We start from the raw sequence: 57,671 nt of genomic DNA, 5'->3' as shown, positions 1-57,671 counted from the left end.
GGAGTCCAGGCCGACGACGTCCTCGCGCGACTGCACCATCGAGCGCCACCACTGGCGCTTGATGTTCTCCTTCAGCTCCACCCCGAGCGGGCCGTAGTCCCACGCCGACCGGGTGCCGCCGTAGATCTCGCCGCACGGGTAGACGAATCCCCGACGCTTGGCGAGGGAGACGACGTGGTCGACGGTGGAGGGGGGCGGCTTGGCCACGGGAGGGGCTCCTGGGAGTGATCGCGGGCCCGCGCGCTGGCTGCGGCGGGCGAGCGGTCACCCTATCGAGACGGCTGTGCCGTCGAGGGCACCACCTCGGACCGACCTAGCCCAGGTCGCGCGGCTGCCAGCGGTTCAGCTCGCCGTCGAGCTCCTCGTAGGCCGAGGGCTCGTCGACGGCCCGGCTCAGCAGCGGCACGGCGTGCACCTTGACGTCGTACGCCGACAGGGCGCGGCGGTAGCTGCCCACGTCGCGCCAGCGCGTGACCATCGTCCACAGTCCCGGGTTGTCGACGTTGCGCCCCAGCCGGCCGTCCTCGAACCCGGCGCGCTCCCCCAGCACCTCCAGGGCGCGCTCCAGGTCGCGGCGGAACGCCTCGACGTCGGCCTGCTCCTGGGGGACCTCGAACCTGTTCACGACCAGCACCCGGCCGACCCTAGGTCACGCCGCGAGCGGTGCTCCCGACCCGGCCCCCGGCGTCCGAGTTGACAACAGTTCTCATTCCCACTGAGAATCATTCTCATGAAGCGGCGCCCTCTCCCCCTCCTCCTCCTCGTCGGTGCACTTCTGGCCGGCGGCGCCCTCAGCGGCTGCGCGGCCTTCTCCGACGACGCCCCGGGCACCACCCGTCGCGCCGACGGCCGGCTCTCGGTGGTCACCGCCTTCTACCCCCTGCAGTACGCCGTGCAGCAGGTCGCCGGTGACCGCGCGGACGTCACCAGCCTGACCCGCCCCGGGGCCGAGCCCCACGACCTGGAGATCACCCCGACGCAGACCGCCCAGGTCGCCGACGCCGACCTGGTCGTCTACGAGTCGGGGTTCCAGCCGGCCGTCGACGACGCCGTCGCCCAGGACGCTCGGGGCAAGCGCCTCGACGCCTCCGCCGTGGTCGGCCTCGAGGCGCCGGGCCACGCGGGGCACGACCACGGGGCGAGCGACAGCGGCTCGAGCGAGTCCCACGGCGCCGGCGCGAACGGCGACCAGGATCCCCACTTCTGGCAGGACCCCACCCGGATGGCGAAGCTGACCGCGGCCGTGGCCCGCGAGCTGGTCCGGATCGACCCCGCCCACGCCGCGGACTACCGCGCCGGAGCGGCGGCGTTCCGGGCCCGCCTGGCCACGCTGGACCGCGACTACCGGACCGGCCTCGCGTCGTGCCGGCGCGACACCGTGGTGGTCTCCCACGACGCGTTCGGCTACCTCGCCGAGCGGTACGGTCTGACCATGGAGCCGATCGCGGGCCTGTCCCCCGGCGCCGAGCCGACCCCGGCCGACCTGGCCCGGCTGGAGGACCTGATCAAGAGCGACGGCATCACCACGGTGTTCTCCGAGCGGCTGGTCAGCAGCCGGATGAGCGCCTCGCTGGCGCAGGACTCAGGCGTGCGCACGGCCGTGCTGGACCCGATCGAGGGCCTCAGCGACCAGACCGCCGACCAGACCTACCTGACCCTGATGCGGCAGAACCTGGCCGCGCTGCAGAAGGCGAACGGGTGCTCGTGAGCGACCCCGGCACCACGGCTCCGCCGGTCCTGCTGCGGGGCGGCGGGGTCGCCATCGGCGGTCGACCGATCCTGCGCGACGTCGACCTGCGCGTCGGCACCGGCGACTTCCTGGCCCTGATGGGCGCCAACGGGTCGGGCAAGTCCACCCTCGTGCGCGCCCTGACCGGCCTGCTGCCCCTGGGCGCCGGCACCCTGGAGGTCTTCGGCACCCCTCGGGAGCAGTTCAGCGACTGGCACCGCGTCGGCTTCGTGCCGCAGCGCTCGGGGGCCACCTCGGGCGTGCCGGCCTCGGTCTGGGAGCTGGTCGCCTCGGGCCGCCTGACCCGCCGCCGGCTCCTGCGGCCGCTCTCGCGGGCCGACCGGGCCGCCATCACCCGGGCCATCGAGGTCGTGGGCCTGACCGCGAAGACCCGCGACGGCGTCGCGCAGCTCTCCGGCGGGCAGCAGCAGCGGGCCCTGATCGCGCGGGCCCTGGCCGGGGAGCCGGACCTGTTCTTTCTCGACGAGCCCACCGCCGGGGTCGACCTGCCCAACCAGCAGGTCCTCGCCGACACCCTGGCCCACCTCAAGGCCGAGGGCGCCACCATCGTGCTGGTCGCCCACGAGCTCGGTCCGCTGGCCCCGCTGGTCGACCGGGCGGTGGTCATGCGCGACGGCCGGGTCGCCTACGACGGCGCTCCCCTGGGTGACCACGAGGTGCACGACGCGGCGTACGCCGAACCGCACGCGCACCACCACCACCCGCGCCAGGAGGTCGGCCGCGACCAGGGACCCGCGAGCCGGCACGACCACGCCCCCCACGTCTCCTCACCGCTGGAGCGCCCCTGATGAGGTCTGCCTGATGGATCTGTTCACCTACGGCTTCATGCAGCGCGCGCTGCTGGCCGCGCTGTTCACCGGCCTGGCCGCACCCGCCGTCGGCACCTACCTGGTGCAGCGCCGGATGGCCCTGATGGGCGACGGCCTCGGCCACGTCGCCGTCACCGGTGTCGCCCTGGGCCTGCTGACGGGCACCTCCCCGACCTGGACCGCCGTGGTCGTCGCGGTGCTCGGCGCGGTGCTGATGGAGGTGATCCGCGAGCGCGGACGCACCAACGGCGACGTCGCCCTGGCCCTGCTGTTCTACGGCGGCCTGGCCGGCGGCGTGCTGCTGACCGGGCTCGGCGGCCAGAGCGCCGCGCGCCTGCAGGAGTACCTCTTCGGCGCGATCACGACCACCTCGATCGCCGACGTGCTCGTGGTGATGGTGCTGGCGGCCATCGTCGTGCTCATCTGCGTGGGCCTCTCGCCCCAGCTGTTCGCGGTCAGCCACGACCAGGAGTTCGCCCGGGTCGCCGGACTGAAGGTGCGCGGCTACAACCTGCTGGTGGCGGTCCTGGCCGCGGTGAGCGTCACCGTGGCGATGCGCACCGTCGGGCTGCTGCTGGTCTCGGCCCTGATGGTCGTGCCGGTCGCCACCTCCCAGCAGCTGACCCGCTCGTTCCGCACCACCCTGGGCGCCGCGATGGTGCTGGGAGTCGCGGCCTCGGTGGGCGGCCTGGTCGTCTCGGCCTTCGCCTCCGCCCACGCCACCGTGGCTCCGGGACCCGCGATCGTGCTGCTGTCCCTGGTCGGCTTCGTCGCGACCTGGCCGCTGGGGGTCTGGCAGCGGCACCGCGCGCGCCTGCACGCCCCCTTCGCCGAGCTGGAGCCGACCGGGCACGAGGCGGCCGAGGAGCACCCCCACGACCACAACCCGCAGTGCGGGCACACCGCGGTGCCCCACGGGGACCACCTCGACTACGTCCACGACGGACGCCGGCACGCGGTCCACGGGAGCCACTATGACGAGCACTGAGAGCCCGCGGCCCACGCGCCAGCGCCGGGCCATCGCGGCCACGCTGGAGTCGTTCGGGGACTTCCGCAGCGCCCAGGAGATCCACGCGCTGCTGGCCGAGCGCGGCGACCAGGTCGGTCTGTCGACGGTCTACCGGACGCTCCAGTCGCTGGCCGACGCCGGCGAGATCGACGCGCTGCGCACCGAGTCCGGCGAGAGCATCTACCGCCGGTGCAGCGGCACGCACCACCACCACCTGGTCTGCCGCTCGTGCGGCGCCACCGTGGAGGTCGAGGGGCCGACGGTGGAGTCCTGGACGACCGCGGTCGCGGCGGCCCACGGCTACTCCGACGTCAGCCACACCCTGGAGATCTTCGGGACCTGCGGGAACTGCTGACCGCGACGGCCCCCGGCGTACGCTCGGGGGGACCGCAGGAGGTGGCAGGTGGCACGTCGTCGCAGGGTCCCCGCACAGCGCCGGGACGTCGAGGTCCCGGTCGCGCCCGAGGGCGTCGCCCCCACCGGTCCCGGCAAGTACAGCCGCCTCCCCGCACCGGTGCGCCGCGAGGACCTGCGGACCTCCCAGGACGTCCTGGCCCACGCCGACGAGGTCGGCGAGGCCGACCGCGAGCGGGCCTGGCTGCTGCGCACCACCGGCCTGTTCATCTAGGCCCGACCCGTCCCCCGACCCAAGCACCCAGCTCGGTCACGACCACCGGTCGGCGCGGAGGGCGCGTCCTGGTGCCTGCCCGGAGCTAGCCTCGACGCGTGGAGACCCTGATCGCGGAGGACCTGCTGCTGGTCCTGCTCGAGGACGAGTCGGGGAAGCTGCGGCACGCGACCTTCCTGGACGCGGGGATCGGCGGAGCACTCCTCGTCGAGCTGGCGCTGGCGGGCCAGGTGGAGGTGCGCGAGCGCAGCGGGTTCTGGTCGCGGGCCACCGTCGTGCCCGTGCCGGGTGCGCCCGCGGCCACCGACCCGGTGCTCGCCGACGCGCTCGCCGTCATCGGTGAGAGGCCTCGCCCGGCGCAGGACCTGGTCACGCGACTGGGCAGACGCCGGCGCGAGCCCCTGCTGGAGCGGCTGGCCGGACGAGGGATCCTGCGACGCAAGGACGACACCGTGATGGGCCTGTTCACCCGCACCCGGTGGCCGATGGTGGACCGCCACCACGAGGACGAGGTACGACGCGCCCTGGCCGACGCGCTGGTCCGTGGCGTCGATCCCGACCCGCGCACCAGCGCCCTGGTCTCGCTGCTCTCCGCCCTCGACCTGGCGGCGAAGGTGGTCGACCACGAGGGTCTCCCGTCGGGTCAGGTGCGCAAGCGCGCCCGGGCCATCGGCGAGGGCGACTGGGCCGCCAGGGGGGTCCGGGACGCCGTCGCGGCGGCGCAGGCAGCCGTCGCCGCCGCCGTCGTGGGGTCCACGACGGCGGCGGCGACGGGCAGCAGCTGACTCCCGGCGGGGCCGGGGCTGGGGCGACCTAGCTGAAGTCGAGGTCCGCGCTGCGGCTGCGCTTGAGCTCGAAGAACAACGGGTACGACGCGACGGACACGACGCCGTCCCAGAGCTTCCCGGCCTCCTCGCCCCGCGGGGCCTTGGTGATGACGGGGCCGAAGAACGCGGTGCCGTTGACGTGGATGGTCGGGGTGCCGACGTCGTCGCCGACGGCGTCCATGCCCTCGTGGTGGCTCGTGGCCACGGCCTCGTCGAGGGAGGTGTCGTCCCAGGCCTCGATCAGCTCGGCCGGCAGCCCGGCCTCGGCGAGGGCGTCGACCGCCATCTGCTGGTCGAACTCCTGCTCCTCGACGTGGATGCGGCGGCCCATCGCGGTGTAGAGCGGCAGCAGCACCTCGTTGCCGTGCTCCTGCTCGGCCTTGATGCAGACGCGCACGGGACCCCACGCGGTGTCGAGCATCTTGCGGTAGTCCTCGGGGATGTCCTTGTCCTTGTTGAGGTAGGCCAGGCTCATCACGTGCCAGCGCACCTCGATGTCGCGCACCTCCCCCACCTCGAGGATCCAGCGTGAGGTGATCCAGGCGAACGGGCAGCGGGGGTCGAACCAGAAGTCGGCGCGGTCTTTGCTCATGGTCTGCCCAGCACGTCGGGAGCCGGTTTCATTCCCGCCCCGTGGCCCTGCCCGTGGGCCGTGCGGAGCGGCTGGGGACGGGTGACATGATGCCCGGCATGCCTGGAACCAACCTGACCCGTGACGAGGCGCAGACCCGCGCCCGGTTGGTCGGAGTCGACTCCTACACCGTGGAGCTCGACCTGACCACCAGCGAGAAGACCTTCGCCTCGACGACCACGCTGCGGTTCACCTGCACCGAGCCCGGCGCCGAGACCTTCGCGGACCTGGTCGACGCCCAGATCCGCGAGATCCGCCTCAACGGCACGGTCCTCGACCCCGCCACGGCGTACGCCGACCACCGGATCCGCCTGACCGACCTGCAGGAGAGCAACGAGCTGGTCGTCGCGGCCGACCTGCCGTACTCCCGCACCGGCGAGGGCCTGCACCGCTTCGTAGACCCGGTGGACGACCGCGTCTACACCTACACGCAGTTCGAGGTGCCCGACGCCCGCCGCGTCTACACGACCTTCGAGCAGCCCGACCTCAAGGGCGTGTTCAGCTTCGTGGTGACCGCCCCCGAGGGCTGGGAGGTGGTCTCGAACTCCGCGACCCCCGAGCCCGAGCCGCTGGGTGACGGCAAGGCCGTGTGGCGCTTCGGGCGCACCGAGCCGATGTCGACGTACATCACCGCGCTGATCGCCGGGGAGTACCACGTCGAGCGCGACGTCTACCGCGGTGCGCACGGCGAGATCCCCCTGGGCCACTTCTGCCGCCAGTCGCTGGTGGAGCACATGGACACCGCCGAGCTGGTCACGATCACCAGCCAGGGCTTCGCCTTCTTCGAGGAGGCCTTCGGCTACCCCTACCCGTTCCACAAGTACGACCAGCTCTACGTGCCGGAGTACAACATGGGCGCGATGGAGAACGCCGGGGCCGTGACCCTGCGCGACGAGTACCTCCCCCGCAGCCGCCAGGACGCCTCGTTCTACGAGTTCCGCGCCTCCGTGATCCTGCACGAGATGGCCCACATGTGGTTCGGCGACCTGGTCACCATGAAGTGGTGGGACGACCTGTGGCTCAACGAGTCCTTCGCGGAGTGGGCCTGCTACCACGCCGCCGTGGAGGCCACCGAGTTCACCGAGTCCTGGACCGGGTTCACCAACGCCCGCAAGAACTGGGCGCTGCGCCAGGACCAGCTGCCCAGCACGCACCCGATCGCCGCGGACAACCACGACCTCCAGGCCGTGGAGGTCAACTTCGACGGGATCACCTACGCCAAGGGCGCCTCGGTGCTCAAGCAGCTGGTGGCCTGGGTGGGCCTGGACAACTTCCTGGTCGGCCTGCGCACCTACTTCCGCAAGCACGCCTTCGGCAACTCCGAGTTCGCCGACCTGCTGGCCGCCCTCGAGGAGTCCTCGGGCCGCGAGCTCGACTCGTGGGCCAAGGAGTGGCTCCAGACCAGCGGCGTGAACACCCTCTCCCCCGCCTTCGAGGTCGGCCCGGACGGGACCTACACCAGCTTCACCGTCGAGCAGGCCGCCGCGGTCGAGTACCCCACGCTCCGCCGTCACCGCCTCGGCATCGGGCTCTACGACGAGGTCGTCAACGAGGCCGGCGAGTCGCGCCTGGTGCGTCGCTCGCACGTCGAGGTCGACGTCGAGGGCGAGCGCACCGAGATCGCCGAGCTGGTCGGGGAGAAGCAGCCCGACCTGCTGCTCCTCAACGACGGTGACCTCACCTACGCCAAGATCCGGCTCGACGAGCGCTCCCTGGCCACCGTCGTCGGCGGCCTCGGCCGACTCGACGACTCCCTGGCCCGCGCCCTGTGCTGGGGCGCCACCTGGGACATGACCCGCGACGCGGAGATGACCGCCACCGACTTCGTCGACCTGGTGCTGCGCAACGTGGCCTCCGAGACCGACGCCTTCGGCTCCTCGCGGATCCCGGGCTACGCCGCCCAGGCCGTGAACAGCTTCTCCGACCCGGCCCACCGTGACGAGCTGGCGCTGACCTGGGAGACCGGCGTACGCCGTCTGCTGCACGAGGCCGAGCCGGCCAGCGACCACCAGCTGACCTTCCTGCGCTCCTTCGCCGCCGCCGCGCGCAGCGACGAGGCGCTCGACGAGGTCGAGGCGCTGCTCGAGGGCACCACGACCCTCGAGGGTCTGGCCGTCGACACCGACCTGCGGTGGACGCTCGTGGGCGCCCTCGCGCGTCGGGGTCGCGTCGAGGCCGACCGGATCGACGCCGAGCTCGCCCGCGACCGCACCATCTCCGGCCAGGAGCGCGCGGCCGCGGCCAAGGCGTCCCGGCCCACCGCCGAGGCCAAGGCCGAGGCCTGGGAGATCGCGGTCGTGCGCGACGACGTGGCCAACGAGACCCAGCGCAGCGTGGTGATGGCGTTCATGCAGCACGGTCAGGACGATGTGCTGGCGCCGTACGTCGAGCGCTACCTGGAGATCGCCGACACGCTGTGGGAGGACAAGGGCACCCAGCGTGCCTCCACCGGCCTGGAGCACCTGTTCCCCCGCCCGCTGGCCTCGCGCGAGCTCCTCGAGCGCGTGGGTCGCTGGCTCCAGGAGTCGCCGGCCAACCCCGCAGCCAAGCGCTACGTGCGCGAGGGTGCCGCCGACGTCGAGCGCTTCCTCGCCGGCCAGGAGCGCGACGCCCAGCGCTGAGCTCCGCCGCACCCGTCACGAGGGCCGTCCCACCGGGGGCGGCCCTCGTCGCGCGTCCACGTCGGTCAGCATGGCGGCGCCGGGAGGTTCGTCGGTCGGGCGGGGCGTTCTGCGCCCGTCGTCGGGGCCTGGTGACCCGGGGAGCAGCGCCCGGGCACGCCGATGGCCCGTCCAGGTGGTGCCGTCTGGACAGGTCTCGGGGCGGTGAGGCTAGGAGGGTGCAGGTCGCTGGCGTGGCAGGTGGATCGGCCCGGGTGGGACCCGCGGTCGGTCGGTGGTGACGTCTCTGGTGCCGCCGGGGTCGCGCAGGAACTGGTAGCCGTGGGGGCTCGACCACAGGTAGGTCCCGGGACTGAGTGTCGTGTAGGTCCACAGTGCGTGGGTTTTCAGCCGGTGGTGTCGTCGGCACAGGGGCGCGAGGTTGCACGAGCAGGTGGGTCCGCCGTCGGCGTGGGCGATGACGTGGTCGCAGTCGCACCTGCGCGCGGGGGCGCTGCACCAGGGGAAGACGCAGGTGTGGTCGCGCAGCTGGGCCTGGTGATGCAACCGGTCGGGGACCTCGTAGGCCTCGCCGTGGATGAGGTCCTCGGTGTCGACGACAGGCCGGACGGTGATCTGGGTGTCGGGGTTGGCGCACCAGCCGCGGACCTGGTCGGCGGTCACGATCCGTCGGCCCTCCTCGACCCGGGCCAGATGGAGGTCATCCTCGGCCCGTCGACCTTGTCGAGATCCGTTCCACTCGCAGCTGCAACCTGAACCACTGCCGGTGAGGGCGGCGTGGGAGAGGTGGACGTGCAGGACCACCTGCCGTGCCTTGGGCCGCGCAGCCGGTCGCGGCGCCTTCGTCTCCTGGTTCTCCTGGGTGGTGAGCAGGTCGAGGGTGAGCTGGTCGCGGGTGTGCTGCCGTCCGAGCTCCCCGGCGGCCATGGCACGGCGGACGTCGAGGGACTTGTCGCAACCTGCCGCCTTCAACACGGCGGCCTCGTGAGACAGCGCGTTGTCGAGGTCGCGGGCGTCGGCGGTGTCGAGCTGGGCGTGCAGGTAGGTCATCCCGCCGATCGCCGAGTCCGGGGTAGGGCGGTCGTGCTGGAAGGTGACGTGACGGCCGTCGGCGGCCTTCTCGGCGTCCTCCCGAGCCCTCTCGGGCATGAACCGGGCGATCGCTTCGGTGACCAGGCGTTCGACGGCGGTGTAGCCGACCTTGTGGGCGTACGCCGCTACCTGGTTGTCCACGTGGGCAGCGGCTTCGGGGGTGAGGGTCATGGTCTGGTCGGCGATGTTCTTGGCCCGCCACACCGGCACCTCGCCAGCGACCACGCGCCGCCACAGCCGCGGGAGGCGGTGCTTGACCTCCAGGGCCCTGCCGATCAGGTTGCGGCCGGAGTCAGTGGACAGGCCCAGGGCGGCGGCGAGCTCGGGGATCGCGAACTCCGCCACCAACGGTGCACCCGAGCCCGCGATCGCCAACGGGCGCTCCAGGTAGGTGGGGGTCATCCAGGCCGCGTCGTCAATGGACTCGGCTGGGTGCTGCTCGCCCCAGACCGCGGCCGCCAGGAACAGCTGCGCGTCGGCGCGGTCGCGGGCGTCGCGGCGGTCGCGGGCGTAGGCGAGGACGTCGGTGGCGTCGTCGAGGTCGGGCAGCTCGACCCGCACCGGCACGGCCGCGGGGCGACGCGACCGGTGGGTGCGGGAGGAGGTGGCCATGACCAAACTCAACCAGCGACCACCGACAAGACGCCGTCGGGAAGCGGGGTGAAACGGACACGGGGGAAGAACTTCTTGAAGAAGTTTCTGCGACGCGGCCCGGCGGGGGCTGGCGAGTGGTTCCGCCTGGCGTGCGGGTCGGGCTTTGACAACGGGCCTAGCGGCCCTGCTCAACCGACGAGCCGCCGGGTGGGCCGCGCACTTCCGGCGACGGGGCTGGACCCAGCGCCACCGATGGACGTCGGGCCAGCGAGGGCCCAGCGGATCGCTAGCGCTGCTGCTCGTGGAGGCTGGCGGGCTGGCGGGCCGACTGGGCGAGCTGGTTGACGCCGTGCTTGATGCCGCCGACGAGGTCGCCGGCGGCGAAGGCGGACTGCATGCCGGCGATGGCGAGGCGGACGGCGTCCTCGCTCAGGGACCGGCGTACGACGGAGCCGAGGACGACCTCGATCAGCCGGGCGGACGGGTCGACGAGGATCAGCACGCTGCGGTCGGACGCGGACAGCGCTGCGTGGAGCCGACGGGCGTAGGCCTTGGACTCCTCCTGCGCGGTCCCGACGAAGACAGAGAACTCGAAGCGGCACGTGGTCTCGGCCCCGCGGATGGCGCGGTCGATCTCGGCCTCCTGGGCCGAGTTGAACTCACCAGCTGCCACTGACGCTCCCGGTGCTCCCGCGGCCGGACTCCAGCTGCTCGGGGGTGACCGAGTCGGCCGCGGCGACGCCCTTGGTGGGCCCGCCGAACCACTCGGGCTGGCCGCGCCAGGACTGCCCGGCCTCGTAGCCCTTGTCCTTGGCCATCGAGGGCAGCACCGCCAGCAGCGTGATCACCGCGGCGGCCCCCACCGGGATGATCAGCGCGACCAGGAGGAAGCCCAGCACCGAGACACGGGGCGACTGCTCCCATCCCTGGGGGGTGTCGGCGAAGGCGGCGCCGGTCAGGCCGCCGGCGAGCACCAGGGAGACCGCACCGGTGCAGACGATCGCTGCACGGCGGAACCGGGTCGGGGAGTCGTGAGTCAACACACGCCCAGGATACCCAGTCTCGGCTTGGTCGGTGTCAGCCGTCCCTCGTAGCCTCCCTCACATGTTCCTCCCGTCCCCCCTCACGACCGGCCTCCCCGCCGGCCTCTACGACGGCCTGCCCGCCGTGTGCCAGCGGAACGAGAGCCTCACCTGCGCCGCGGTCTACAAGTGGACCGGCGACACCACCCTCGCCACGAGCGCCACCTGGCTGATCGGCAAGCCGCTCGCCATCGCCGCCATCCTGCTCGGCGCGGTGCTGGTGCGGTGGCTGGCCAGCAAGGCCGTCGACCGCGTCGTGAGCCGGGCCGAGGTCGCGCCCGTCCCCGGCGGCCGGCCCGTGCACGCGCGTCGCGCCCAGCGGGCCCGCAGCCTGGGCACGCTGCTCAAGAGCATCCTGACCACCGTCGTCTTCGGGATCGCCATCGTGATGGCGCTCTCGGAGGTCGGGGTCAACATCGCCCCGATCCTGGCCAGCGCCGGCGTCCTGGGTCTCGCGATCGGCTTCGGCGCGCAGAACCTGGTCAAGGACTTCCTCTCGGGCGTGATGATGATGGTCGAGGACCAGTACGGCGTCGGCGACGTCGTCGACCTGGGCGAGGCCACCGGCACCGTCGAGGCGGTGGGCCTGCGGGTGACGCGGCTGCGCGACGTCAACGGCACCGTCTGGTACGTCCGCAACGGCGAGATCCTGCGGGTCGGCAACCAGTCGCAGAACTGGGCTCGCACCGTGCTCGACGTCAACGTCGGCTATAACGAGGACCTGGTGAAGGTACGCCGTGTCCTCGAGGAGGTCGCCCACGGACTGTGGGAGGACGAGGACTTCGCCGGGCTGGTGATCGAGGAGCCGGAGGTCTGGGGCGTGGAGAACCTCAGCCCCGAGGGCGTGGTGGTCCGGGTGACGCTCAAGACCGCACCGCTCCAGCAGTGGGTCGTGGCCCGCGAGATGCGTCAGCGCATCAAGGCCCGCTTCGACCACGAGGGCATCGAGATCCCGCTGCCGCAGCGGGTGGTGTGGCACCGCGACGAGCCCGGCCGGGCGTCGGGCGCGGGCTCCGCCTCGGCCCCGGTTGAGTAGGACTACTCAGGCGGGTTGAGCCGAAAGCCCCGGGACGCCGGCCGCACCGGCGGCCGATCATCGAGGGCATGAGCCGGCTCCTCGACACCACCGTCTGCCCCGACTGCCGCGCACCGCTGGTCCGCGGGGCCACCTGCACCGGGTGCGGGCTGCGCCTGACCGGTCCGCTCGCCCTCGAGCTCCAGGGCGTGCTGCGCCAGGCCGACTCCCTGGTGGAGCGGCTCCGCTCGGCGGTCGCCCCGGTCGGGGCCGTGGCCCCGATGGGCCCGGTGGCTGCGGGCACCGCGCTCCCCCCGGCTCCCGGGCGCTCCCCCGCGGCGGTCCCGCCCCGGCGCCGGCTGGGATCGGCCTCGGTGCCGGTCGTGCTGCTGTCGCTGGGCGGCCTGTGCCTGCTGGTGGCGGCCGTGGTCTTCGTCGCCGTCACCTGGAGCCTGCTGGGCCAGGCCGGCCGGACGGTGGTGCTGGCGGCCGTCACGCTGGTCGTGGCGGCCTGCGGGGAGGTCGTCACCCGCCGTGGCCTGCGGGTCGCGGCCGAGACCCTGGCGGTGGTCGTCCCCGGGCTGCTGGCGCTGGACCTGCTGGGCGCCTGGTGGTCGGGGCTGGGCGGCTCCGACGCCCTCGACGCGCGCGGTGCCACCACGGTGATCGGCGCGGGCGCCGCGGCGCTGGCCCTGGCGACCGCCCTCCGGGCCCGGCGCTCCCCCGTCCGCGAGCTGCTGGGGGCCCAGGTGGTGGCAGCCCTGGGCACCGCGCTGGTCCTGCTCGCCCAGGTCTGGTCGCGGACCGACCGTCCTCTCACGGCGGTCGTCGCCGTCCCGGTGGTCGCGCTGCTCGCGGTCGGGTGCGGCGGCCGGCTCCGGCTCGCCGCCCCCGGCCTGGCCGGTCTCGGTGTCCTGACCTGGCTGGTGCTGCTCGGGACCGGCCTGGCCCGCCTGGACGAGCGCGTCTCCGCCGACGGGTGGTGGTCGCAGGGTCGCGGCTGGCCGCTGCTCGCCGCCGGAGTGCTCGCCGCCGTCCTGGTCCACGCCCCCGTCACCCCTGTCGCCCCCGTCGCCCGGGTCACCCCCGTGGTCCGCTCGGTGGCGGCCGGCGCCGCGCTGCTCGCCTGGGCGGCCCTGCTGACCGGCCCGCTCGCCCCGGTGGGGCCGACCCGCGCGGTCCTGGTGGTCTCCGGCGCCGTCGTGCTGCTCAGCCTGGTCGCCGCCCTCGCGCCCCGGACCTGGGCCCGCGGGGCCGCGCCGCTCGCCGCGCCCGGTGCCGCCGGCCTCGGGCTGTGGCTGCTCTCGGCTCCCTGGGACCGGCTGGAGCGCCCGCTCCCCGGCACGGACGCGGGGCCCGCCGACCTGACGTCGGTCGCCGGACCGGCCCTGCCCGTGGTCGCGCTCGCGGTCGTCGCCGCCCTCCTGGGCTGCACGCGGGTGCTGCCCGCCACCACCCGCGCCGACGTGCGCCGGTCCGTCGCGCTGCTCGCCCCGGCCCTGGTCGGCCTCGCGACGGTGTCGGCCCTGCTCGGCGACCGGGTCGCGGTCGGCGGGACCGTCGCGGTGGGGGTCCTGACCGCTCTGCTGGCGGGCGCGGCGTCCTGGGTGTCACGCGGGCACCGGGTCCCGGCGCTGGTCGGCGCCCTCTCCACGGCGTACGCCGCCGGGGTGGTGCTCGCCGTCGCCGGCCCCCACCCGCTCCTGCTCGGCACCGGTGCGACCCTCCTGGCCCTGCCGACGGCCGCCGCGTCGGTCGAGCGTCGCCGCGCCGGCGAGGCGACCACCGCGGCCGTCCTCGCGGCGGTCGCCACGCTGCTCGGCGGCCTGGCGACCGTGGGCTGGCTCGACCTCGTCGGCACGAGCCCGCAGGTGGAGCCGGCCCTGCTCGGGGCGTACGCCGGGGTGGTCGGCGCCCTCGCCGCTCCCCTGGCCCGCGCCGCCGCGCCGCGGATCGCCGTGGAGCTGGCCGCGGTCGTCCTCGCCCTCGCGGCGGCGGCCGGGGCGCCCAGCACCACGGCCCTCGCGGCGGTCCTCACGGTCGCGGGCTCCGCGGTCTGCCTGGTCGCGGTCACCACCCGGGACCGCCCCTTCCTGGGCTGGGTCGGCGCGGTCGTGCTCGCCACCGCGACCGGGCTGCGGTTCCTGGCCGACGTGCCCGCGCCGGAGGTCTGGACGCTGCCGGCAGCGGCGACGCTCGTGACCGCCGGGCTGGGGCGCCTGCGCCGCGACCCGTCCGTCGGCAGCCTCGACGTCCTCGGCAGCGGGGTGGGCCTGGCCCTCCTGCCGAGCCTGCTGCTGGCGCTGGAGGAGCCGGTCTCCGCGCGCGGCGCCCTGGTCGCCGTCGCCGGGCTCCTCGCCCTGGGCCTGGGCGTGCACCGCCGCCTGGCCGCGCCGTTCGTGCTCGGCGCGCTCACGGTCGGCCTGCTGGCGCTGCGCCACCTCGGGCCGTACGCCGAGGCCGTGCCGCGCTGGGTCGTCCTCGCCGCCGTCGGCACCGCCCTGCTGGCCGTGGGCGTCACGTGGGAGTCGCGCCGTCGGGACCTGGACCGCGCGGGCCGCTACCTGGTCGGGCTGCGCTGACCCGGTTCGGCCCCATGGCCCATGATGGACCCGGTGAGCACCTTCTACGACGAGATCGGCGGCGCCCCGGTCGTCCGCGGCATCGTCCACCGGTTCTACGAGGGCGTGGCCGCCGACGAGGTGCTCCGCCCGATGTACCCCGAGGAGGACCTCGGCCCGGCCGAGGAGCGCTTCGCGATGTTCCTCGAGCAGTACTGGGGCGGGCCGACGACGTACTCCGACCTCCGCGGCCACCCGCGCCTGCGGATGCGCCACGCGCCGTTCGCGGTGACGCCCGAGGCGGCCCAGCACTGGCTGAGCTGCTTCCGCGCCGCGCTGGACGGCGCCGACCTCACCCCGGAGCAGGACGAGCGGTTCTGGGACTACGTCACCCACGCGGCCCAGTTCATGGTCAACACCCTGGTCTGAGCCTCGCCCGGCCCTGCTAGGGCTGCGCCAGCTCCTGGGTGAGCCGCTCGCGCTGGGACTCGGCCATCGGCCGGCTGCGCTGGGTCTCCTTGTCGAAGGTCACCATCACGACCGACGCGCGGGCCAGGGCGCGACCGCCGGCGCCGTCGAGCAGCTCGCTGCTGACCGTGAAGGACCGACTGCCGACGTGGGCGATCCAGGACCGCACCAGGTAGGGCTCGTGCCGGTGCGGCACCGGGGCCAGCAGCTCGAGGTCGGTGCGCGCCACGACGTGGTGGGACCACTCCTCGCCGCGGGTGTGCAGGCGCCAGAAGTACTTGATCCGGGCCTCCTGGAAGAACTCCACCAGCGCCACGTCGCGCACGTGTCCCGCACGGTCCAGGTCGGCGAACCGCACCGTCACCGGGAACTCGTCACCGGCGCGGGGCTCGGCCTCGGCGACCGGGCGCCACTCGTGCGCCTCCCCGGCGTACGCCGACAGGGCGGTCTCGATCCGGGCCCGGTCCTCCGGTCGCGACCCGTCCAGGTCGCTGCTGACCCGCAGGTGCACGACCCGGTCGGCGCCCTCGCCGTCGGCCCCGTCGTGGACCTCGTGGTGCAGGACGGCCGCCCCGCGCTCGTCCGAGGTCAGCCAGGAGTCGACCAGCACCGGCTCCCGGCGCAGCACCAGCGGGCTGACGAACTCGACCCGGTGCCGGGTCACCGGCAGCGGCTCCTCGCCGGGCGCGCCGCCGAGCACCCGGTGGCGGGCCTCGGCGACGTAGTCGAGGTAGGTCACGTTGTTGACGTGACCCAGCATGTCCAGGTCGGCCCAGCGCATCGGGCACTCGTAGGTGTGCGGCACGCGCAGATGCTCCCAGACGGGAGGGACCGGACCCGGACGGCCCTGGTCGGTGGTCAGTGACCCAGGGCCAGGTGGCCGTAGTAGTGCAGGATCGTCTCGTGACGACGCACGCGCACGGTCCGGTTCTGCAGCAGGGCCGCGACCACGAGGCCCAGGGACACGGCCACGGTCAGGGCGGCGAGCACGACCAGCGCGATCACGAAGGGGGTCACGCCGGGAAGCAGGGTGAAGGTCATCGTCGTTCCTCTCAGAAGTTCTCTACATCTGTAGAAACTACACCTGTAGAAGGATCAGGCAAGGCCCCCGCGGCGTGGGGTGGATCACGTCGGGCCGGGGGCCGGTCGTGACGGCCACGCCACGCCCCTCCCCCCGTCAGCAGGTCCTCCTCGAGGCCGCGGCACGGGTGGTCGCGGGAGCCGGCCTCCGGGGGCTCACGCACCGGGCCGTCGACCGGGAGGCCGGGCTGCCCGAGGGCACCTGCTCGGCCTACCTCCGGACCCGGCTGGCGCTGCTGACCGCCCTGTCCGAGCACGTCGCCGCGCGGTTCGCCGACGACATCGAGCAGGCCACGCACCGGATCGAGGCGGAGAGCACGCGCAGCGGTCCCCCCGGGTCGGCCCTGGCCGAGACCTCCGCGCTGCTGCGGGGCTGGCTGGCCGACCCCGGCCTGCTCCTCGCCCGGATGGAGCTGACGCTGGAGGGGGTGCGCCAGCCCGAGCTCGCCGCCGTCTTCGCGCGGCAGTCCGAGCAGCTCGTCGACCTCGTGGCCCACGCAATGGTCTCCCTGCAGCGCGACGGGGAGGACCTCCGGGCCCGCGCCGGCACCCTGATCGCCGCCCTGGACGGCGTGCTCCTGCGCGCCCTGCGCCAGGACCCCGAGCACCGCGAGGAGGCCCTGGAGGCGAGCCTGACCGAGCTGCTCGAGGCGCTCCTGGGGGCGCACCCGGCCTGATCGGCCCGGGACCGAGCGCTCCCTGCCGCGTCGGCAGCTGCCCCCTTCGGCCCCACCCCGGCGAGGGGCCCGTCTAGGGTGGCCGGGGTCCAACGTCGTACGCCGGGGGCCCGCCCTCCGGCGCACGGGGGACCCGTTCCCGCACCACCCACTCACGAGCAGGAGAACCCATGCCCGAGGCAGTCATCGTGTCGGCAGCACGCTCCCCCATCGGCCGCGCCAACAAGGGCTCGCTGACCGAGTTCCGTCCCGACGACCTGTCCGCCCTGATCGTGCGGGCCGCGCTGGAGAAGATCCCCGAGCTCGACCCGGCGACCATCGACGACCTGATCCTGGGCTGCGGCCTGCCCGGCGGCGAGTCCGGCAACAACATGGCCCGCGTGGTCTCGACCCTGCTGGGCTACGAGATCCCCGGCGCCACGGTGACCCGCTACTGCTCCTCCTCGGTGCAGACCTCGCGGATGGCCTTCCACGCCATCAAGGCCGGCGAGGGCCACGCCTTCATCTCCGCCGGCGTCGAGACCGTCTCCCGCTTCGCCAAGGGCACCTCCGACCACCTGCCCGGCACCCGCAACCCGCTGTTCGAGACCGCCGAGGCGCGCACCAAGAAGACCGCCGAGGGCGGCCAGGACTGGCACGACCCGCGCGAGGACGGCGAGCTGCCCGACATCTACATCGCGATGGGCCAGACGGCCGAGAACGTCGCCCGCCTGCGCGGCCTGGACCGCAAGGAGCTCGACGAGTTCGCCGTGCGCAGCCAGAACCTGGCCGAGAAGGCGATCGCCGACGGCTTCTGGGCCAACGAGATCACCCCGGTCACGACCCCCGGCGGCGTCGAGGTCACCGCCGACGACGGCCCCCGCGCCGGCGTCACCTACGACGCCATCGCCGGGCTCAAGCCGGTGTTCCGTCCCGACGGCGTCGTCACGGCCGGCAACTGCTGCGCCCTCAACGACGGCGCGGCCGCCGTGATCGTCATGTCGGACACCCGCGCGAAGGAGCTGGGCCTGACCCCGCTCGCCCGGATCGTGTCCACCGGCGTCACCGGCCTCTCCCCCGAGATCATGGGCCTCGGCCCGGTCGAGGCGACCAAGCAGGCCCTCAAGCACGCGAACATGAGCATCGACGACATCGACCTGGTCGAGATCAACGAGGCGTTCGCCGCGCAGGTCGTCCCGTCCTACCAGGACCTCGGCATCGACATCGACCGCCTCAACGTCAACGGCGGCGCGATCGCGGTCGGCCACCCCTTCGGCATGACCGGCGCCCGGCTGCAGAACACGATGCTGAACTCGATGAAGTGGCACGACAAGCAGACCGGCCTGATCACGATGTGCGTCGGTGGCGGCCAGGGCATGGCGATGATCCTGGAGCGGATGTCCTGATCCCCGGTCGCCCCGGCGTACGCCGCTGAACTGGGCGAACACGTGTGCACCAGACACCCCGAGCACCCCTGAGGGGGAGGGCTCGGGGTGCCTGGGCACCTACACTTCGCCCATGACGAGTGGGGGGGACGTGCGGTGGCTCACCGCCGAGGAGCAGGGGGCGTGGCGCGCCTACATCATGGGCACCGAGCTGTTGCTGCACCGGCTGGACCGCGAGCTCCGCGAGGAGCACGACCTGTCCTTCAGCGAGTACGAGATCCTCGTGCGCCTCTCCGAGGCCAGCGGCGGGCGTCTCCGGATGGCCATCCTGGCCGACTCCATGTCGCACTCGCGCAGCCGCGTGACCCACACCGTGGCCCGGATGCAGAAGGCCGGCCTCGTCGTGCGCGAGGCCTCGACCTCCGACGGCCGCGGCGTCGAGGCCGTGATGACCGACCGGGGCCGCACGGTCCTGCAGGCGGCTGCGGTGACGCACGTGCGCGGTGTGCGCGAGCACATCGTCGACCTCGCCTCGCCGGCGGACTTCGCCGCCCTGGGACGGATCTTCAACGAGGCCAGCGACCGGCTGCTGACCGGCCTGCCGCAGGACGCCGACATCCGCTGACCCGGCACCACCGCGAGGTGGGCCGGGAGCAGCGGACGTCGGGCGTCGCCGAGGGAGCCGTCAGTCGCGGGTGAGGCGACGGTGGGTGACGCGGTGCGGACGCGCGGCCTCGACGCCGAGGCGCTCGATCTTGTTCGCCTCGTAGGAGGCGAAGTTGCCCTCGAACCAGAACCAGTTGCCGGGCTCGTCGGCGGTGCCCTCCCAGGCCAGGATGTGGGTCGCGGTGCGGTCCAGGAACCACCGGTCGTGGGAGGTGATGACCGCGCAGCCGGGGAACTCCAGCAGCGCGTCCTCGAGCGAGGACAGGGTCTCGACGTCCAGGTCGTTGGTGGGCTCGTCGAGGAGCAGCATGTTGCCGCCCATCTTCAGGGTCAGCGCCAGGTTCAGCCGGTTGCGCTCACCACCGGAGAGCACGTTGGCCTTCTTCTGCTGGTCGGGGCCCTTGAAGCCGAACGACGCGACGTAGGCGCGCGAGTTCATCTCGAAGTTGGCGACCTTGATGAAGTCGAGACCGTCGGAGACAACCTCCCAGACGTTCTTGCTGGCGTCGAGCCCGCCGCGGCTCTGGTCGACGTAGGAGATCTTCACCGTCTTGCCGACGGTCAGGTCGCCCTGGTCGGGCTGCTCCTGGTCGACGATCATCTTGAACAGCGTGGTCTTGCCGACGCCGTTGGGGCCGATCACGCCGACGATGCCGGCGCGCGGCAGGCTGAAGGACAAATCGTCGATCAGGATCCGGTCGCCGAAGCCCTTGCGCAGGTGGCTGGTCTCGAGGACCACGTCGCCCAGGCGGGGACCCGCGGGGATGTTGATCTCGGAGGTGTCGATCTTGCGCATCCGGTCGGCCTCGGCCGCCATCTCCTCGTAGCGCGCCAGGCGCGACCGGCTCTTGGTCTGCCGGGCCTTGGCGTTGGAGCGGACCCACTCCAGCTCGCGCTCGAGCATCTTGGCGCGCTTGGCGTCCTTCTGCCCCTCGATCTTGAGGCGGTCCTTCTTGGTCTGCAGGTAGGTCGTGTAGTTGCCCTCGTAGGGGTGGGTCTGGCCCCGGTCGAGCTCGAGGATCCAGGTGGCCACGTTGTCGAGGAAGTAGCGGTCGTGGGTGACCGCCAGGACGGCGCCCGGGTAGTTGGCCAGGTGGCCCTCGAGCCACTGGACCGACTCGGCGTCGAGGTGGTTGGTGGGCTCGTCGAGGAGCAGCAGGTCGGGCTGCTGCAGCAGCAGCTTGCACAGCGCCACCCGGCGACGCTCACCACCGGAGAGGTTGTCCACGATCGCGTCCGGCGGCGGGCAGCGCAGCGCGTCCATGGCCTGGTCGAGGCGGCTGTCGAGGTCCCAGGCGTTGGCGTGGTCCAGGTCGGTCTGCAGGTCGCCCATCTCGGCGAGGAGCGTGTCGTAGTCGGCGTCGGGAGCGCCCAGCTCCTCGGAGATCGCGTTGTAGCGGTCGAGCTTGCCCTTGATCTCGCCGACGGCCTCCTCGACGTTGGCCAGCACGGTCGCGCCCTGGGTCAGCGGCGGCTCCTGCTGGAGCATGCCGACCGTCGCGTCCGGCGCCAGCATCGCGTCGCCGTTGTTGGCCCGCTCCAGCCCGGCCATGATCTTGAGCAGGGTGGACTTGCCGGTGCCGTTGGGACCCACGACACCGATCTTGGCGTCGGGCAGGAACGACAGCGTGACGTTGTCGAGCACCACCTTGTCGCCGTGGGCCTTGCGGACGTTGTGCAGCGTGTAGACGTATTCCATGGTGGTCCCAGCCTAGAGGCCCACCCCCGTCTCAGGCGAAACCTGCCGACGGGGGCCGGGACGGGGTCCCGGGGCCCCGCGGCCGGGCGCGGCAGGAGCCTCAGGCCGCCGTGGTGACCGGCACGCCGTCGGCGTCGAGCTGGGGGCCCTCGGCGCCGTAGGCGTGGACCACCTCGCGCACCTCCTCGGCCTGGCGGGGGTCGCCCACCGGACGGGCGGTCCGGGCCGCCGGCGCCTTGGTGAAGGCGCTGGTGCCCTTGGTCAGGTCGTGACCCACGAAGGTCGCGTCGACCACCCAGGCCACCGCCCGGGTGCCGTCCTCGCGGTCCCAGACGTCGGTGCGGACCCGGCCGTGGACCACGACCGCGTCACCGCGGTGCACCGACTCGGCGACGTGGCGGGCCAGGACCCGCCAGCAGTTGACGGTGTACCAGGAGGTCTCACCGTCCACCCACGTGCCGGCACGCTGGTAGCGCGGGGTGGACCCGATCCGGAACGAGGCCACCGGGGTGTCCCCCACCTCCCGGACGTCGACGTCGGCTCCGACCCAGCCCTGCAGGGTCACGTAGGACTCGTTCATGGTGCTGCCTCCTTGGTGTGGCGTGTGGAGGACAGTCCAGCGGGCGCGGCCGACTCCGGGGCGGCGTACGCCGGGGGGCTGTGGACGACGCGCCTCGGCGAGGCCCCTGTGGACGACGCGCCCGCGGGGAACCTCGACCGGAGGTCAGCCGCGGGCGGCGCGCAGGCCGTCGTGGGTGGCGCGGTGGGCCGCCAGCTCCTCCACGACCGGGGTCACCACCAGCTCCTCGGCGACCTCGGCCACCGCTGCCCGCAGCCGCTTCTCCGCCCGGCGGGCCCGCGAGCGCGCCCCGACGGAGATGAAGAGCCGGGACACCAGGGCCAGGGCCACCCCCAGGACCACGCCACCGATCAGCATCAGGGTCGGCACGGGCAGCCCCTGGTAGTCGGGGGCCCCGAGGTCACCGAGCTGGAGGTAGCCCACCAGCGCCAGGCCGGCCAGCCACAGCACCCCGACCACGGTCACCGCGAACAGCGCCCACTGCAGGGCGCGCACACCGCGGCACCACAGCGGGATGCCCGCGACCCCCAGGTCGGTGGTGGTGACGGCCTTGTCGAGGCGGTCGCCGAGGTCGGGGAAGCGCGAGGTCGAGGCGCGCCGCACCGAGCGCTGCCAGGCCGGGGTCAGCCCGGTCGAGACCCGGTCGCACAGGTCGCGGACCGTGGACTCGACCCGGGCCTGCTGCACCACGCCGGTGCGCGGCAGCGAGGTGCGCGAGGCGGCGATCAGGTCCTGGCCCGTGGTGCGCTTGTCCAGCCGCAGGCGTCGCAGCGGGTCGGGCTTGAGCCGACCCACCCAGGCGGTCAGGGGCCAGCCGGTCGCGGCCCGGGCCCGCACGGTGGCGGCCTGCTGGACGGCGTCGACGACGATCGGCACCCCGGCCGCGCCGGTCAGCGCCTCGACCAGCTCGCGCCGGTCCTTGCTGCCCAGCTCGCGCGGAGCGGCGTCGCCGCTGACCGCGGCCAGGCCGGCCGCGGCCGAGGACACGTCGCCGGCGAGACGGGCCCGGGTCGCGGCCTTGTCGCGGACCCGGCGGGCGATCTCGGCGCGCAGCTCCTCGATCCCCTCGCCGGTCCGGGCCGAGGTGGCCAGGACGGGGACGTCGGTCAGGCCGTCGGCGACCAGCAGGCGGCGCACGTCCTCCAGGAGCGCGGGGCGTCGGGCGGGCGCGACCTCGTCGACGTGGTTGAGCACGACCAGCATCACCTCGGAGTGGCCGGCCAGCGGGGCCAGGAACTGCCGGTGGACGGCCGCGTCGGCGTACTTCTGCGGGTCCAGCACCCACACCATCAGGTCGGTCAGCCCGACCAGGCGCTCGACCTCCAGGTGGTGGGCCACCTCGGTGGAGTCGTGGTCGGGCAGGTCCAGGAGCACCAGGCCGTCGAGCGCCCGCTCGCGCCGGTCGGCGTCGAGGAGCGAGTCGCGGCGGACGCGGTGCCGCTCCGGGATCTCCAGCCAGTCCAGCAGCGGGTCGGCCGGGTCCTCGCCCCACAGGCAGGCGGTCGCGTTCGACGTCGTCGGACGGCGTACGCCCACCGCGGACAGCTCGAGGCCGGCCAGGGCGTTGAACGTCGAGGACTTGCCCGACCCGGTCGCCCCGGCCAGGGCCACCACGGTGTGGTCGGCCGAGAGCCGCAGGCGGGTGCCGGCGCGCTCGCACACGCGGGCCGCGCGCTCCAGCGGCTCCTCGTCGAGCCGGCCGCGGCCGGACTCGACGGCCCGCTCGAGGCCGGCGAGCCGGTCCTCCAGCGGGGCGGTGCGTCCCAGCACCTTGCGGGCGCCTGCCACCAGGCTGCTCATGGGGTACCTCCAGAGGACTCGAGCCGCAGGTCGTCGACCGTGCGGGCCAGGCCGCGCAGCTGGTCGGGGGCGGCCACGGCGACGTCGTGGCCGTCGAGCAGGTCCAGGAAGCGGCGCCGCTCCCGGTCGAGCAGCACCTCGGTGCGCACGTGCAGGTCGCGCCGGGCGGCGGCGGCCAGACGGCGCACGGCGTCGTCGCCGAAGACGGCCTCGAGCAGCTTCTGCCCGATCACCGCCGAGCCGCCGGCGATGCCGACCTCGGCGCCGGTCAGCCCGCCGGTGGAGGCGAACACGACCACCATCAGCGCCACCGAGAGCCCGTTGAGGCCGAAGGACAGGAAGCGGGCGGTCTTGCGCTTGTCGGCCCCCTCCGAGCGCACCAGGTCGAGCACCCCGCCCTGCCAGTCGCGGACCATCCGCTCCGAGCGCTCGCGGAAGTCACGGGACGCCCGGGACAGGTCCGGCCCCCCGGCCGCGAGGACCTCGGCGCCGGCGGCGGTGGAGCGCCACGAGGCGTCGGCCCGCTCGGCGGCCGCCTCGGCGTGCTCGATGAGCAGCGTCTGCAGGCCCGACTCGACCGCGACGGTGACCCGCTCGGCGCCCTGGGGCCGCCCGCGGAAGGCGTCGGTGACGCGGTCGCGCAGCCAGCCGACCTTGGACTCCAGGTTGCGCAGCAGCTCCCCGGTGCCGATGAAGTCCTGCCACCGGGCCAGCACCTCACCGCGCAGCAGCGTCCCGTCGGCCGAGCCCTCGTCGATCTCGCGCAGCGCCCGGTCGTACGCCGCGTCGACGTCGCGACGCAGCCGGGCCGAGGCGTCGACCTGGGCCTGCGCGGCGTCGGCGAGGTCGAACGTGCGCCGGGCCAGGGACCGCACGGCCCCGTCGAGGGTCTGGCGCACGACCGTCGAGCGGGCGCCCGCGTCGTCGCCGAGCTCGCGCAGCCAGCCGGTGATGTCCGAGACCGCACCGGCCGGCAGGCGGCCCTCGTCGTCGAGGGCCCCCTCGGCCACGGTGAAGAGCGGGGAGTCCTTCAGGCCGCGCTGGGTGAGCATCCGGGCCAGGTGGCCGGCGACCTCCTCCACGGCGTCGGCGGGCGTGCGGTCCAGCACGATCGCCACGGCCGCGCTGCGCTCGGCGGCCTGGCGCAGGAAGTCCCACGGGACCTGGTCGGCGTAGCGGGCCGCCGAGGTGACGAAGAGCCACAGGTCGGCAGCGGCGAGCAGCTGGGTGGCCAGGGTGCGGTTGCGCTCCTCGACGGAGTCGATGTCCGGGGCGTCGAGGAGGGCCAGCCCTCGGGGCACCGAGCTCGAGGAGACCAGCTGCAGCGCACCCGGGTCGGCCGTGGGCCGGTCGGTGCGCTCGAGCTCGGGCAGGATCCGGGCGTCGGCGAACCACTCCCGGTCCTCGGGGTGGTGCACCAGGACGGGCGAGCGCGTCGTGGGGCGCAGGACGCCCGGCTCGCTGACCCGCTCCCCCACCACCGAGTTGACCAGGGTGGACTTGCCGGCCCCGGTCGAGCCGCCGACGACGGCGAGCAGGGGCGCGTCGATCTGGACGAGCCGGGGCAGCACGTAGTCCTCGAGCTGGTCGACCATCTCGCCGCGCTGGGTGCGCTGCTGCTCCGCGTCGGGCACCTCCAGCGGCAGCCGCAGCTGGGCCAGGGCGTCCCGCAGGGTCGTCAACGTGCTGAGCAGGCGGTCGGCCGAGGCCGGGGTCGTGCTCTCGTGCTTCACCAGCGGGCTCCGGACTGACCGTGGGGCGGGGGTGGGGTCTGGCCCTGGTGGCCGGGGTGGGGCTGCTGGGAGTACCCCGGCACCGGGGGCAGGGGCCCGCGCGGGCCGGGCGGGCCGGCGTGCTGCTGGAGAGGTCGGGTGGGCTGGGGCCAGAGCAGGTGGGGACGCAGCGCGCGCATCCGCTCCACGTGCTCCTGGCCCACCACCGCGAAGTCGGCGGGCGCGACGCCGCGCAGGAACCGGCTGTGGAGGAAGCCGAGCTCGATCGCCTCGGTCTGGTAGGCCACCATCACCCGCCGGGCGGCCGGCCCCCCGACGCGAGCGGCGTGACGCCGGGCGAAGCGACGCGCCGAGATGCGGGCCAGCCACGGGATCTCCGCCTCGTGGACGAAGCCGCGCCGGGCGCAGTCGTGCAGGGCGGCGGCCAGGATGCCGCGCTCGCGTTGGCGCACCCACACCGCGAAGCCGGCCATCAGCAGGAAGGCCGGGACCATCAGGAAGACGTAGGCGACCAGGGCGTTGGCGCCCCCGCCGACCATCAGCGAGCCGTTCCAGGCCGCGTGCGCCGCGACCGCGACCAGGTAGCCGCCCACGGGCGCCAGGATGCGCACCGCCCGGGAGCGCGACCCGACGGCGATGCCGATGCCGATGCCGGTGAAGGCGGTGAAGAAGGGGTGGGCGAAGGGCCCGAAGAGGCAGCGCACGATGAACAGCCCGACCGCGCTGCCGACGCCGCCGGCCTGCCCGTCCTGGCCCATGTACGCCGAGGTCAGGTAGAGGATGTTCTCGGTGAAGGCGAAGCCGATGCCGACCATGCCGGCGTAGACGATCCCGTCGAGGATGCCGTCGAGCTCGTGGCGGCGGAAGAACAGCAGCAGGAGGATGAACATCCCCTTGGCGCCCTCCTCGGTCAGCGGAGCCACGACCGTCGCGGTGAACGCGTCGCCCTGCCCCAGCAGGAAGCGGTCGAAGACCTGCAGCACCAGGGCGATCGAGGTCGCGACGAACGCGCCCCACCCCAGGCCGAGCGCGAGCAGCGAACGCGGCTCGGGCTCGTAGCGGTCCAGCCACAGGTAGGTCGCGACGAGCGGACCCACGGGCAGCAGCGCGAGCAGGACCCCCGTGACCAGGGCGCCGGGAGCCCCCGAGAGGAGCAGCACGATCGCCATGACGACCGCCCCGATCGCCATCACGACCGTCACCGCGATCGAGAAGGCAGCGTTGCTGCGGCGTCGTTGCATGGCCGTAGCGTATCGACGTCCGCCGACGCCCCGGTCGTAGAGTGTCGCGGGTGAGCGACACCTCCGATGCCCAGCGCCCCGTGACCTCGCACGACTCCCCGCAGGGTGCTGCCGAGCGCCCCGCCAAGCACCCTGCCGACCACCCTGCCGACCACGTGGAGAGCCACGACCCGGCCGTGCCCGAGGCCTACTCGGCGTTCATGCGCACCGGCTGGGGCGACCGCGAGCTCGACCTGCCCCGCCACCCGGTCGCCGACCTGGCCGCGGGACGACGTCAGCGCCTGGCCGAGCAGTTCCCCGGCGAGCGCCTGGTGGTCCCGGCCGGCGGCTTCAAGGTGCGCTCGAACGACACCGACTACCCGTTCCGGGCCGAGACCGCCCACACCTACCTGTGCGGCAACCAGACCAGCGACGCCGTGCTGGTGGTCGAGGACGGCGAGTCCGTCCTCTACGCCCGTCCGCGCAGCTCGCGCGAAAGCGACGAGTTCTTCCGCGACCGGGTCTACGGCGAGCTGTGGACCGGTCGACGGCCCTCCCTGCGCGAGATCTCGGACTCCCTGGGCGTCGAGACCCGCCACATCGACGAGCTGGCCGACCGGCTGGGCGGCACCGCCAAGACCCGGGTCCTGCGTGGTGTCGACGCCCGGGTCGACGCGGCCGCCGGCCAGGGTGACGCCCGCGACGCCGACCTGGCCCGGGTGCTCTCGGAGCTCCGGCTGGTCAAGGACGAGTGGGAGCTGGGCCAGCTCCAGCACGCCTGCGACATCACCACGCTCGGCTTCGAGGACTCGGTGCGCGAGTGGGACCGCGTGCTCGAGCACGGCGAGCGCTGGGTGGAGGGCACCTTCTTCCGCCGTGCACGGGTGATGGGCAACGCCCTGGGCTACGACTCGATCGTCGGCGGCGGCTCCCACGCCACGACGTTGCACTGGACCGAGAACTCCGGCCCGATGGTGCCCGGCCAGCTCGTGCTGCTCGACATGGGCGCGGAGGCCACCTCGCTCTACACCGCCGACGTCACGCGCACGCTCCCCATCGACGGCACCTTCACCCCGCTGCAGCGCGACCTCTACTCCCTGGTGCTCCAGGCCCAGCAGGCCGGCATCGACGCCGTCCGTCCCGGGGCCCCCATCAAGGGCACCCACGAGGCGGCCATGACGGTGCTCGCCCACGGCCTGGAGGACCTCGGCCTGCTGCCGGTCTCCGCGGAGGAGGCGCTGTCGCCCGACAGCCGCGTCTACGCCCGCTGGACCCTGCACGGCACCAGCCACATGCTCGGCCTCGACGTCCACGACTGCGCGGTCGCCGACACCGGCGTCTACCCCGGCGGCGACCTCGCCGAGGGCATGGTCCTGACCGTCGAGCCGGGGCTCTACTTCCAGGAGGACGACCTCCTGGTCCCCGAGGAGCTTCGCGGCACCGGCATCCGGATCGAGGACGACATCGTGGTCACCGCCGACGGCTGGTCCAACCTGTCCTCGGCGCTGCCGCGGGACCCCGACGCGATCGAGGAGTGGATGGGGCGCCTGCGCGGCTGAGCCGGGGCAGGCGGGGACGGGGGTACGCCACCGAGGCCGGTCGGGCGGTCGTGGACTGCGCACGGGCGGCGGGTCACCCGCGCCTGTGGGCGACGGTCTGGGACTGGAACGCGCCGTCGCGACCCGTCCTGGCCGCGCTCGGGTTCACCGAGACCGACCGGGCCGAGGTGGATCTCGGACGAGGGACGACGCTGTTCACCACCCTCGCCCTGTGACGTCCCGGGCGCGCCTCAGGCCCCGGCGTACGCCCCGCGCTCCAGGTCCTCCAGCAGCGTCGGTCCCGTCGGCGTCCAGCCCAGCCGCTCGCGGGTCAGCGCCGCCGAGGCCGGCAGGTCCATGCCGAAGAACATCCCGAGCCAGCCGAAGTGCTCCCTCGCGTCGTCGGCCGGCACCGAGGTGACCGGCAGGTCCAGTAGTCGCCCGATGCCCTCGGCGATGGCGCGCGTCGCCACGCCCTCCTCGGCGACGGCGTGCACCACCGAGGGGCCGTGTGCGTCCTCGAGCGCGAGGCGCACGAGCCGGGCGGCGTCGTCCACGTGCACGGCCGGCCAGCGACCGGTGCCGTCGCCGACGTACGCCGAGACGCCGCGCTCGCGAGCGATGCCGACCAGCGCGGCGACGAACCCGTGGTCACCGGTGCCGTGCACGGTGGGCGCGAAGCGGAGCGAGACCGGGCGCACGCCGCGGTCGGCGTACGACAGCGCGAGGTTCTCCGTCCCCCCGCGCGGGGAGTCGGGCCCGTCGAAGGGTGAGCGGTCGTCCTCGACGAGAGGCCGGTCCAGGCCCGGGACCGCGACGCCGGACGCGAGCAGCAGCGGGCGGCCGGAGCCGGCGAGCTCGTCGAGCAGCGCCTGGACGGCGTCGCGCTCGGCCTTGTTGGAGACCTCGGGGTGCTCGAAGTCGTGCTTGTTGGCCAGGTGCAGCACGGCCTCGGAGGCCCGGGCTCCGGCCCGGAGCCCGTCGACGTCGTCGAGGTCGCCCCGCAGGACGGTGGCGCCCGAGCTCTCCAGGGCGGCGGCCGACCTGTCGGAGCGGGCCAGGCCGACCACCTCGTGGCCCGCGGACAGCAGCTCGCGGACCGAGGCAGAGCCGATCCAGCCCGAGGCACCGGTGACGAAGACGCGCATGAGTGTTCCTCCTTCTCGTCGCGACCGACCGTGTCGTCAGTCGCTGACATCAGCCTAGTCCTCGATGTCAAGGACTGACATCACTACGATGGCGCCATGGGTCGATGGGAGCCGGACACCAAGGAGCGGTTGCAGGCAGCCGCGCTCGACCTCTTCGAGCGCCAGGGGTTCGAGCAGACCTCCACCGCCGAGATCGCCGCGGCGGTCGGGGTGACCGAGCGCACCTTCTTCCGCCACTTCCCCGACAAGCGCGAGGTGCTCTTCGACGGCCAGGAGCTGTTCCTCGACACCTTCCTCGGTGCGTCGTCGGCCGCCCCGGCGTCCGCGACCCCACTCGAGGTGGTGGCCGCGACCCTGCAGCACGCGGCCGGCTTCTTCCCCGACGAGCGGCGTTCCTTCGCCCGGCGGCGCTGGGCCGTGATCGCCGCCCACCCCGGCCTCCAGGAGCGCGAGCAGCTCAAGCTCAACGGCCTCGGCGACGCCTGGGCCGACGCGCTGCGTGCCCGCGGCGTCGTCGACCCCGAGGCCGCCCTCGCCGCCCGTCTCGGCGTGACCGTGTTCACCGTCGCGTTCGAGCAGTGGGTCACCGACCCCGACGAGCGGTCTCTGGCCGAGATCCAGGACACCGTCCTGGCCCAGCTGCGGGCCCTCACCTCCCGATGACCGGTGGCACCTGCGGCATACTCCTGCCCGAGAGGTCGACCGGCAGCCCCGAGTCACGACAGCCGGTCCGGTGTCGCGCAGGGTCTGCGGCACCGACCCCCCGCCCCTGTAGCTCAGCTGGATAGAGCAAGAGCCTTCTAATCTCTAGGTCGCAGGTTCGAGTCCTGCCGGGGGCGCCACGACGCGCTCGTCAACTCCCGCCGCCGCCGTCTCCACCGCCGCCCCCGCCGTCTCCCCCGCCGAAGCCGCCACCGTCACCGCCACCGTGGCCGCCGCCGTGACCGCCGCCACCGCGACCGCCGTGGCCACCACCTCCGTGACCGGCGTGACCGCCATGCCCGCCGCCGTCCGGGTAGCCGCCACCGGCGTCGCCCGAGGAACCTCCGGCCCAGGCGCCCGCGCTCCCGCCCGAGGCGCCCCGCGAGGAGCGCCACGAGCGGCTGGACAGCTGACGGCCCATCCAGGTGGCGACCAGGACCAGGAGCACCAGCCCCACGACACCACCGACCATCACACCCCACATGCGGCTCAGGATGGCACGGAGGGCCCGCGCGAGGACGTCGTTCGGCACCCCCGACCCAGGCCGTACGCCGGACGGTCCCGCACCGCGGCCGGCCGCCGGGAGCCCGCTGGTCTAACCCACCGGTCCCGCCCGGCGTCCGGGTCTCACCCACCGGGCACCCGGCCACCCGTGCAGCCCCATCCGTGGGGGCCTCTCAGCCCACTCTCAGGCGTACCCGGACCTCGGTCAGGCCCCACCACACGCCGGGTTCGTCGTCAATGGCCGGAAGGGACCATGTCCGGGAGGTTCCCGCCTGTGGCTGACTCCCGCCAGCGGACCACGTCGAGCAGCTCAGCCCGGCCACCGCTGCTCGACGGCTCACCCTCGTGGTCGGCCGGCACCACGGGGGGCCGAACAGCGGTGCTCCGACGCTCCTCAGGTCCAGCGTGCCTGAGCCGGAACTTCGGGAACTCCTGTGCCGTCACGTCTGCTGTCCTCCCTCGCGGCCTCGGTCTCGCTCACCGTCCTCGCCGCCCTCGGGGTCGCGATCGCCCCGGCCGCCGACGCCGCGCCGCAGGACGCGGCCACCGCCAGCGTCACCGGCTTCTTCGACCGCTTCGCCTCCGAGGTGCTCCCCCAGATCGCCTCGAGCACCTCGCTGGCCCAGCAGCTGCCGACCGTGGCGGTCACGCCGGCCGGCTCCGTCGGGCTGCGCACGGCGTTCTCCGGCGCCCTGGCCAGCGGCGGCCAGCTCGGGGCCGCCCGGTCGCAGGCGACCCTGGGCGACCTGGTCGGCTACCTCGACGGCGCCGACGGCGGTGGGTGGGACTTCACCGCGAGCCGGCCCTCCGACAACGCGGTCACTCTGAGGTTCACCCGGACTGTCACCGACCCCGACGCCGGCCTGGACGTGCGCGACAAGGCCGGCACGCTGAGCCTCTCGACCGGTGGCGGCATCACGGTCACGGGCACCCTGACCGGGTCCTTCACCTTCGTCTACGACCCGGCGACCGCCCAGACCAGCCTGACCAAGCCGTCGATGACCATCGCCACCACCGCGGACCTCCCCGACGGCAAGGACCTCCTGGCCGGGCTCGGCATCCTCGGCGTCAAGGTCGTCGGTGCCGCGGGGACCGCCGACTACCACCTGGACAGCACCGTCACCACGGCGTGGGCCAACCCCGACAACGACGCCGCCGGCTCGCTGTCCTTCGACAACCCCGCGACCGCCGCCGACGGTGACGGCGAGCTGTCCGCCGCGGGGGCCGGCACCGGCCTGGTCACCGCGACGCGCACCGGCTCGGTCGACGGCCACCTGGTCGCGGTGCCCCGCGACAAGGGCCTGGTCGCGGGTCTACCGAGCGTCGGCGGCACCGTCGACGTGACCTCGACCGGCACCGGCACCTTCGAGGCACCCGCGGTCACCGCGGTCGTGGACGACGCGGCCAAGCCGTTCCTCACCCTCACCCCGCGCGACCTCGCGGCCGGGCTGTCCCAGGCGGCCTCCGCGGTGATCGGCGTGCAGAACGCCCAGGACGGCCAGCTGCCCCTGATGCGCGGCACCCTGGCCAACGCCGTGGACGCCGTGGGCGGGATCAAGGCCTTCCTGGCCCAGCAGGTGCCCGATGCCGACACCTCCGACAAGACCCCTGGCCAGCCCAAGTTCGCCTCGCTCCAGGACATGCTCGCGGCGCTGGACTCCGCGGCGTACCCCGGCTCGGGCTGGACCATCGACGTCCTCGGTGGCGACGACGCCGCGGCGTACGACAGCGCGCAGCGCCGCGTCGGCTTCACCGTGCGAACCACCCGCTCGGCCAAGAACCTCGAGCTCAACGTGCTCGGGGCCCCCACCACGGGCACGGGCACGTACTCCGCCACGGGGCTGACGGCGACCGGGGTCGACCTCGACGGTCCCTCGGGCACCGCGGGCCCCGACCTCGTCGGACGCCACGTCACCGCGGGCGCCTCGACCGGCACGATCGCCAAGGTCGACAGCGCCTCGGCCCTCACCCTCGACGCCTCCGGATGGGTCGGGGGCCAGCCCGCCGACGGCACCTCGTTCTCGATCGCGGCGGCTGACCCCAAGACCGGTGCCCCCGAGCTGGCCGACAGCCTGCTCAAGATCGCCGGCATCAAGACCGCGAACGCCGACCTCTCGACCGCCACCATCTCGCCCGACGTCGTGACCACCCTCCCGATGGCGCTCGACCTCAGCGCACCGAGGACCTACCAGGACGCCTCGGGCGCGACCGTGCAGGACTGCGACCCCAGCGCCGCGAACGCTCCGTGCCCCTTCCAGCAGGTCGACGCGGCCAGCGGGCTGGGCCGCGTGATCACCTCGCTGCCCCTGGCCGCCGACCGCGTCATGCTGCGCCAGTCCCCGCGCGACCTGCTCGTGGCCGACGCCGCCGTCAGCTCCCCGGTCCAGATCAAGGCCACCAGCGGTTTCCTCGCCCTCTCGATCGGCGGCACGGTGGGGCTCACGGTCCCGTCGGGCCAGCACCTGCAGGCCGTCAAGCTGACCGACACCGGCGACATCCCGGTCCCGGCCTTCGTGGAGAAGGTGCGCCAGCAGGCCGTCAGCAAGGACGCCCCCGCGGTGTTCACCCAGACCCTGGGGGGCACGGTGAGCGCCGCCCTCGACGTGAAGGTCGACGACGCGCCCGACGCCTTCGGCACGGGCAAGAGCTCCACCCCGCTGACGGTCACCGGCACCGTGGCCGCGCTCGCCGACGGCATCGACGACGGTGACCTCACGGTGACGGCCGCGAACCCCGGCCAGGCCGTCCTGCTCAAGGCCCTCAACTTCGACTCCGAGAACCCGACGTCGCTCTTCGGTGGTCTCCAGGCCGCCTTCCAGGGCGCCGGCAGCAACCTGACCACGATGACCGGGGGCGGGCTCGACACCCCCATCCCGCTCGTGGGCGCCTCGGTGGGTCAGCTGATCGGCGCAGGCGCGAGCGGCGCGGGCGGCGTGACCTACGAGCAGCTCCCCGGGACCGCGGCCACCAGCGCCACCCCGGCCGTCCCGGCCACCACCAAGCTCACCGACCCCGGCTCGAAGTTCACCCAGGCCTTCGTCGGACGCCAGATCGTGGTCGGCTCGACCTCGGCCACCATCGTGGCGCAGGACGGCACCAGCCTCGCGCTGGCGCCCCAGCTGAAGACTGCGCCGGTCGACGCGACGCCGTACCTGGTGGAGAACGAGCTGCTCGGTGCCGTGCACCGGCTCACCGCGGCGACCCCTGCGACCCTGCAGGAGGCCCTGGCCACCGCCCAGGCCTCGCTGGGCAACGGCTCCACCATCGGCTTCGGCCTCCAGGGCGCCGCCGGCTCCGAGCGGCTGCGGCTCGACCTCACCTGGAAGCGGTCGTACGCCGTGTCCCGCCCGGTCAGCCTGACCTTCGGTGACGGCGCCCAGCAGCTGGTCGGCGTGGACGCCGGAGGCGAGCTCAGCGTCGAGGCGAGCGGCACCGTCAAGCTCCGTCTGCTCCTGCCGCTGAACAGCAACGCGCTGAAGTCCCCCCTGACGAACACCCTGGTCGACAAGAGCGGCACCTCGCTCGACTTCGGCGTCAAGGTCGCTGCCGACGACGCCCACCTGGCGGCCACCCTCGGGCCGGTCAACCTCGGGCTCGGCACCGCGGCCGACCCGGGCAGCGTCAAGGCCGGACTCGGCGTCCGCGCGACCAGCGCAGCGGCCGGCACCACCCCGTCGATCACCAGCTTCTTCGGCGGCGGCTTCGGGGTCGCCGTCACCAACGGCGGCGCGTGCACGGACAAGACCCTCGTGCTCTGCGCCGACTTCCCGACCTACGTCAACGGCGCCGCGGCGGCGCCGAAGGCGGACGACAACCACTTCACGGTGGCCGCCACGCTCGGCTCCGGGGACCTGAGGAGCACCTTCACGGGCACGAGCCTGAAGGTCACACCTCCCCCCGTCCTGGCCAGCCTCCTGGCCGGCACGCCCTTCAAGTTCGGCAGCTTCACCGAGGGCCTCCAGCAGTACCTGTTCTACGCCGAGACCGCGCTGCGCACCGCCTCGAACAACGGCGAGATGCCCGTGATCGGCAAGGACCTCCAGGCCGGCGCGGACTTCATGGGCACCGCCCGCAAGAAGCTCGACGGCTTCCTGGAGAAGTACGGCGACCCCACCAACGTCGGGGACGCCAAGAAGCTGCTCACCACGCAGCTCGCGGATCGGCTGGGCGTCGTGGTCGACGGCTCCGACGGCGTCACGCTCGACCTGACCTGCAGCGGCACCAGCACGACCACGACCAACCCGCTGAACCCGCCGTCGGTCGCCCCGGTCGCGACCGCGACCGGGGCCACCGCCGCGGACACCACGCAGTACCGCTACAGCGTCGTGTCGACCTTCACCGACAGCGCCGGCAAGACGGTGGACTCCGTGCCGTCGGCGGCGACCTCCACCGGCACCAACCCCGGCGTGCGGAACGCCAGCACGCTGAGCGGCACGAAGTACAACACCGTCACGTGGAGGCGCGCCGCCGGTGCCACCGGCTACCGGGTGCTGCGCAGCACCCTGAGCGGCACCACCTGGTCCACGCCGACCCCGGTGGGGACGACCAAGTCGCTGGCCACCTTCCGCGACAAGGGCGTGCCCCTGCCCGTCACCAACCCGCCGGCCCCGGCGTACGTCGCCAGCACCGTCGCGCCCCAGATCCCTGCTGCCGGGCCCTGCACCGACGACCTGCCCACCACCCGCGTCGAGGGCCTCACGATCGCCCTGACGATGGGCCAGGGCGACGTCTCGGGGTCGGACGGCTGCGAGGACAGCAAGACCCGCGGCGCGTGCCTGGGCGGCAAGCTCCCCGTCGACCTGGGCCTGCCCGGCCTCTCGCTCAAGACCGGCGACTCCGGCTCGGTCAGCGGCAAGGTCGGCTGGGCGCTCGACGTCAAGATCGGGATGAGCCGCAGCAAGGGCTTCTACGTCGACACCTCCGACGACGACGAGTTCGAGGTCGGCGCCTCGCTCAAGCTCGACAAGGCCGCCGCCGGCCCGGACCTCAAGGCCCAGCTGGCGATCATCGACGTGGGCGTGACCAAGCGGACCGACAATCCTGAGTTCGTCGGCCACTTCGGCATCGACATCAAGGGCACCGGCGGCGTGCTCACCCTGGCCGAGCTGGCCCGCACCTCGATCGCCAAGGCGATCACGGTGAGCGTCGACGCCAAGGTGGACGTCGACTGGCACCTGGAGGGGACCGCCGACGCGGCCCTGCCCGGCATCAGCACCAACCTGCGGCTGCTCTGGGGCTGGGGGGCCAGGAGCGGCCAGCCGGCCGGCACCCCGGCGTCCAGCACCACGGGGCTCTCGGTGAAGTTCAACAACGTCACCCTCGACACCGGCGCGTTCTTCGGCAAGGCCCTCAAGCCCTACCTGCAGCAGGTGGTCGACGCGACCAAGCCCCTGCAACCCATCATCGACACGATCTTCACCCCGATGCCGGTGATCTCCGACCTCTCCAAGGCCGCCGGTGGCAAGGAGGTGACCATCGCGACCCTGGCCGACACGTTCAACACCGTGCCGGGAGGCGCGAAGATCCAGCCCTTCCTGTCCGCGATCCGCACGGTGAAGAAGCTGGCGGCCGGGGTGAGCTGCGACGCGAGCACGACCACGTGCGGCATCGACGTCGGGAGCTTCGACCTCAGCCCGACGACGGTCGCGACGACCCGGGCCAACCCGGCCACCGCGAAGCAGCTCGTCGGCACGACCGCGCCCGTCGTCACCGCCTCGCAGAAGCTCGTCGACACCGACTCCTCCAAGCAGCTCGGCGCTCCGGGCACGCTCAAGGACAAGGTGGGCCGGGGGCTCCCCGCCGGTCTCTCGATCCCGGTGATGAGCAAGCCGTCGCTGCTCTTCGACCTCATCTCCGGTGGCGACATCCCGCTGGTGGAGTTCGACAGCGGCCCGCTGCAGCTGGGCTTCCAGTTCCAGAAGTCATTCGGCCCGATCTACGCACCCCCGCCGGTGATGATGGTCATCGGGGGCGGCGCGTCGGTGACCATGCGGGTCGCCGCCGGCTTCGACACCTACGGCATCCGCAAGGCGGCCGAGGGCGGCCGCGCCGTGCAGGTCCTGGACAGCCTCTACTTCAAGACCGTCGACGACGACGGCACCCCCATCCCGGTCGTGCAGTTCACCGGTTACCTCGAGGCCGGCGCCTCGGTCTCGCTCGGCGTCCTGCAGATCGGCGTGATCGGCGGGATCAAGCTGACCGTCGGCTTCTACTGGAACGACCCCACCAACGACGGCAAGTTCCGACTGATCGAGTTCGGCACGACCGCGGCCCGGAACCCGATCTGCCTGTTCAACATGGGGGGAGAGCTCTCTCTCTACGTCAAGGTCTTCGTCGAGATCGGCTTCAGCCCGTTCTCGGTGAGCTTCGACTTCACCCTGGTCAACCTCAAGCTGCTCGACTTCGCCCTCAAGCCCGACTGCTCGCCCCCACCGCCCCGGTTGGGCGGCGTGAGCGGCAAGGCGCTGTACGTCTTCGCCGGCAAGCTCGGCGGGTCCGGTCCCCGCGGCGACAAGGCGTGGAACGCCGACGGGGCCAACGAGACCTGGGTCGTGCGCCAGGTGCCGGCGTACGCCGACGACGCGGGCAAGCACCCCGCGGCGGTCGAGCTGCGCGGCCTGGGCATCACCGAGTCGTTCGACGATCCCGACGGCACCGCCATCGACACGGTCGTCCTGGACGGCCGCGGCTACGCGGGCAACCTGTCCGTCACCTTCACCGGCGGCTCCCCGCCGAACGGCGACGACAAGCTCACCGCGTTCACCAAGAAGGCCGTGGTCTTCACCGGCAGCGGCGCCGACGTGATCCGCACGGGCGAGGGTGAGTCCTGGGTCGACTCCGGGGCGGGCGACGACACCGTCACCACCCTGGACCGCACCGACCTCTCCAAGCCCCTCTATGTCGGGCAGGCGCACGTCGCAGGCGGTCCGGGCAACGACACCATCACCGTCGGCAACGGCAACGACACGGTCTCCGGTGACGGCGCCCTGGGCTCCACCGAGACGTCGGTCAGCACCAAGCCGCTCACGGGCGACGCGGCCGCCGCGAACGGCGTGGTCAGCGGAACCGGTCTCTCGGACTCGGGGACGTGGGACGCGGCCACCGTGTCCTCGACCGGGGACGGCAACGACCAGATCGCGGCGGGCCTGGGGCAGGTGCGCCTGTCCGGCAACGGCGGTGACGACACCATCGGCACCGCCAACGACTCCGTGCTCGCCGACGCCGTCGGCGTCAAGGCCGGGACGACCGGCGGGTCGAAGGACTCCGAGGCCCTGTACCGCGCCCACGCCTCCACCCTCGTCGGCGGCGCAGGCAGCGACACCCTCAAGAGCGGCTCGGCCGACGACAAGCTCTACACCGGCTCGCACGACGACATCGGTCAGGACGGTGCGGGCGCCGGTGATGCGAAGGGCGACAAGAACACCGTCGACACCGGCGCGGGCTCGGACACGGTCTACGGATCCAACGGGCAGGACTTCGTCACCACCGCCTCGTCGGCCGCGCAGCACGCCACGGTGTTCGGCGGCGACCAGGCCGACGTCCTCGCCGGCGGCCTCGGCTCCGACGAGCTGTACGGCGGTCCCGGTGACGACTACGTGATCGCGGCGCCGGCGACGGTCGGCGCCCCCGGCAGCGCCAGTGACGTGCTCGGCGGTGCCCGCAACGTGCGGGTGCTCCCCGGCGCGGGCAGCAGCCCGAAGAAGCTGGTCGGCGGCACCGGCAGCGACCGCATCTACGGGTCGGACGGGACCTCGGAGATCTTCGGCGACACGACCAAGGACGGCTGCACCGCTCAGTCCTCCCCCGTCAGCGACCTGCCCGGGGAGTCCCCGACGAGCGACGACGGGAACGACCTCGTGCAGGGCGGCAACGGCGTCGACGTGGTCAACGCCGGTGGCGGCGACGACTGGGTCTACGCCTCGGGCGCCAGCGACCGCGTGTGCGGCAACGCCGGCGACGACCACCTCTACGGCGGCGACGACGCCGACCTCGTCCAGGGCGGGTCCGGCGGCGACCAGGCGTACGGCGACGCCGGTGACGACCAGGTCTACGGCCATGCCGGCGCCGACGCGCTCTACGGCGGGGCCGGCGCGGACCGCCTCCAGGGCAACCAGGGCGGCGACTGGGTCGACGGCGGCGGCGAGGCCGACGTGCTGCTCGGCGGCACCTCGAAGGCCGGCCGTGCCGACGGGTCCGACGTGCTGCTGGGCGGCGGTGGCGCCGACGTCGTGGTCGGTGACGACGCGCAGAGCGACGTGCTCGCGGACTCGCCGTACCCGACCGACCTGGGGTCCTCGGACGCCGCCGTCGGCGGCGGCGACTACCTCGGTGGCGGCGACGACGCCGACCGGCTGCTGGGCGGCGTCGGGGACGACACCGTCGCGGGCGGCGCCGGCGACGACAGCGCCGAGGGCGGGCCCGGCGCGGACCGCGTGTCCGGCGAGGACGGGGACGACGACCTCGTCGGCGGCTCCTCCGAGGTCGCCACCCCCGCCGGCGGGGCCTCCCCGACCGGCGTCGGGCGCCCCGACGCCGGGGACACCGTCTCCGGTGGCGGCGGGCAGGACGTCGTGCTGGCCGACAACGGCACCGTCTCCCGCACGACCGCGAGCGGCACGATGAGCAGCCTGCTGACCAACGGGGTCAGCAGCCCGCTCGCGAGCCCGCTGACGGTCAACCGCGTCACCACCCCGCGCACGACCACGGTGCTCGACCTCGGCGAGAGCCCGACGGCCGGCACCTCGGGCGCCGACCGGGTCGACGGCGGTGCCGGCAACGACGTCCTGCTCGGCCAGGGCGGCAACGACGACACCGACGGTGGGGCCGACGCCGACTACGTGGAGGGCGGCCAGGGCGCCGACCTCGTGCGCGGCGGGAGCGGGGACGACGACGTGGTCGGCGGCTCCTCCTCGACCACCTCGACCGGGGTCGGCCAGCCCGACACCGCCGACGCGGTCTACGGCGGCAGCGGCAACGACCTCGCGCTGGGCGACAACGGCCTGGTGACCCGCGTGCTCTCCGGGCGGGACTGGCGCACCAACCGCGCCGACGCGACCGGTGCGGGCCTGGTGCCCGGCCGCGCCGTGACCCTGCTCGACCTCAACAGCGCCACCCCGCTGACGGCGACGGCCGGCCACTCCGGCGCCGACGCCCTCTCGGGCCAGGACGGCGTGGACGAGCTGCTCGGCCAGGACGGCGACGACCGGATCAGCGGCGGCGGCGACGACGACTACCTCGAGGGCGACGGGGGTGCGGACGCCCTCCACGGCGACGCCCCACTGACCGCCGACGAGCTGGTCACCGCGCCGGCCTCGGCGACCGCGTGGTCGACCCCGGCCGTGGACGCGGCTGCGTCGAAGGAGGGTCAGGACGACGTCGTGGGCGGCTGGGCCGCGGCCCGGATGCGCGACGGTGCCGACACCGTCCACGGTGACGGCGGGGACGACTTCGTCGTCGCCGACGACGGCGCGGTGGCCCGGTCCGTGGTCGACGGGAAGGACCGGGTCTACACCCAGCGGTTCGCCCCCGGCGGGCCCGGGGACACCAAGGTCCGCGTGGCCGGCGGGGACGCCGTCTCGACCCGCTTCTGCCCGGTGTCGGGCAGCGGCGCGACCGCCACCTGCGACACGGCGGGAGCCTGGGGCGCCGACACGGTCTCCGGCGACGACGGGCGCGACGTGCTCTACGGCCAGGACGGCAACGACACCGTCTGGGGCGGCGCGGGCGACGACGACGTGTACGGCGAGCTCGGGGCCGACACCCTGTACGGCCAGGCCGGCGAGGACGCGATCCTCGGCGACCGCGGTGGGATCCAGGACCGCTACGAGGACGGCTCCCGGTCGGTGGTCACCTCGCTCAACTCACCGCCGGCGGTCTCGTGGACCTCGCGCCGCAAGGGCTCGGTCACCCGGGAGGCCGACCTCGCGCACGACGTGAACGGCACCGACCTGGTGGGCTCGGCGACCAGCACGCCGATGCCGCTGGACGGCACGACGTACGGCGACGCCGACCGCATCCGCGGCGGCGACGGGCGCGACAGCCTCCACGGAGGGGCCGGTGACGACCTGGTCAACGGCGACGCCGGGGGCGACTCGGTGTTCGGCGACCGCGGGGCCGACGCGCTCTGGGGCGGCGTGGGTCGCACCTGCGCCACCACCGACACCGACTGCCAGGCCGACCCCGGCAAGGACGGGGAGTTCGTCGACCACCTCGCCGGCGGCAAGGACGCCGACGTGCTCGACTGGCGTCCGCGCGGCAGCTACGGCACCGGGCCGGCCCTGACCGGCCGCACCTGCACCACCGGCGCCGCTCCGGCCACGACGCAGAAGGGCGACACCGCCGACCCGTGCTCCTGGTTCGAGATGACCGACCGGGCCAACGACGACCCGGCCGTGCCCGCCACGCTGGCCGACAACCAGCACCACCAGGGCGTCGACTGGATCTACGGCGGGTGGGACCGCGACGTGATGCAGGCCGACCTGTCGGAGAACGGTCCCCACCCGGGTGACCGGCTGATGGACTGGAACGGGGTCTACAACCTCTACAGCCACTGCAACGCGGCGTACGGCGGGTTCACCGACGTGCGCAACCACTCCCCCGCGGTGCAGTCGTTCCTCCAGTCGTGGGCCGACGGCAACGGTGCCGGCCGACCGGCCGGGTCGGGACGCGCGGCGGACAGCGCGACGCCGGGCACCTCGGCGTACGACGAGCTGGCGCTGACCACGACCGGCGACGCGAAGGACCACGGCACGGGCAGCCCCTACCCGGGCAGTCCCGGACACTTCGACGCCGACGCCTGCGCCGGGCCCTGACCCAGCCGCACCCCGCCCGGGGGCCCGGACGCCGACCGCTCACCCGGTCCCGTCCGGGCCCCCGCACGGTTCCGTCCGGGACCGGCGGCATGGCCCGGACGGGTGGTTCTGGTGAGTAGTTGCCCGATGCGACCATCGCGCGGTGTGACGCGTGCCACGCTCAGGCCCTCCACCGCCCCGGTGGGCCGGCACCGGGTCGGTCGCCACGGGGCGCCCTCTCGAGAGCTGGTCGACGTGACCCCTGACGCCTCCGCGCGCCGCATCCTGCCGCCCCCGTCCGCCCCGCTGCGCGTGCCCGCCGGGCGCCGCGGCCTGCACCGCGGCTCCCTCGCGGCCGCCGCGCTCGCGGTCGGCCTGGTGTGCGCCGGCACGACCCCGGCGCCGGCCGACGCCGCCACCGTGCACCCGGCCCGGGTCTCGGCCCTCGTCCTCGACACCCCCATCTCCGTCACCGCGGGACCCAGCAGCACCACGACCGCGGCGGGCACGGACGCGACCTTCACCGTCGAGGCGCACGGTGACCCCGCGCCGGACGTCCAGTGGATGGTGAAGACCCCGGGCGACCCCGACTTCTTCGACGTCGACGGGGCCACCTCGAGCACGCTCGTCGTACCGGCGCCCACCAAGGCCCTGAACGGCGCGCAGTACCTCGCCCGCCTCACCACCAGCAGCGAGTCGATCGACACCGACCCGGCCACGCTCACGGTCACGGGGCAGGAGCCGGGTGTCCCGCAGCACCTGGTCGCGACGCAGACCGGGGTCGGTCGGGTCACGCTGACGTGGGACGACCCCGTCAGCCACGGCGACTCCGCCCTGTCCACCTTCGAGACCTCGTGGTCGGGCGGCCAGTTCGGCAGCGGTGACTCCGTGCCGGCCGGCACGCGCACCGAGACCTTCACCGGACTCGGCACCGGGCGCTACACGTTCGGCGTCGCCGCCGCCAACCTGGCCGGTCCCGGCCCCCGGGCCACCACGCAGCCGCAGCTGGTCCTCGGCGCCGCACCGGCGCTCCAGCCCTCCAGCGGCCAGCTGGTCTACGGGCAGCGCCTGGGCTTCACCGGCCTGGCGAAGCCCGGCTCCCGCGTCGCGGTCGAGCGGGCGCTGCCCGGTGGCCCGTTCCGCACCCTGGCGACGGTGACGGCCTCCTCGACGGGCTCCTTCCGGGTGCCCGCCTCCACGCCCACCAGCAGCGCGTCGTACCGGGCGCGGACCGTCGGCGGTCAGCCCGGCGACGCCGGGATCGTGTCGGTGGCCAGCCGGGTCACGGCCGCGGCGACCCGCGTGGGGACGCGCACCTACCGCCTGCACGGCTCGATCGCACCGGCCAGGGCCAACCAGCTGGTGACCGTGAGCGCCGTCAAGGGCTCCGGCAGCAGCCGGCGCATCGGGACGGCCCGCACCGACCGCAGCGGCTCCTGGAACCTGCGCTACCGGTTCCCCAGCACCGGGACCTGGACGGTGACGGCCGTGTCCGCCGCGACCCGGGCCCTCGAGGCGGGCCGCGGCAGCACCCGGACCGCGGTGCGCTGAGCCACGGGAGGCCCCCGCACGCCGCCCCGTGGCGGCGGACGCCGGCCCCCGCACGGGGGTCGGCGCTACCCCTGCGGCAGCACCCCGTCGATCTCGGCCAGCACGCGCGCCTTGACCTCGTCGGGGGCGTAGGACACCTCGACCGCCGTCCGGGCCAGGTCGGCGACACCGGCGGCGTCCAGGTCGAGCAGGTCGGCGGCGACCTCGTACTCGCGGTTCAGGGTGGTGCCGAACATCGGCGGGTCGTCGCTGTTGATCGTGACCACCACGCCGGCCTCGACGAAGGTGCGCAGCGGGTGCTCCGCGAGCGAGGCGACCGCCCGGGTGGCGACGTTGGAGGAGGGGCACACCTCGAGCGGGATCCGGTGCTCCGCCAGGTGGGCCAGGAGCTCGGGGTCCTGGGCCGCGGACGTGCCGTGCCCGATCCGGACCGCGCCGAGGTCGCGCAGGGCGTCCCAGACCGTCTCGGGCCCGGTGGTCTCCCCGGCGTGCGGGATGCTCAGCAGCCCGGCGGCCCGGGCGGCGTCGAAGTGCGGCTTGAACTGCGGGCGCGGTACGCCGATCTCGGGGCCGCCCAGGCCCAGCGCGATGAGGGCGTCGGGGGCGTGGTCGATCACGTAGCCCAGCGTCGCGTCGGCGCCCGGCACCCCGAGCTCGCCGGGGATGTCGTAGATCCAGCGCAGCACGAGCCCGAAGTCGCGCTCGGCGGCCACCCGGGCGTCCTCGATGGCCTCGGTGTAGGCCTCGATCGGGATGCCGGCCAGCACGGAGGTGTGCGGGGTGCAGGTGAGCTCGGCGTACCGCACCTGCTGACCCTGGGCCATCTCGCGGGCGACCTCGTAGGTCAGCAGCCGCAGGTCCTCCGGGGTGCGGATCAGGTCGACGACGGCGAGGTAGACCTCGATGAAGTGCGCGAAGTCGCGGAAGGCGAAGAAGTCGCGCAGCTGGTCGGGGTCGCTCGGGACCGTCCCGGGGTGGCGCTCGGCCAGCTCGCTGACGATCCGCGGTGAGGCGGACCCCACGTGGTGCACGTGCAGCTCGGCCTTCGGCAGGCGGGCGATGAAGTCGGTCAGCGAGGGAACGGTCGGGCTCGGCATGGGTTCATGCTCGCAGGGCTCTCCCGGGCCGCGTACGCACCCCGGGCGGCCCTCACCCGCGCTGGCGCAGGAGGGCCCTCTGGAGGGTGTCGGCGACCTCGACCGGAGATCCACCGGTCACCGGCCTGCCGTCCAGCAGCACCTGCGGCGAGCGGGCCCCGGCCGCGACCAGGGCGGCCGGCGGCGGCGTCGACAGCGACGACAGCACCCCGGCGTCGCTCACGCCGGCCCGCCGGGCCAGGTCGATCGTGCCGGGGGGCGTGCCGCCCGCGGCGGGCTGGGCGTCCAGGAGCAGTCGCTGGAACCCCAGGGCCTGCTCCGGCGTGGCCGACCTCAGGACCTGCGCCCACGCCCCCAGCGCGGTCGCGGCGTAGCCGGTGGGCGCGGAGGTGCCGTGGACGGGCTGGTAGACGACCCGGACGCGGCCCTGCGCGGCCATGATCTCCAGGTAGTCGCGCGAGGCGACGTCGAAGGCCCGGCTGGTCGGGCTGGTGAGGTCCTCGCGCACGAGCACCGTGGCCGGCGCCCCGGCACGCCCCACGACCAGCGAGGTCGCCTGGGCGGTCACCGTCGCCCTCGGTGACGGCACGACGGTCTGGCCGCCGCTGGAGAAGATCACCAGCCCGGCGATCACCGCGCAGACGGCGACGAGGACGCCGCCGCCGAGCAGCAGCCGCGTCCGGCCGTCGGAGTACGCCGAGCCGTCGGGGCCCTGGGGTCGGGGCTTGCTGCGTCGGGCCACAGCTCCTCCTCCACGGGTCGTGCTCACGCCTGGGAGATCATCTTCTCCAGAGCGCTGACCTCGTCCGACACCGAGGTCCCGCCGAGCTGCTTGCCGTTGACGAAGATCGTCGGCGTGCCGGTCACGCCGGCCTTCTTGGCCGAGGCGTCCGCGGCGTCGACGAAGGTCTGGTCCGAGGCCTTCCGGACGGCGTCGAGCACCGAGGAGCTGGTGACGCCGGCCGTCTTGGCCCAGGCGACGAACTGCGTCGGCCCCGGCTTGCTCGGGTCCTGCTCGTAGGGCTGGTTCTCGTAGAGCAGGTCGTGCAGGGCCAGGGCCTGCTTGGCCGTGCCCTGCTGGAGGACGGCCGACCAGGCGGCGAGCGCCTGGGAGGAGTAGTCGTCCTGGAGCAGGTGGAACGGGCGGTACTCGACCTGCACCGTGCCCTTGCGGGCCGCCTCGTGCAGCGCCGAGCGCGAGGAGGACTCGAACTCGCGGCAGTAGGGGCACAGGAAGTCCTCGTAGACGACGACCTTGAGCTTTGCCTTCGCGTTGGCCCCCACGACCAGCGCCTGGCCGCTGGCGCTGGCGGCCGGGAGGGGGCCGGTGGCGGCGCCCGCCGTGCCGTCGCCGCCGCGGTTGGAGAAGAACACCCCGGCCCCGACGATCACGGCCAGCAGCACCACCACGGCGGCGATGACGCCGACCTTGCGGTTGCGCTCGCGGCTGGCCTGCGCCCGGCGCACGGCGGCAGCGCGCTCGGTGCGTCCGGTCTCACGCGACTTCTTCGACACGACGGTCCTCCTCGGACTGGGGGGTGGGGTGGGCGTCGCCCGCGAGGAGCGAGTCCAGCGACCACGCGGTGCGGCGCAGGAACACCAGCAGGAGCGACGCGGCCAGGAGGCCGGTGTCGCGGGCGATCTCCCAGGGGTACTGGCCGAAGGCGTCGGGGTTGGGCCCGCCGTCACCGAAGCAGCCGCAGTTGATCGCGATCCCCCGGGCCCACACCGAGGCGATCCCGGCGATGAAGGCCAGCTGGAGCAGCGCCGAGAGGGCGCCGGAGAACCGGTGGAACAGGCCGAGCAGCAGCACGGCCCCCAGGGCGACCTCGACGGTGGGCAGCGCGCGGCCGACCACCTCGGCGGCCGACGCCGGCAGCAGCTGGTAGCCGCGGACGGCGGTGATGCTCGCCTCGGGGTCGGAGATCTTCAGCAGACCGGCCCACAGCCAGACTCCCCCGACCACGAGCCGGGCGAGCAGACCGACCCAGCGCAGCATGGTCACGAGCCTAGGGGGAGCGTCTGATCACTTCCTGAACGACGCCCGTGGGTAGGCTGACCGATCGTGAACGAAAGACTCGTCTGGATCGACTGCGAGATGACCGGGCTCGACCTGCGGGCCGACGCCCTCATCGAGGTCGCCGCGCTCGTCACCGACTTCGACCTCAACGTCCTGGGCGACGGCGTCGACGTCATCGTCAAGCCCCCGGCCGAGGCGCTCGAGCAGATGGTGCCGTTCGTGCACGACATGCACGTCAGCTCCGGCCTGCTCGAGGAGCTCGACGGCGGCGTGACGCTGGCCGAGGCGGAGGCGCAGGTGCTGGCCTACGTGCGCGAGCAGTGCGGGGAGGGCAACCGGCCCCCGCTCGCCGGCAACACCGTGGCCACCGACCGGGCCTTCCTCTCCCGCGACATGCCCGACCTCGAGGGCTTCCTGCACTACCGGATCGTCGACGTCTCCTCGATCAAGGAGCTCGCCCGCCGCTGGTTCCCCCGCGCCTACTACAACGCGCCGGCCAAGGGCGGCAACCACCGGGCGCTGGCCGACATCCAGGAGAGCATCGAGGAGCTGCGCTACTACCGCGAGGCCGTCTTCGTCCCCGGCCCCGGCCCGGACTCCGCCACGGCCAAGCGCGTCGCCGACCTCCACCAGGGCGCACTGACCGGACTCCGACCCGATTCGGAGCATCGCTGAGGGACCGCTATGCTCTTCCTCGCTTGGTGGGTATAGCTCAGCTGGTAGAGCGCCGCCTTGTGGTGGCGGATGTCGCGGGTTCAAGTCCCGTTACTCACCCCAAGTGAAACCCCCGGTCAGCCTCACGAGAGGCAGGCCGGGGGTTTCTGCCGTCCCTCCCCGTTCGAGAGGCGCGGCCCGAGCGACATGCAGCTCACGCGTTCGGCGCGCACAACGGCGCTCACCGGAGACCGCGAACGCGCGAGCTGCATGTCGAACGGGTCAGCGAGTGAGGCTGCGCACCGGGCCGGCGCCGTTGGGGCGGCTGGTGTCGATGCCGGTGTCGGGCGACTTCTGCGTGCCGATCAGCAGCAGGATGCCGCCGACCACGATCAGGAAGGCGAGCAGGACGAGCGGGACGATGTGACGCTTCTGCACGGCTGAGCACTCCTCTGGGGCACGTCGCGGCCCGCGCTGGGGGAAGGGAGAGGTCAGGACCCGGATCCGTCGGCCCGGGTCGGGACCGGCTCCTCGAGGCGGGCACGAGGCGCCCGGGCCTCGAGGGGCAACACCCTGATTTTAGCGAGCGGCCCCACCCTCAGGGGTGGGGCGTGCGGTGATCCCGAGCACGCCGCGGGGCGAGCGCCCAAGCCTCGAGGGCCGGCCGGACGACGGGATCCGCGCGGCTGACTAGTCCTCCCGGGCGGTCACCGGGCGGCTGGGGTCGGTCGGCGCGCCGTGCACGTTCAACGGCTCGGTCGGGATCGTGCCCAGGCGGCCCTTCTGGAAGTCCTCGAAGGCGGCCATCACCTCGGCCTTGGTGTTCATCACGAACGGCCCGGCCCAGGCGACCGGCTCGCGGATGGGGCGGCCGCCGAGGACGATCAGGTCCAGGGCCGGCGTACGGCTGTCCTGGGAGGCGGCGGCCGAGGCCGTGACGAAGTCGCCGGCGCCCAGCACGGCCAGGTTGCCCGCGCGGACGGGGGTGCGGGCGTCGCCGACGGTGCCGGCGCCGGAGAGGACGTAGACCAGCGCGTTGTACTCCGGGTCCCAGGGCAGGTCCAGGCGGGCACCCGGCTCGACGGTGGCGTGCACCATCGTCATCGGGGTGTACGTCGTGCCCGGGCCCTGCGCCTTCCCGACCGACCCGGCGATGACCCGGACCAGCGCGCCGGCGTCGGCGGAGGTGGCCAGGCCGACCTGGCCCGAGCGGATGTCCTGGTACGCCGGGGCGTTCCACTTTGCGTTGCGCGGGAGGTTCACCCAGAGCTGGATGCCGTGGAACAGGCCGCCGCTCTGGACCAGCCACTCCGGCGGTGTCTCGATGTGGAGCAGGCCCGAGCCGGCGGTCATCCACTGCGTGTCGCCGTTGGTGATCGAGCCGCCGCCGCCGTGGCTGTCGCGGTGGTCGAAGACGCCGTCCATGATGTAGGTGACGGTCTCGAAGCCGCGGTGGGGGTGCCAGGAGGTGCCCTTGGGCTCACCCGGGGCGTACTCCACCTCCCCCATCTGGTCCATGTGGACGAAGGGGTCGAGGTCGCGCAGGTCGACCCCGGCGAAGGCGCGGCGCACCGGGAAGCCCTCGCCCTCGTAGCCCCGCGGGGACTCGATCAGCTGCTTCACCGGACGCACGGTGTCGCCCAGGCCGGGCGTGGCCAGGCGGTCCAGCAGGGTCAGGTCGTCGACGGTCACAGCGGGCATCGGGCACCTCCAGGGTGGGGTCGTACTCCAGTGTGCCCTGAACGATGGTTGAACGTTCAATATTCCGCCGGTCCGGCGTGCCGGAGCGGATAGCGTGCGCGCATGCGTGCCTCCCGTTCGTCGTACGACGTCGTCATCGTCGGTGGGGGTCACAACGGCCTCACCGCCGCCGCCTACCTCGCCGGAGCGGGCCTCTCGGTCCTGCTGCTCGAGCGGCTCGGCCACACCGGTGGCGCGGCGATCAGCACCGAGGCGTTCCCCGGGCTGGGGGCGCGGCTCTCGCGCTACTCCTACCTGGTCTCGCTGATGCCCGAGCAGCTCGCCCGCGACCTCGACCTGCCGCTGGAGCTGCGGTCGCGGCGCACGGCGTCGTACTCCCCCACGGTGCGCGACGGGCGCCCCACCGGCCTGCTCGTCGAGCACGAGGAGGGCGAGGCGACGCAGCGCTCGTTCCGGGAGCTCACGGGCGGCGAGGAGGAGTACGCCGCCTGGCGCACGTTCTACGACGACGTGGCCGGCCTGGCCCGTGAGGTGGCCCCGACCCTGATGTCGCCGCTGGAGCGCGAGGGCGACCTGCGCTCGCGGGTGGACGCGGCCACCTGGCGGGCCGTCGTCGAGCGCCCGCTCGGCGAGGTCGTGGAGGAGCGCTTCGCCGACGACCTGGTGCGGGGCGTCGTGGCCACCGACGCGCTGATCGGCACCTTCGCCGACCTGCACGACCCCTCGCTGGTGCAGAACCGGTGCTTCCTCTACCACCTGATCGGCAACGGGACCGGGGAGTGGAAGGTGCCCGTGGGCGGCATGGGCTCGGTGACCACCGCCCTGCTGCGCACCGCCACCGCCCGCGGCGCCGAGGTGCTCACCGGCGCCGGCGTCAGCGCGATCCGGGCGAGCTCGGACGCGGCCGAGGTCACCTGGCACGACGGCGACGGCATCCACACCGTGACCGGGCGCCACGTCCTGTCCAACGTCGCGCCCTGGGTGCTCAAGATCCTGCTCGGGGAGGTGGCCGAGCGCGACACCAAGCCCTCCGGCTCGCAGCTGAAGATCAACTTCCTGCTCTCCCGGCTCCCCCGCCTGCGCAGCGGCCACGACCCGGTCGAGGCCTTCGCCGGGACCTTCCACGTGGCCGAGGAGTACTCCGCGCTCACCCGCTCCCACGCCGAGGCCGCGGCCGGGTCGATCCCGACCTCGCCCCCGGGTGAGTTCTACTGCCACTCCCTGACCGACCCCTCGATCCTGGGCGACCTGGCGGGCCAGGGCGTGCACACGCTCACCTACTTCGGGCTCGACATGCCCGCGGAGCTCTTCGAGGGCGACCGGGCCGCCGCCCGCGACGAGGCCGTGCGCCGGGCGGTCGCCGCCGTCGACGAGCACCTCGCCGAGCCGCTGATGGACTGCGTCCTGCTCGGCCCCGACGGCCGGCCGTGCCTGGAGGCCAAGGTGCCCCAGGACGTCGAGGACGACCTGGCCATGCCCGGCGGCCACATCTTCCACGGTGACCTGGAGTGGCCCTGGGCCTCCCCCCGCACCGCCCTCGACACCCCCGCCCAGCAGTGGGGCGTGGCCACCGATCTCGCCCCGGTGCTGCTCTGCGGCTCCGGCGCCCGGCGCGGCGGCGCGGTCAGCGGGCTGGGCGGCCACAACGCCGCCCAGGCGGTGCTCGCCTCGCGGTAGGGCGGGGGTCGGGGTGGGGGGTGCCGGTGGGGCTGGCGGTGGGGGCTGGCGGTGAGGCGCGCTGCAAATGTAGCGAGAGGGTCGGGTGTGGCGCACTGCAGCAACACCAGCCACATCCCCACGGGGGAACGATGCCAATGTGACCCGCCTCCCGCTGAGGCCGAACCCCTGTGGCCCCAGCGGCGACATTTGCAGACCCCCTCACGGCGCAGGCCCCCTCGCGGCGCAGGCCGCTCACTGGGCAAGCTCCCTCACGAAGCGCCCCACCCCGTGCCCCCACACCACGCCCGAGCCGTACGCCGACCGGCCCACCTCGCGCCGCCCAGCTCAACGTGGCGGCTGCCCCTCCTCGAGCCGCCGCTGCACGAGCTCGCGCCGCCGGTCCTCCAGCGCCCGGCCGAGGACGCGGCGGGTGCGCTCGGCCGCCTTGGGGCCGAGGGTGCGGCGGACGTGCTCGACCTCCCGGTCCAGGGCGAGCAGGTCGAGCCGGTGGGCCTCGGCGACAGACAGACCGGCCCGCGGGTCGTCGGCAGCACCCACTGGAGAAACCCCTTCCGCCTGGCGTGAGCACCACCGTAGGAGGGGCAGGTAAACGCTGGCGGAACGACGAAGGCCAGGCCCCGAGGGGCCTGGCCTTGGTCGTGTCGAGCCGGGTGGTGCGCCAGCAGGGACTTGAACCCCGAACCCGCTGATTAAGAGTCAGCTGCTCTGCCAATTGAGCTACTGGCGCGTGTAGCGAGTGGAACGTTATCAGGCACCTGGGCGGAGGTGAAATCGGGGCTGTGTGTCCTGCCCCACCCGTCGCTGACCTGCACGGGAGGCGTCCTCAGGCCTTGACGTCGGCCCACACGGTCTTGCCCTCGCCCGACGGCTCCACGCCCCACTCCAGGGCCAGGGCGCCGACCACGAGCAGCCCGCGGCCACCGGTCGCCTCGGGGTCCTGGGCGCGGTGGTGGGGCACCCGGGAGAAGGAGTCGGTGACCAGGACGCGGACGACACCGTCCTGGTGGCGCAGCTCCAGGGAGGCGTCGCCGTCGGTGTGGACCAAGGCGTTGGTGACCATCTCGGTGACCAGCAGCGTGACCGAGTCCTCCAGGCGGGCCAGGCCCCAGCCGCGCAGGGTCTGGCGCACGAACGTGCGCGCGGCCGCCGTCTGGGACAGCGAGCGCACCTCCAGGGCGGCGCGGCGCACGTCCCAGGCCGGGCCGGCGTACTCGCAGGCCAGCACCGCGACGTCGTCGCGGGTGCGCGGGCCCATCTGCTCCAGCACGGCGTCGACCGCGCCCTCGAGCGTGGCCTGGCGCGGGCCCCGGGACTCGGCGCCCGCGCGGTCCCCGCCCCCCTGCGCCATCGCGGGGGCGGTGCGGGCGACGGCGCGCACGAGCTCCTCGACACCGACGCCCACGTCGACACCGGGCACCTCGACCAGACCGTCGGTGTAGAGCAGCACCCGGTCACCGGCGTGGAGGTCGAGCTCGGTCGAGGCCCACTCCCACTCGGGCAGCACGCCGAGCGGGATGCCGGCGTCGCCGTCGACCTCCTCCACCCGGCCGTCGGCGCGGCAGAGCAGGGGCAGCGTGTGGCCGGCGCGCACGATCGCGGCGCGACCGGTGGCGGGGTCGATGCTGACCAGGCAGCAGGTCGCGATCACCTCGGTGCGCAGCGTCTCCATCACCCGGTTCACCCGCGACATCGCGGCCTCGGGCTCGTGGCCCTCGACCAGGTAGGCGTTCAGCGCCACCCGCAGCTGCCCCATCACCGCGGCGGCGTTGATGCTGTGGCCCTGGACGTCGCCGATCACCAGGACGACGGACCCGCCGGGGGTGGTGATCACGTCGTACCAGTCCCCGCCGACCTCGGCGTCCTGGCTGCCCGGCACGTAGCGCACGGCCACCAGCAGGTCGGGCACCTCGGGCAGCGCGGGCGGCAGCAGCGAGCGCTGGAGCGTCCGCGACACCGCGATGGCGTGGGCGGCGTTGGCGCGCAGGGCCTGCTGGGCGCCGCGCTCGGACTCGAGCAGCTCCACCTGGCGCAGGGCCAGGGCGAGCTGCTCGGAGGCGCTGGAGAGCCACTCGACCTCGAGCTCGTCGACCTCCCGGACCTCGCACCAGGCCAGCGCCAGGACGCCGAGCGTGCGGGCTCCCACCACCAGCGGCAGCAGGACGGCGGCCTCGACGCCGGTGACCCGGTCGGCGTACGCCGGGTGCAGCTCGACCAGGTGGGCGTGCGACCGCAGCACCAGCGGCTGCTGGGAGCGCGCGCACTGCGACACGGGGTTGTCGCCGTCCAGGTCGAGCACCCGCACCTGCGGCTGCTGGGGCACCGGGCGGCCGGCCTCGATCGTCACCCGCTCGGCCGCGCTCAACAGCTCGCCGTCGCGCAGGTAGACCCCCACCCGGTCGGTCGCCAGCGGTCCCGCGACGGTCTCGATGACCGCGCGGACGACCTCCGAGCGGGTCGAGGACCGGGCCACCCGGGACGTGATCTCCTGGAGCAGCACCAGCCGCTGGGCCGCCTGCTCGGCGTGCAGCCGGGCCTGCTGCTCGGCGGCGTAGAGCCGGGCGTTCTCGATCGCGACCGCGGCCTGGGTCGCCACCAGCCGCACCACGTGGGTGCTGCGCTCGTCGAAGCGGCCGGGCTCCGGGTGGCCGAACAGCAGCGCCCCGATCACCTCGCCGGAGCGGGCCACGACCGGCGTGCCGAGGCAGCTGCGCAGGGCCAGCCGCTCGCTCGGCACGTGCTGCAGGCGGACGTCGGTGCGGACGTCGTCGACCCGGACGCTCCCGAGCCCGGCGAACACCGGCCCGAAGACCTCCTCGACGACGTCGGGCGGCAGGTGCGCGAAGGTCTCGGGTCCGTCGCCGGAAAGCACGGGGGCGCCGTAGGGACCCCCGTCGGCCGCGCGGTGGAAGAACGCGCCGCAGTCGGCGGCCGACAGCCGGGTGCCGGCGTCGGTGACGGCCTGGAGGACGCGCACCAGGTCGAGGTCGGAGTTGATCGCCTCGGTCATCGTCACGAAGACGTGGAGGTCCTCCAGGATGCGTTGCACTGAGACCCCCGGTCACGTCGTGGACGACCACCCCCGGTCGTGCGCACAGCACCGCGCGAGCAGTGGCTGCCGAGCCTAGGCGGTGCGGGGTCGGGTCGCACGCGCCGCGCGCGACCGTGGACCGGGCAACCTCCGGTCGAGCCGGGGACGCGGGCCCCGGCGGGCGACCTCAGACGTGGCCGCTGAGCTGCGCGAGCCGGGTGGCCAGCGCGTCGACGAGCGCGTCGGCCTGCTTCTGGCTGACCGCGGCCGAGCGCCCGCCCCCCTGGCTCGCGACCGGGAGGACGTCGACCGAGAGCCGTGCGCCACCGGCCAGCGAGCGCAGCTCGTCGACCTTGGCCGCGAAGGGCGACCCGCTGCCCGGGGAGTAGTAGTCCAGGACCGCGTCGAGGTCGTCGGGGTAGAGGTCGGTCTTGGTGACCGCGATGACCAGCCAGACCGGGGCGTCGCGGCGCACGGCCATGGCGGCGATGCGGTGCGCGGTGATCGTCCAGTCCTCCAGCTCGGCCGCGAGCTGCTGCTCCCGCGTCGCCGACGCGCCGCCGGTAGTGCCCGCCGTGCGCCGCGGGGTGGCGTGCCCGTTGGCGACCACGTGGATGACGCCGTCGACCGGCTCGTCGTGGAAGACCTCGTCCAGCGCCCCCAGCCGGGTCGCCGCGTTGTCCCCCGGCACGACCAGGAAGCGGAACCCACGCAGCCGCGAGGCCCGTCGCGTGCGTCGCTCCATCGTCGCCGAGCCGACCTCGGCGGTCCCCTCACCCGGCGTACGCCGTGCCAGGCGGTCCGCGAGCCGGCTCTTGCCCACGCCGGTCATCCCGGTGACCGCGACCGTCGGGTAGCGCCGGCGCAGGACCCGACCGACCCGCTCCGGCGCCGAGGCCAGGCTGGTCAGCACCCCGCCGGCCACGGTCGCGCCGAGCGCCGTGCGACCCGGACCGGGCAGGGCCGAGCGCAGTCGGCCCGAGGTGCGGGAGGAGCTGGGCGTGGAGCGGGGCACGGGACCTCCAGGGGTTCCATCGAGGGGACGGTGCGCACCCGGCGAGACCGGCCCGGGTGTCGGACGAGCCTACGGAAGCGACCGCCGCGGAGCACCGACGAGCCCGTCACGGCCTGTTCACCTTCCTCCCCTAGCATCCTCGCGTGTACGACATCTCCGTCATCGTCTACTTCGCCGACGACCCGTCGCGCGTCTACCAGCTGACCCAGTGGCTGCCGGTCCTGGAGACCCTCGACGCGACCCGTCCCGTGGGGGTCGTCGTGCGCGACCCCGCCTCGGCGTACGCCCTGCGCGGTCGTACGACGCTCCCGGTGGTGCTGGCCGAGACCTTCCCCGAGCTCACCACCCTGTACGCCGACCTGGACCCGCGCGTCGTGCTCTACGTGAACAACTCGATGCACAACTTCCCCTCGCTGATCAACAGCCGGGTGCTGCACGCGCACGTCAACCACGGCGAGAGCGACAAGCAGAGCATGGCCAGCAACAACGCCAAGGCCTACGACCGCGTCTTCGTGGCCGGGGAGGCCGCCGTCGAGCGCCACGCGGCCGGTCTGCTGGAGTTCGACACCTCGCGCCTGGTGCGGATCGGCCGGCCGCAGCTGGACCTGCGTCCCGAGCCGCTGCTGGAGCCGTCCTCGCGCCGCACGGTGCTCTACGCGCCGACCTGGGAGGGCGACGCGGCGTACAACGACTACACCTCGGTCGACTCGCTCGGCCCCTCGATCGCGCGGTCGGTCCTGGCCGTCCTCGACGCCCGGCTGGTCTACAAGCCGCACCCGAAGGTCGTCACGAGCACCACCCCGGCGGTGCGCGCGGGGCACCTGGAGGTGCTCGACCTGGTGGCCCGCGCCGCCCACGACGACCCCGAGGCCGGGCACGTGAGCATCACCCACGGCGACATCCTGGCCGTGATGCCCGACTGCGACGCCATGGTCACCGACGTCTCCTCGGTGGGGCTGGACTGGCTCTACCTGCGCAACGACAAGCCGATCCTGCTCACCGACCGCCACGGTGACGCCGATGCCCTGCGCCGCGACGTGCCGGTGAGCCGCTGCTCCGACGTGGTCGACAGCGGCAACGTCGCCGACCTGACCGGCCTGCTGGAGGCCCGGTTGGCCCACGACGAGCACCACCTCGCCCGGATGGCGATGCGCCGGCACTACTTCGGCGACCTCCAGGTCGGCGACAGCACCGCGCGCTTCGTCGACGCCGTCGACGAGCTGGTCGTGCTGCGCGACCGGCTGCTGGGCGCCGACCCGGCCGCCGCGGCCGCCGACACCGCCTGAGGCGGACCTGCCTCAGGCGTCGGCCACCGCCGGGGCCACCTCGGTCCCGAGCAGCTCGATGCTGCGCAGCAGGTCGGCGTGGGCCATCTCGGGGTTGGTCATCTGCAGCGAGACCCGGTCCACCCCGCCGAGCTGGCCCGAGATCCGGCGCAGCTTCTCGGCGATCTCGTTCGGCGCCCCCATGAAGAACGCGCCGTTCGGCCCGGAGGTCGCGTCGAACTGCGCCCGGGTCGGCGCGGGGAAGCCCCGCTCGCGGGAGACGGTCGTGAACATGCGGTGCCAGCCCGGGTAGACGATGTCGGCCGCGGCCTTGCGGCTCTCCCCGACGTACCCGAAGACGTGCAGGCCCACCTGGAGCGCCTCCGGCGGGTGCCCGGCCTGGGCGCCGGCCCGGCGGTAGAGGTCGATCAGGGGGCCGAACTGACGCGGCTCGCCGCCGATGATCGCCACCATCAGCGGCAGCCCGAGCAGGCCCGCGCGGGCGAAGGACTGCGGCGTGCCACCCACCCCGACCCAGACCGGCAGGGGGTCCTGCACGGGCCGGGGGAAGACGCCCTGCCCGGTCAGCGGCGGGCGGTGCCGGCCCGACCAGGTCACGTGGCTGTCGGCGCGCAGGCGCAGCAGGAGGTCGAGCTTCTCCTCGAACAGGGAGTCGTAGTCGCCCAGGTCGAGCCCGAACAGCGGGAACGCCTCGGTGAACGACCCGCGCCCGACCACGAGGTCGATGCGGCCGTGGGAGATCAGGTCGAGGGTCGCGAACTGCTGGAAGACGCGCACCGGGTCGTTGGCGCTGAGCACGGCCACGGCGCTGCCCAGGCGGATCCGGGACGTGCGCGCCGCCGCGGCGGCCAGGATGACCGGCGGCGCGGAGTCGAAGTACTCCTCGCGGTGGTGCTCCCCGATCCCGAAGGAGTAGAGCCCGACGCGGTCGGCGAGCTCGATCTCCTCCAGCAGGTGGTCCATCCGCTCGACCGCCCCGATCGTGCGGCCGCTGGTGGGGTCGATGACCTGGCTGACGAAGCTGTCGACGCCGACGTGCACGGGTGCCTCCTGGGGTGGTCGCTGGGGTGCTCGGTGGGGTCCCGGGGCCGGGGCCTGTGGTGGCCTCAACAACCTGGGGCCCGGTTTCATCCCGGCGCGGGCGCCTAGACTCCCCGGATGCACCCGGGGCCCGCAGGACAGCGTCGACGCGCTCGCGTCCGCGTCCCCGGGTCCCCCGGCCGGCCCCTGACGGCGCTCCTCGCCGGGCTGGCGGCCGTCCTGGTGCTGCTGGCGGGGGCCGGGAGCGCCACCGCCACCCCCGGCCCCGGTCGCGCGCCCGGCGTCGAGGCCGCGGGCCGGACCGCCGTCGCCCCGGTCGCGCGCGAGGAGGGTCGCCCCGCGCGCTCGACCTCGCGTCCGTCGTCCGCCCGCGCCCACCGGCAGACCGGGCAGCCTGGGGAGGCTGGGCAAGCCGGGCAGCTCGGGGCCGCCGACGCCCCGCTGACCGCGCGCGCCACGACCACCCACGACGCCTCGCCCCGCGGCCCGACCCACCCCGGCCCCACGCTCGTCGCCGAGCCGACCCTCGGTGCCCCCCACCCGCGCCCGACGTACGCCGCTCCCGGCGCGCCTCCGCTCGACCCGCACACCTCGCTCCACCGCGCGCCGGCCCAGGGCCGCGCACCTCCTCGCTGACCCCGCCGTCAGCCCCACCCGCCGCCGGGCCACCGACGCGCGCCCCCGCGCGCACCCTCGGTCCTGCCCGGTCGGCGGGTCCCGCGCGACACCCCGCGCACCCCAGGCCCCGAGGAGACCCGTGCCGTCACCGAGCACCACCGACCAGCAGCACCCGCCCCGCACCCCCACCCGCACCCCCACCCGCACCACGGCCCCACCGCCGAGACGCTCCCGTGCCCCGCTGTGGCGCGCCCTCGCCTCGTTCGCCGTGATCGGCCTGGCCCTGCTCGCCGCGGTCAGCCTCACCCCGCGCCTCGGGCTCGACCTCGAGGGCGGCACCCAGATCGTGCTCGAGACGCGCGACAGCGAGCGCGCCAAGGCCACCCGCGCCTCGACCGACCGGGCGCTGGAGGTGCTGCGTGGGCGCGTCGACGCCCTCGGGGTGGCCGAGCCCACGCTGGCTCGCGCCGGGGAGCGGCGGATCATCGTCGAGCTGCCCGGCGTGCAGGACCCGCGCGAGGCGGCGCGGGTGATCGGACGCACCGCCCAGCTCGGCTTCCACGTCGTCACCGACACCACCCGCGCCCCGGACGCCCCGAACGCCCCGGCGCAGGGAGCCTCCGCGAAGACGCCCACGACGGACGAGGACGGACGGCCGCTCACCGTGGGCCCGCTCGTGCTCGACGGCAACGGTGTCTCCGACGCCCGCGCCGAGCTGCCGCAGGAGGGGTCCGCCTCCTGGGTGGTCTCCGTGGACTTCAACAAGGCCGGGGCCCCGGAGTGGCGCGACCTGGTCCAGCAGGCGTGCACCACCCCCGGCGGCGGCCAGCGGATCGCGATCGTCCTGGACTCCGAGGTGATCTCCTCCCCCGCCGTCCAGCCGACCCTGTGCCAGGGCGCCGGCGGGGCCACCCAGATCACCGGCCAGTTCACCCAGGAGACCGCCCAGGACCTCGCGATCCTCATCAAGGGCGGCGCCCTGCCGGTCCCGGTCGAGGTGATCGAGCAGCGCACCGTCGGTGCGACGCTGGGGGACGCCGCCATCGACGCCTCCATCGAGGCCGGCATCATCGGGATCGCGCTGACCGGCCTGTTCGTGGTGCTCGTCTACCGGCTGATGGGGCTGATGGCGACGGTCGCCCTGGCGGCGTACGCCCTGGTCTCCTACGGGCTCCTGGTCTGGCTCGGCGCCACCTTGACCCTGCCCGGGCTGGCCGGGTTCGTGCTGGCGATCGGCCTGGCGATCGACGCCAACGTGCTGGTCTTCGAGCGCGCCCGGGAGGAGTACGCCGCCCGCCCGGCCGACGGCCTGGCCCCGGCGGTGGACACCGGCTACCGCAAGGCGTGGTCGGCGATCCTGGACTCCAACGTGACCACCCTGCTGGCGGCCGG

Annotated in this window: 48 protein-coding genes and 3 tRNA genes (2 of these 51 running past the window's edge); 25 read left to right on the top strand and 26 right to left on the bottom strand. The window is 74.0% G+C overall.

Annotated features, from left to right (window positions below):
• Positions 1–207, bottom strand: partial view of a glycine--tRNA ligase gene (locus tag ACYVDA_RS08080; RefSeq protein ID WP_460816981.1) — the beginning only. It extends 1,206 nt beyond the left edge of the window; 207 of the gene's 1,413 nt are visible here — the first part of the coding sequence; the start codon lies at positions 205–207; its stop codon lies beyond the left edge, outside the window.
• 106 nt (positions 208–313) lie between these two features.
• Entirely contained in the window at positions 314–634 is a 321-nt protein-coding gene (locus tag ACYVDA_RS08075; protein WP_460816979.1) for an antibiotic biosynthesis monooxygenase family protein, read from the bottom strand.
• Positions 635–730: 96 nt separating this feature from the next.
• Between ACYVDA_RS08075 and ACYVDA_RS08070 the strand changes: the two genes are divergently transcribed.
• From ACYVDA_RS08070 to ACYVDA_RS08045, 6 genes are all read left to right on the top strand, one after another.
• Entirely contained in the window at positions 731–1,708 is a 978-nt protein-coding gene (locus ACYVDA_RS08070; protein WP_460816976.1) for a metal ABC transporter substrate-binding protein, read from the top strand.
• Positions 1,705–2,538 (top strand): metal ABC transporter ATP-binding protein, encoded by an 834-nt coding sequence (locus ACYVDA_RS08065; RefSeq protein WP_460816975.1) that lies wholly within the window; start codon positions 1,705–1,707, stop codon positions 2,536–2,538. Before ACYVDA_RS08070 ends, ACYVDA_RS08065 begins: the two co-directional genes overlap by 4 nt.
• A gap of 13 nt (positions 2,539–2,551) precedes the next feature.
• Complete coding sequence (locus ACYVDA_RS08060) at positions 2,552–3,547, top strand: metal ABC transporter permease (RefSeq protein WP_460816973.1); 996 nt, start codon at positions 2,552–2,554, stop codon at positions 3,545–3,547.
• Positions 3,534–3,923: a Fur family transcriptional regulator gene (locus ACYVDA_RS08055; protein WP_460816970.1), complete on the top strand. Its 390-nt coding sequence runs from the start codon at positions 3,534–3,536 to the stop codon at positions 3,921–3,923. Before ACYVDA_RS08060 ends, ACYVDA_RS08055 begins: the two co-directional genes overlap by 14 nt.
• 48 nt (positions 3,924–3,971) lie before the next feature.
• On the top strand, positions 3,972–4,196 hold the full coding sequence (locus ACYVDA_RS08050; RefSeq protein WP_460816969.1) for a hypothetical protein: 225 nt from the start codon (positions 3,972–3,974) through the stop codon (positions 4,194–4,196).
• Positions 4,197–4,294: 98 nt separating this feature from the next.
• Positions 4,295–4,981 carry a GOLPH3/VPS74 family protein gene (locus tag ACYVDA_RS08045; RefSeq protein ID WP_460816968.1) on the top strand — a complete coding sequence of 229 codons (687 nt, stop codon included), beginning with the start codon at positions 4,295–4,297 and terminating at the stop codon, positions 4,979–4,981.
• A gap of 28 nt (positions 4,982–5,009) precedes the next feature.
• Here ACYVDA_RS08045 and ACYVDA_RS08040 read toward each other — a convergent pair whose 3' ends face one another.
• Entirely contained in the window at positions 5,010–5,615 is a 606-nt protein-coding gene (locus ACYVDA_RS08040; RefSeq protein ID WP_460816965.1) for a mycothiol-dependent nitroreductase Rv2466c family protein, read from the bottom strand.
• A 98-nt stretch (positions 5,616–5,713) separates the two neighbouring features.
• Here ACYVDA_RS08040 and pepN point away from each other — a divergent pair, with 98 nt between their 5' ends.
• Positions 5,714–8,275, top strand: coding sequence for an aminopeptidase N (gene pepN, locus ACYVDA_RS08035; protein WP_460816962.1), 2,562 nt, complete (start codon positions 5,714–5,716; stop codon positions 8,273–8,275).
• 210 nt (positions 8,276–8,485) lie between these two features.
• Here the strand turns inward: pepN and ACYVDA_RS08030 are convergent, their stop codons facing one another.
• The 3 genes from ACYVDA_RS08030 to ACYVDA_RS08020 form a co-directional block, all read right to left on the bottom strand.
• Positions 8,486–9,979, bottom strand: a complete 1,494-nt coding sequence (locus tag ACYVDA_RS08030; RefSeq protein ID WP_460816958.1) for an HNH endonuclease signature motif containing protein — start codon at positions 9,977–9,979, stop codon at positions 8,486–8,488.
• 268 nt (positions 9,980–10,247) lie between these two features.
• On the bottom strand, positions 10,248–10,634 hold the full coding sequence (locus ACYVDA_RS08025; RefSeq protein ID WP_460816955.1) for a DUF5130 family protein: 387 nt from the start codon (positions 10,632–10,634) through the stop codon (positions 10,248–10,250).
• A complete protein-coding gene (locus ACYVDA_RS08020; RefSeq protein WP_460816953.1) occupies positions 10,621–11,004 on the bottom strand; it encodes a hypothetical protein in 384 nt (127 codons plus the stop codon). The genes ACYVDA_RS08025 and ACYVDA_RS08020 overlap by 14 nt, the downstream gene beginning before the upstream one ends.
• 61 nt (positions 11,005–11,065) lie before the next feature.
• On the opposite strand from ACYVDA_RS08020, the gene ACYVDA_RS08015 reads away from it, so the two are divergent.
• From ACYVDA_RS08015 to ACYVDA_RS08005, 3 genes are all read left to right on the top strand, one after another.
• Positions 11,066–12,079 carry a mechanosensitive ion channel family protein gene (locus tag ACYVDA_RS08015; RefSeq protein ID WP_460816951.1) on the top strand — a complete coding sequence of 338 codons (1,014 nt, stop codon included), beginning with the start codon at positions 11,066–11,068 and terminating at the stop codon, positions 12,077–12,079.
• Between the two features lie 68 nt (positions 12,080–12,147).
• Positions 12,148–14,640, top strand: a complete 2,493-nt coding sequence (locus ACYVDA_RS08010) for an SCO7613 C-terminal domain-containing membrane protein (RefSeq protein ID WP_460816949.1) — start codon at positions 12,148–12,150, stop codon at positions 14,638–14,640.
• A 24-nt stretch (positions 14,641–14,664) separates the two neighbouring features.
• Positions 14,665–15,048 carry a globin gene (locus ACYVDA_RS08005; protein ID WP_460816947.1) on the top strand — a complete coding sequence of 128 codons (384 nt, stop codon included), beginning with the start codon at positions 14,665–14,667 and terminating at the stop codon, positions 15,046–15,048.
• A gap of 16 nt (positions 15,049–15,064) precedes the next feature.
• Here the strand turns inward: ACYVDA_RS08005 and ACYVDA_RS08000 are convergent, their stop codons facing one another.
• Together ACYVDA_RS08000 and ACYVDA_RS07995 are read right to left on the bottom strand one after the other, a co-directional pair.
• Positions 15,065–15,892, bottom strand: a complete 828-nt coding sequence (locus tag ACYVDA_RS08000) for an acyl-CoA thioesterase (RefSeq protein WP_460816944.1) — start codon at positions 15,890–15,892, stop codon at positions 15,065–15,067.
• 53 nt (positions 15,893–15,945) lie between these two features.
• Entirely contained in the window at positions 15,946–16,128 is a 183-nt protein-coding gene (locus tag ACYVDA_RS07995; RefSeq protein WP_460816941.1) for a hypothetical protein, read from the bottom strand.
• Between the two features lie 107 nt (positions 16,129–16,235).
• Between ACYVDA_RS07995 and ACYVDA_RS07990 the strand changes: the two genes are divergently transcribed.
• The 3 genes from ACYVDA_RS07990 to ACYVDA_RS07980 all read left to right on the top strand — a co-directional run bounded on the left by ACYVDA_RS07990 (position 16,236) and on the right by ACYVDA_RS07980 (position 18,833).
• Entirely contained in the window at positions 16,236–16,844 is a 609-nt protein-coding gene (locus ACYVDA_RS07990) for a TetR/AcrR family transcriptional regulator (protein ID WP_460816939.1), read from the top strand.
• A gap of 170 nt (positions 16,845–17,014) precedes the next feature.
• Positions 17,015–18,229, top strand: coding sequence for an acetyl-CoA C-acetyltransferase (locus ACYVDA_RS07985; protein WP_460816936.1), 1,215 nt, complete (start codon positions 17,015–17,017; stop codon positions 18,227–18,229).
• 112 nt (positions 18,230–18,341) lie between these two features.
• Positions 18,342–18,833, top strand: a complete 492-nt coding sequence (locus tag ACYVDA_RS07980) for a MarR family winged helix-turn-helix transcriptional regulator (protein WP_460816934.1) — start codon at positions 18,342–18,344, stop codon at positions 18,831–18,833.
• A 60-nt stretch (positions 18,834–18,893) separates the two neighbouring features.
• Here the strand turns inward: ACYVDA_RS07980 and ettA are convergent, their stop codons facing one another.
• The 5 genes from ettA to ACYVDA_RS07955 form a co-directional block, all read right to left on the bottom strand.
• Entirely contained in the window at positions 18,894–20,573 is a 1,680-nt protein-coding gene (gene ettA / locus ACYVDA_RS07975) for an energy-dependent translational throttle protein EttA (protein WP_460816930.1), read from the bottom strand.
• 100 nt (positions 20,574–20,673) lie between these two features.
• Positions 20,674–21,153, bottom strand: a complete 480-nt coding sequence (locus ACYVDA_RS07970; protein ID WP_460816926.1) for a single-stranded DNA-binding protein — start codon at positions 21,151–21,153, stop codon at positions 20,674–20,676.
• A gap of 144 nt (positions 21,154–21,297) precedes the next feature.
• On the bottom strand, positions 21,298–22,953 hold the full coding sequence (locus ACYVDA_RS07965) for a P-loop NTPase family protein (RefSeq protein WP_460816925.1): 1,656 nt from the start codon (positions 22,951–22,953) through the stop codon (positions 21,298–21,300).
• Positions 22,950–24,686, bottom strand: coding sequence for an ABC transporter (locus ACYVDA_RS07960; RefSeq protein ID WP_460816923.1), 1,737 nt, complete (start codon positions 24,684–24,686; stop codon positions 22,950–22,952). Before ACYVDA_RS07960 ends, ACYVDA_RS07965 begins: the two co-directional genes overlap by 4 nt.
• Entirely contained in the window at positions 24,683–25,927 is a 1,245-nt protein-coding gene (locus ACYVDA_RS07955) for a PrsW family intramembrane metalloprotease (protein ID WP_460816921.1), read from the bottom strand. Before ACYVDA_RS07955 ends, ACYVDA_RS07960 begins: the two co-directional genes overlap by 4 nt.
• A gap of 50 nt (positions 25,928–25,977) precedes the next feature.
• On the opposite strand from ACYVDA_RS07955, the gene ACYVDA_RS07950 reads away from it, so the two are divergent.
• Both ACYVDA_RS07950 and ACYVDA_RS07945 read left to right on the top strand, forming a co-directional pair.
• Positions 25,978–27,465, top strand: a complete 1,488-nt coding sequence (locus ACYVDA_RS07950) for an aminopeptidase P family protein (RefSeq protein ID WP_460816917.1) — start codon at positions 25,978–25,980, stop codon at positions 27,463–27,465.
• Positions 27,441–27,680: a GNAT family N-acetyltransferase gene (locus tag ACYVDA_RS07945; protein ID WP_460816915.1), complete on the top strand. Its 240-nt coding sequence runs from the start codon at positions 27,441–27,443 to the stop codon at positions 27,678–27,680. Before ACYVDA_RS07950 ends, ACYVDA_RS07945 begins: the two co-directional genes overlap by 25 nt.
• A gap of 15 nt (positions 27,681–27,695) precedes the next feature.
• Here ACYVDA_RS07945 and ACYVDA_RS07940 read toward each other — a convergent pair whose 3' ends face one another.
• Positions 27,696–28,592: an SDR family oxidoreductase gene (locus ACYVDA_RS07940; RefSeq protein WP_460816912.1), complete on the bottom strand. Its 897-nt coding sequence runs from the start codon at positions 28,590–28,592 to the stop codon at positions 27,696–27,698.
• A gap of 96 nt (positions 28,593–28,688) precedes the next feature.
• Between ACYVDA_RS07940 and ACYVDA_RS07935 the strand changes: the two genes are divergently transcribed.
• Both ACYVDA_RS07935 and ACYVDA_RS07930 read left to right on the top strand, forming a co-directional pair.
• Entirely contained in the window at positions 28,689–29,255 is a 567-nt protein-coding gene (locus ACYVDA_RS07935) for a TetR/AcrR family transcriptional regulator (protein WP_460816910.1), read from the top strand.
• Positions 29,256–29,357: 102 nt separating this feature from the next.
• Positions 29,358–29,434: transfer RNA gene (locus tag ACYVDA_RS07930), tRNA-Arg, on the top strand.
• 11 nt (positions 29,435–29,445) lie between these two features.
• Here the strand turns inward: ACYVDA_RS07930 and ACYVDA_RS07925 are convergent.
• Positions 29,446–29,778 (bottom strand): hypothetical protein, encoded by a 333-nt coding sequence (locus ACYVDA_RS07925; RefSeq protein WP_460816908.1) that lies wholly within the window; start codon positions 29,776–29,778, stop codon positions 29,446–29,448.
• Between the two features lie 454 nt (positions 29,779–30,232).
• Here ACYVDA_RS07925 and ACYVDA_RS07920 point away from each other — a divergent pair, with 454 nt between their 5' ends.
• Positions 30,233–40,609, top strand: a complete 10,377-nt coding sequence (locus ACYVDA_RS07920; protein WP_460816906.1) for a hypothetical protein — start codon at positions 30,233–30,235, stop codon at positions 40,607–40,609.
• A 234-nt stretch (positions 40,610–40,843) separates the two neighbouring features.
• Positions 40,844–42,139, top strand: a complete 1,296-nt coding sequence (locus ACYVDA_RS07915) for a fibronectin type III domain-containing protein (protein WP_460816904.1) — start codon at positions 40,844–40,846, stop codon at positions 42,137–42,139.
• A 65-nt stretch (positions 42,140–42,204) separates the two neighbouring features.
• On the opposite strand, the gene ACYVDA_RS07910 is transcribed toward ACYVDA_RS07915, so the two are convergent.
• Genes ACYVDA_RS07910 through ACYVDA_RS07895 form a run of 4 tightly spaced genes read right to left on the bottom strand, consistent with a single transcriptional unit; the run spans position 42,205 to position 45,235 of the window.
• On the bottom strand, positions 42,205–43,236 hold the full coding sequence (locus tag ACYVDA_RS07910) for an adenosine deaminase (protein WP_460816902.1): 1,032 nt from the start codon (positions 43,234–43,236) through the stop codon (positions 42,205–42,207).
• 52 nt (positions 43,237–43,288) lie between these two features.
• Positions 43,289–43,978: a hypothetical protein gene (locus ACYVDA_RS07905; RefSeq protein ID WP_460816899.1), complete on the bottom strand. Its 690-nt coding sequence runs from the start codon at positions 43,976–43,978 to the stop codon at positions 43,289–43,291.
• 23 nt (positions 43,979–44,001) lie between these two features.
• Positions 44,002–44,751, bottom strand: a complete 750-nt coding sequence (locus ACYVDA_RS07900; RefSeq protein ID WP_460816897.1) for a DsbA family protein — start codon at positions 44,749–44,751, stop codon at positions 44,002–44,004.
• Positions 44,732–45,235 carry a MauE/DoxX family redox-associated membrane protein gene (locus ACYVDA_RS07895; protein WP_460816893.1) on the bottom strand — a complete coding sequence of 168 codons (504 nt, stop codon included), beginning with the start codon at positions 45,233–45,235 and terminating at the stop codon, positions 44,732–44,734. The genes ACYVDA_RS07900 and ACYVDA_RS07895 overlap by 20 nt, the downstream gene beginning before the upstream one ends.
• Positions 45,236–45,301: 66 nt before the next feature.
• On the opposite strand from ACYVDA_RS07895, the gene orn reads away from it, so the two are divergent.
• A complete protein-coding gene (gene orn / locus ACYVDA_RS07890) occupies positions 45,302–45,931 on the top strand; it encodes an oligoribonuclease (RefSeq protein WP_460816890.1) in 630 nt (209 codons plus the stop codon).
• 26 nt (positions 45,932–45,957) lie between these two features.
• Positions 45,958–46,033, top strand: a tRNA-His gene (locus ACYVDA_RS07885).
• A 159-nt stretch (positions 46,034–46,192) separates the two neighbouring features.
• On the opposite strand, the gene ACYVDA_RS07880 is transcribed toward ACYVDA_RS07885, so the two are convergent.
• Both ACYVDA_RS07880 and ACYVDA_RS07875 read right to left on the bottom strand, forming a co-directional pair.
• Positions 46,193–46,348, bottom strand: a complete 156-nt coding sequence (locus ACYVDA_RS07880; RefSeq protein ID WP_460816887.1) for a hypothetical protein — start codon at positions 46,346–46,348, stop codon at positions 46,193–46,195.
• Positions 46,349–46,600: 252 nt separating this feature from the next.
• Positions 46,601–47,611, bottom strand: coding sequence for a pirin family protein (locus ACYVDA_RS07875; protein ID WP_460816885.1), 1,011 nt, complete (start codon positions 47,609–47,611; stop codon positions 46,601–46,603).
• 102 nt (positions 47,612–47,713) lie between these two features.
• Between ACYVDA_RS07875 and ACYVDA_RS07870 the strand changes: the two genes are divergently transcribed.
• Entirely contained in the window at positions 47,714–49,288 is a 1,575-nt protein-coding gene (locus ACYVDA_RS07870; protein WP_460816883.1) for a phytoene desaturase family protein, read from the top strand.
• 327 nt (positions 49,289–49,615) lie between these two features.
• Here the strand turns inward: ACYVDA_RS07870 and ACYVDA_RS07865 are convergent, their stop codons facing one another.
• From ACYVDA_RS07865 to ACYVDA_RS07850, 4 genes are all read right to left on the bottom strand, one after another.
• Positions 49,616–49,828 (bottom strand): hypothetical protein, encoded by a 213-nt coding sequence (locus tag ACYVDA_RS07865; RefSeq protein WP_460816881.1) that lies wholly within the window; start codon positions 49,826–49,828, stop codon positions 49,616–49,618.
• Positions 49,829–49,942: 114 nt separating this feature from the next.
• Positions 49,943–50,018 (bottom strand) — tRNA-Lys (locus ACYVDA_RS07860).
• A 96-nt stretch (positions 50,019–50,114) separates the two neighbouring features.
• A complete protein-coding gene (locus tag ACYVDA_RS07855; protein WP_460816879.1) occupies positions 50,115–52,337 on the bottom strand; it encodes a SpoIIE family protein phosphatase in 2,223 nt (740 codons plus the stop codon).
• Between the two features lie 169 nt (positions 52,338–52,506).
• Complete coding sequence (locus tag ACYVDA_RS07850; RefSeq protein ID WP_460816877.1) at positions 52,507–53,334, bottom strand: GTPase; 828 nt, start codon at positions 53,332–53,334, stop codon at positions 52,507–52,509.
• A gap of 143 nt (positions 53,335–53,477) precedes the next feature.
• Here ACYVDA_RS07850 and ACYVDA_RS07845 point away from each other — a divergent pair, with 143 nt between their 5' ends.
• Complete coding sequence (locus ACYVDA_RS07845; RefSeq protein ID WP_460816874.1) at positions 53,478–54,620, top strand: CDP-glycerol glycerophosphotransferase family protein; 1,143 nt, start codon at positions 53,478–53,480, stop codon at positions 54,618–54,620.
• A gap of 12 nt (positions 54,621–54,632) precedes the next feature.
• On the opposite strand, the gene ACYVDA_RS07840 is transcribed toward ACYVDA_RS07845, so the two are convergent.
• Positions 54,633–55,661: an LLM class flavin-dependent oxidoreductase gene (locus ACYVDA_RS07840; RefSeq protein WP_460816872.1), complete on the bottom strand. Its 1,029-nt coding sequence runs from the start codon at positions 55,659–55,661 to the stop codon at positions 54,633–54,635.
• Between the two features lie 117 nt (positions 55,662–55,778).
• Here ACYVDA_RS07840 and ACYVDA_RS07835 point away from each other — a divergent pair, with 117 nt between their 5' ends.
• Complete coding sequence (locus ACYVDA_RS07835; RefSeq protein ID WP_460816869.1) at positions 55,779–56,297, top strand: hypothetical protein; 519 nt, start codon at positions 55,779–55,781, stop codon at positions 56,295–56,297.
• Positions 56,298–56,418: 121 nt separating this feature from the next.
• A protein-coding gene (gene secD / locus ACYVDA_RS07830) for a protein translocase subunit SecD (RefSeq protein ID WP_460816867.1) crosses the window boundary here: on the top strand, positions 56,419–57,671 show its 5' portion. Its footprint extends 1,144 nt past the window's final position; only the first 1,253 of its 2,397 coding nucleotides appear in the window; it begins with the start codon at positions 56,419–56,421; its stop codon lies off the right edge, out of view.

The organism is Nocardioides korecus (assembly GCF_054778395.1).
The sequence above is the reverse complement of the archived record's forward strand: the minus strand, read 5'-3'. Positions and strand labels throughout refer to the sequence as shown.

What these genes read in the sequence shown, in the direction of transcription:
- ACYVDA_RS08070 (WP_460816976.1), top strand. Translation starts at nt 731, where the DNA reads ATGAAGCGGCGCCCTCTCCCCCTCCTCCTCCTCGTCGGTGCACTTCTG.
- ACYVDA_RS08060 (WP_460816973.1), top strand. Translation starts at nt 2,552, where the DNA reads ATGGATCTGTTCACCTACGGCTTCATGCAGCGCGCGCTGCTGGCCGCG.
- ACYVDA_RS08055 (WP_460816970.1), top strand. Translation starts at nt 3,534, where the DNA reads ATGACGAGCACTGAGAGCCCGCGGCCCACGCGCCAGCGCCGGGCCATC.
- ACYVDA_RS08040 (WP_460816965.1), bottom strand. Translation starts at nt 5,615, where the DNA reads ATGAGCAAAGACCGCGCCGACTTCTGGTTCGACCCCCGCTGCCCGTTC.
- pepN (WP_460816962.1), top strand. Translation starts at nt 5,714, where the DNA reads ATGCCTGGAACCAACCTGACCCGTGACGAGGCGCAGACCCGCGCCCGG.
- ACYVDA_RS08030 (WP_460816958.1), bottom strand. Translation starts at nt 9,979, where the DNA reads ATGGCCACCTCCTCCCGCACCCACCGGTCGCGTCGCCCCGCGGCCGTG.
- ACYVDA_RS08015 (WP_460816951.1), top strand. Translation starts at nt 11,066, where the DNA reads ATGTTCCTCCCGTCCCCCCTCACGACCGGCCTCCCCGCCGGCCTCTAC.
- ACYVDA_RS08010 (WP_460816949.1), top strand. Translation starts at nt 12,148, where the DNA reads ATGAGCCGGCTCCTCGACACCACCGTCTGCCCCGACTGCCGCGCACCG.
- ACYVDA_RS08005 (WP_460816947.1), top strand. Translation starts at nt 14,665, where the DNA reads ATGGACCCGGTGAGCACCTTCTACGACGAGATCGGCGGCGCCCCGGTC.
- ACYVDA_RS07995 (WP_460816941.1), bottom strand. Translation starts at nt 16,128, where the DNA reads ATGACCTTCACCCTGCTTCCCGGCGTGACCCCCTTCGTGATCGCGCTG.
- ACYVDA_RS07985 (WP_460816936.1), top strand. Translation starts at nt 17,015, where the DNA reads ATGCCCGAGGCAGTCATCGTGTCGGCAGCACGCTCCCCCATCGGCCGC.
- ACYVDA_RS07980 (WP_460816934.1), top strand. Translation starts at nt 18,342, where the DNA reads ATGACGAGTGGGGGGGACGTGCGGTGGCTCACCGCCGAGGAGCAGGGG.
- ettA (WP_460816930.1), bottom strand. Translation starts at nt 20,573, where the DNA reads ATGGAATACGTCTACACGCTGCACAACGTCCGCAAGGCCCACGGCGAC.
- ACYVDA_RS07970 (WP_460816926.1), bottom strand. Translation starts at nt 21,153, where the DNA reads ATGAACGAGTCCTACGTGACCCTGCAGGGCTGGGTCGGAGCCGACGTC.
- ACYVDA_RS07965 (WP_460816925.1), bottom strand. Translation starts at nt 22,953, where the DNA reads ATGAGCAGCCTGGTGGCAGGCGCCCGCAAGGTGCTGGGACGCACCGCC.
- ACYVDA_RS07955 (WP_460816921.1), bottom strand. Translation starts at nt 25,927, where the DNA reads ATGCAACGACGCCGCAGCAACGCTGCCTTCTCGATCGCGGTGACGGTC.
- ACYVDA_RS07940 (WP_460816912.1), bottom strand. Translation starts at nt 28,592, where the DNA reads ATGCGCGTCTTCGTCACCGGTGCCTCGGGCTGGATCGGCTCTGCCTCG.
- ACYVDA_RS07935 (WP_460816910.1), top strand. Translation starts at nt 28,689, where the DNA reads ATGGGTCGATGGGAGCCGGACACCAAGGAGCGGTTGCAGGCAGCCGCG.
- ACYVDA_RS07925 (WP_460816908.1), bottom strand. Translation starts at nt 29,778, where the DNA reads ATGTGGGGTGTGATGGTCGGTGGTGTCGTGGGGCTGGTGCTCCTGGTC.
- ACYVDA_RS07910 (WP_460816902.1), bottom strand. Translation starts at nt 43,236, where the DNA reads ATGCCGAGCCCGACCGTTCCCTCGCTGACCGACTTCATCGCCCGCCTG.
- ACYVDA_RS07895 (WP_460816893.1), bottom strand. Translation starts at nt 45,235, where the DNA reads ATGCTGCGCTGGGTCGGTCTGCTCGCCCGGCTCGTGGTCGGGGGAGTC.
- ACYVDA_RS07875 (WP_460816885.1), bottom strand. Translation starts at nt 47,611, where the DNA reads ATGCCCGCTGTGACCGTCGACGACCTGACCCTGCTGGACCGCCTGGCC.
- ACYVDA_RS07870 (WP_460816883.1), top strand. Translation starts at nt 47,714, where the DNA reads ATGCGTGCCTCCCGTTCGTCGTACGACGTCGTCATCGTCGGTGGGGGT.
- ACYVDA_RS07835 (WP_460816869.1), top strand. Translation starts at nt 55,779, where the DNA reads ATGCACCCGGGGCCCGCAGGACAGCGTCGACGCGCTCGCGTCCGCGTC.